Source organism: Alsobacter sp., assembly GCF_059501845.1.
This window is the reverse complement of record NZ_JCACDK010000004.1, coordinates 20,265-76,100: the sequence shown is the minus strand read 5'-3', so window position 1 is coordinate 76,100 and position 55,836 is coordinate 20,265. Positions and strand designations below refer to the sequence as shown.

Below are 55,836 nucleotides of genomic sequence, written 5' to 3'. Positions count from 1 at the left end.
TCATGTTCGTTCTGCGCGAGAAGCGCGACGGATCCGCTTCGTGAGCCTGTCGTCCTCCGTCGCCGACCCCGCCTTGCGGGACATGCTGGAAACGGCCTTTCGCCTGCTCGCCCGCGGTACCGCCGACCGGCGCTCTCCCTGCCACACGCCGTCGGTGGCGACGATCGGCGAGGATGGTACGCCTCGCGCAAGGATCGTCGTGCTGCGCGCATTCGACCCCGCGGTGCCGTCGCTGCGCTTTCACACCGATGTTCGTTCGCCCAAGTGGCGGGAGCTGGCTGCAAAGCCGGAGGTCGCTCTCCTCTTCTATGATCCCGGCGCCAAGCTGCAGGTCCGTGCGGAGGCTGTGGCGGCTCTCCACCACGGGGATGCGGATGCGGATGCTGCTTGGACGACGTCGCAGCCGATGAGCCGCGTCTGCTACGGAACGTCGCCTGCGCCCGGCACTGCCATCGCGTCGGGAGACGCGTTCTCGCTGCCGGAAACCGACGATGCCATCGCCGCGGGCCGCATCAATTTCGGCGCCGTCGTCTGTCGCATCCGCCGGCTGGACGTGCTGCATCTCGACCATTCCGGCCATCGCCGGGCCGCGTTCGACTTTGTCGCGGGCGTGACGGGGTCGTGGCTGGCTCCTTGAGCCTAAGCAGGCTCCAGCCGGGCCAGTCCGGCCTCGAGGTCCGCAATCAGGTCCTGAGGATCTTCCAGGCCGATATGAAGGCGCAGGGTCGGCCCGGCCGGCGTCCACGAGCCGGTCGACCGGATGGGCGCCCCGTCGAACAGCGTCACGAGGCTTTCGTACCCTCCCCAGGAGGCCCCGATGCCAAAGAGCGTCATCCCGTCGACAAAGGCGTCCACCGAAGCGGGCAGGGCAGGGCGGAGCACGATCGAGAAGAGCCCCGAGGCCCCTGTGAAGTCGCGCTTCCAGAGTTCATGGCCGGGTGCGCCGGGCAGGGCGGGGTAGAGCACCTTCTCGACCTCCGGCCTGCCGGAGAGCCACTCTGCCACGACAAGCGCAGAGCTCTGGTGCTGTGCCAACCGGAGAGGCAGGCTCCGCAGGCCGCGCAGCGCGAGGAAGACATCCTCCGGGCCGGGCCCGTTGCCGAGGTCGGCATAGGCGTCGCGCACCGTGCGAAGGTAGGCTTCCGTGACGGAGATCATCCCCAGCAGCATGTCGGAGGCGCCGCTCGCGTACTTCGTGCCCGCCTCGATGCAGATATCCACGCCTTTCGCATGTGCGTCGAAGAAAAGCGGGGTCGCCCAGGTATTGTCCATGAGAACCGCCGCGCGGCGGGCGTGCGCGGCCTCCGCGATCGCCGGGATGTCCTGCACCTCGAAGGTCAAGGAGCCGGGCGACTCGACATAGACTGCCGTCGTCTCGGGGCGGATCAGGTCGGCAATGCCGGCGCCGATCGCGGGATCATAGAAGGTCGTGGTGACGCCGAAGCGCTTCAGGAGCTTCTGGCAGATGCGGCGGGTCGGGTAGTAGGCGCTGTCGGTCACCAGCACGTGGCCGCCTGCCTGGGTGACGGCGAGGAGTGACGTGGCGACTGCCGCGAGGCCCGAGGGGACGAGCACCGTTCCCGCAGCTCCGGTCAGCTCCGTCCATGCCTCCTCGAGCGAGGCGATCGTCGGGCTCTCCTGGCGTCCGTAGTTGAAGCGGCCCGTCCTGTCGCGGTATTCGGCCGCGCTCTTCGCCAGAACTGTCGAACCGCGGTAGATGGGAGTGTTGACGAAGCCGAACTGCTCGTCCGGATGCCGGCCGGCCATCATCAGACGCGTGCGTTTTCCGAGCCTGGCCTTGGCCTCAGGTGTCAGTTCTTTCATCGCTCGATCCGCGCAGGCACTGGTTGTGAAGGGGCGGGGGTCCGCTGCACTTGCACGAATGGCCCTCGCAGCGTCAAGGCGGAGGCGCGTGCGCAGCCGCGGGCAGGCTTGACCGGCCCGGTAAACTCTACTGAGATGCAAGCGATCTGGGTCGGGCTTTGTTCCGGGAGGGGAATGGGGCGGCCACAGGGCCTGTGCCGCACGTCCGGTGCAGTCCGAACGACGACAGTGGGAGTCGATTGCCAATGAAAATGTTCGCTCTGTCCGCGGCCTTCGCCGCGACGATCGCCTTCGCCGGCACTGCCGCCCAGGCAGCCACGCTGGACAATGTGAAGCAGAAGGGCTTCCTGCAGTGTGGCGCCAACACGGGTCTCGCCGGCTTCGGCCAGCCGGACGCGCAGGGCAACTGGACGGGGCTCGACGTCGAGTTCTGCCGCGCCATCGCCGCAGCCATCTTCGACGATCCGACGAAGGTCAAGTTCGTACCGCTCTCCGCCAAGGACCGCTTCACGGCGCTCCAGTCGGGCGAAGTGGACGTCCTCGTCCGCAACTCGACTTGGACCATGTCGCGCGACACCTCGCTCGGCCTGAACTTCACGGGTGTCAACTACTATGACGGCCAGGGCTTCATGGTTCGCAAGAGCCTGAAGATCGCCTCGGCGCTCGAGCTCAGCGGGGCGTCCATCTGCGTCCAGCAGGGCACCACGACCGAGCTGAACCTGGCCGACTACTTCCGCGCCAACAAGCTGGAGCTGAAGTCGGTCACCTTCGCCACGTCCGACGAAACGCTGAAGGCCTACGACGCCGGCCGCTGCGACGCCTTCACGACGGACGCCTCCGGCCTCTACGCCGAGCGCCTCCGCCTCGCCAAGCCTGACGAGCACCTCGTCCTGCCCGAGATCATCTCCAAGGAGCCGCTCGGACCAGCCGTCCGCCACGGCGACGACCAATGGTTCGACCTGATCAAGTGGACGCTCTACGCCATGATCACGGCCGAGGAACTCGGCGTGACGCAGGCCAGCCTCGAGGCGAGCATGAAGTCGGAGAATCCCGACATCAAGCGTCTGCTCGGGACTGAGGGCAAGTTCGGCGAAGGCATCGGCCTGACCAACGACTGGGCGGTGCGGATCATCAAGCACGTCGGAAATTACGGCGAGAGCTTCGAGCGCACCGTCGGCCAGGGTTCGCCGCTGAAGATCGCGCGCGGACTGAACGGCCTCTGGTCGAAGGGCGGCCTGCAATACGCTCCTCCGATCCGCTGATACCGCTGAGGGCGGCGCGCGGCGCGCCGCCCTTTCCGGCACACGGCTTGCAGAACGCAGTCGCGCGGAACGGAGGTCGGAATGGTGGATCAGACTGTCGGGTCGGCCCAGCCTGATCGCGTAGCGTTGTGGAACAATCCGCGGGTCCGGTCGACCGTCTTCCAGGTCGTCGTCGTTCTCCTCGTGGCCTTTCTTGCCTGGGAGGCCATCAGCAACGCCAACGAGAACCTGCGGGCGCAGAAGATCGCGCGCGGTTTGGGCTTCTGGGACACGGTCGCCGGGTTCCCGATCAGTCAGACGCTGATCCCGTATTCTGAATCGATCAGCAGCTACGGGCAGGCCTTCTGGGTCGGCCTTCTCAACACACTCCTTGTCGCGGTCATCGGCATCGTCCTGGCGACGGTTCTCGGCTTCACGATGGGCGTGGCGCGCCTGTCCCGGAACATCCTCGTCGCCGGCGTGGCACGCTGGTACGTGGAGATCGTGCGCAACATCCCGCTGCTGCTGCAGTTGCTGTTCTGGTACAACGCCGTTCTCAAGGCGCTTCCGGCGGTTCGCGACAGCTACCAGCTGCCGTTCTCCACCGCTCTCAACCAGCGCGGCCTGTTCATGCCGCGGCCTCTGCCCGGCGACGGTTTCGACTTCGTCATTGCGGCATTCTTCGCCGGCATCGTCGGTTCGATCTTCTTCCGGGCCTGGGCGAGCCGGCGCCAGATGGCGACGGGCCAGCAGGCCCCGGTGCTGACTGTGACCCTGGCGCTTGTCGTCGGGTTGCCCGTGCTGGTTTTCCTCTTGCTGGGAAGGCCGCTCGCCTTCGAGTATCCGCAAGCCGGCCGGTTTAACATCTCCGGCGGGCTGAACGTGCAGCCGGAGTTCCTGGCGTTGCTCTTCGGCCTGGTGCTCTATACCGGAGCCTTCATCACCGAAGTGGTTCGGGCCGGCATCATGGCGGTGTCGCGGGGGCAGACCGAGGCGGCCAGCGCTCTCGGCCTGCGACCGAACCTGACGACGCGGCTGATCATCATTCCCCAGGCGCTCAGGGTCATCATCCCGCCGCTGACCAGCCAGTACCTGAACCTCGTCAAGAACTCGACGCTGGCAGTGTTCATCGGCTACCCCGACCTCGCCAACGTGTTCACCGGAACGGTGCTGAACCAGACGGGGCAGGCCATCGAGGTCGTCGGCATCACCATGCTGGTGTACCTCACCATCAGCCTCGTCACGTCGTTTGCGATGAACGTCTACAATGGCCGCAAGGCCCTGGTCGAACGGTGAGGGCGCGCCGATGAGCAGCATCGCCGACATGACCGACAGCCCCGTCGACTCGGGGACAGCCTACGTCCGAACCGCGGCGCTCGATCCCTCGCCGCCGCCGTCCTCGGTCGCGGGGCCTTGGGCCTGGGTGCGGACCCATTTGCTGTCGGGGCCGTTCAACATCGCCATGACGATCCTGATCCTGGCCCTCATGCTGTGGATCATCCCGCCTTTCCTGAACTTCGTGTTCTTCGACGCCGTGTGGTCCGGGAAGGACCGCGAGGCCTGCATCCTCACCGAGCAGCGGCCCGTCGTCGGTGCATGCTGGGCCTTCGTGCGCGACCGTGCCGCCTACTTCACCTACGGGTCCTATCCGGTCCCGCAGCGCTGGCGGGTGGACGTGTTCTTCGCGCTGCTGGCGATCGGGGTCGTATGGCTGCTGTGGCTGAGGGCTCCCCGCCGCGACATCGGCGCAGTCTATTTCTTCATCGCCCTTCCGGTGCTGTCCTACATCCTCCTCATCGGCTGGCCTGCGATTGGCCTGCCGTTCGTCGAGACGAACCTGTGGGGCGGGATCCTCGTCACCATCGTCTGCTCGGCTGTGGGCATCGTCGTGTCGTTGCCCGTCGGCATCCTGCTCGCACTGGGGCGGCGATCGGCGATGCCCGCCATCCGGCTCGTCTCGGTGATCTACATCGAGTTTGTCCGTGGCGTGCCGCTGATCACGGTGTTGTTCATGGCCAGCGTGATGCTGCCGCTGTTCGTGCCGCCCTTCCTGCAGCCTGACAAGCTGCTGAGGGCGCTGATCGGTATCGCTCTCTTTGCCGCCGCCTACATGGCCGAGGTGGTTCGCGCCGGCCTGCAGGCGCTGCCCAAGGGTCAGTACGAGGGCGCGATGGCGCTGGGGCTGCCCTACGGGCAGATGATGCGCCTCATCGTGCTTCCGCAGGCGCTGAAGATCACGATCCCCAACATCGTCAACACCTATATCGGCCTGTTCAAGGACACGACGCTCGTCGTCATCGTCGGCATTTTCGACTTCCTGAAAGCCATCGAGGCGGCCCGCATCGACCCCGTCTGGGCCGCGCCGACGGTGAGCACGACCGGCTACCTCTATGCCGCCGTCTTCTACTTCATCTGCTGCTACGCCATGTCCCGCTACGCGCGCTCCGTCGAGCAGCGCCTTGCGGTCGCCGACAAACGATAGGGACCACGAGCATGAGCGCCGCTCCCGCCAGCCTGAAGCCGACCAACCTGCGCACCACCACCGCCATCGAAATGCAGGCCGTCAACAAGTGGTACGGCGAATTCCATGTCCTTCGCGACATCAACCTGACCATCGGGCGCGGTGAACGCGTGGTCGTGTGCGGCCCGTCGGGGTCGGGCAAGTCGACGATGATCCGTTGCGTCAACAGGCTCGAGGAGCACCAGAAGGGCCGCATCGTCGTCGATGGCGTGGAACTGACGAACGATCTCAAGCGCATCGACGAGATCCGGCGCGAGGTCGGCATGGTGTTCCAGCATTTCAACCTGTTCCCGCACCTCACTATTCTCGAAAACTGCACGCTCGCCCCGATCTGGGTGAAGAAGATGCCGAAGAAGGAGGCCGACGAGGTCGCGATGCACTACCTCCGGCGCGTCAAGATTCCTGAGCAGGCCAACAAGTACCCAGGCCAGCTTTCGGGCGGACAGCAGCAGCGTGTCGCCATCGCGCGCGCACTCTGTATGAGCCCGAAGATCATGCTCTTCGACGAGCCCACTTCCGCACTCGACCCCGAGATGGTGAAGGAGGTGCTCGACACGATGGTCTCGCTGGCGCAGGACGGCATGACCATGATCTGCGTGACGCACGAGATGGGCTTCGCACGACAGGTCGCCAACCGGGTCATCTTCATGGATGCCGGCCAGATCGTGGAGGCGAACACGCCGGAGGAGTTCTTCCTGCATCCCCAGCACGAACGCACCAAGCTCTTCCTCAGCCAGATCCTGCACTGAGCTCGCCAGGGGCGGACCATGCGCGCCGTCCTGCTTTTCTCGGCGCTCGGCATCCTCGTCGTCGTGGGGGCCGTGCGGGCTCTCGGCAACCGCGCCGTGGTGCTCGCGACCTCCTGTATCGCGGCTGGAGCCATCGTGGCGCTGGCGGGAATCCTCGCCGTCGATTGCGGGCAGTGCCACACGGCATCCCTGGTGGTGGCGGCCTTCGCCTCGGCGCCCTTCTGGGCGGCCGGCCTGATCGCGCTGGTCATCGCCGGAGCAGATGCCTGGCACCGCGGATGGCTTACCGCCATCGTGCTCATCGGGGCGGTTCAGGCCGCCTGGGCGGCGCCCGTCGTGAGCGCCGCGACATGGGGCGGGCGATGCCCTTGCGAAGGGTTTTGGTGGACCTCAGCCACGTCTGGACTGGCCGCCATCGGTTCGGACCGCTGGCTGGGGCTGCTCTTCCTCGCCGAGGCGGTGCTGGCCGTGGTCATCGGCTGGCGGGCCTATCGCCAGCCGGCGCGGAGCTGAAAGCCGTGATCCCGGGCTTCCGCCCTGATCGGCACTGAAGCGGGCTACGACGGACCGGTCGCGACAGGCTTGTCTTCGCGGCTGCCCCATTCGGTCCATGACCCGTCGTACAGCGACCGGATCGGCTTGCCGAGCGTCTCGAGGCCGACCGCCAGGATGGCGGCGGTCACGCCGGAGCCGCAGCTGGTGATGACGGGGCGGTCCAGATCGACGCCTGCCGATTTGAAGGCCGCCTCGATCTGCGCCGCTGGCCGGAGTTTCCCGTCCGCGATGATCGACGTTGCCGGCACGTTCAGGGCGCCCGGCATATGGCCCGACCGCACGCCAGGGCGCGGCTCGGGGGTGTCGCCGCGAAAGCGATCCGCCGGCCGGGCATCGACCACCTGCGAGGAGCCTGCCGAAAGCGCCTGCTCGACGGCCGCGAGATCGGCGACCGCGGAATGGTTCAGGCGCGGCGTGAACACCGCCGTGCGGCGGCGGGCCGGATCGTCGGTCCAGGGCCGGGCGGCGCTGCGCCATGCGGGGGCGCCACCTTCGAGGATGGAGACGTCGTCCGCCCCGAAGGTGCGGAAGGTCCACCACACGCGCGGTGCGGAGAACAGCCCCGCGCCGTCGTAGACGACGATCCGCATGCCGTCGCCGATACCGAGCGCGCCGACGTCGCGGGCGAAATCCTCAGGGCGCGGCAGCATGTGCGGGAGCCCCGTCGAGTCGTCCACGATCCGATCGACGTCGAAGAACACGGCGCCCGGTATATGACCGGCCGCGTATTCCGCGCGAGGGTCGCGCTGGTGCGCCGGGAGGTACCAGGATCCGTCGACCACAACGAGGTCGGGCGCGGAGAGATGAGCCTCCAGCCATTCGGCCGTTACGAAGGGACTGGCCATGCGCGTCTCCTGTTCGGGTCAGGCGAGAGCGATCCGCACGCGGCGGTTCTGCTTGCCCTTCTTCTCGATGCCCGTGATCAGCACCGTACCGATTTCGCCGGTGTTGCGCACATGCGTGCCGCCGCATGGCTGCAGGTCGATGCCCTCGATTTCCACAAGCCTCACGCGGCCGGAACCGCGCGGCGGCTGCACCGACATGGTCTTGACGAGCCCTGGATTGGCGTCGAGCTCCTCGTCGGTGATCCAGCGGTCGCCGACCGCGGCGTTGCGACCGATGAGTTCATTGAGCTTCGTCGTGATCTCGTCCGTGTCGAGTCCGGCATCCGGGATATCGAAGTCGAGACGGCCCTCGCCGTCGCCTATCGAGCCTCCGGTTACGGGATAGGGCAGCACGGAAGTGAGGAGATGCAGCGCGGTGTGGATGCGCATGCGCGCGTGCCGCACATCCCAGTCGATGGCGGCCGTCACCGTTTCGCCGGTAGCGGGAGGTTGGGCGCCGTCGGCCAGCACGTGAAGGACAGTCGTCTTGTCCGGCCCGTAAACCGCGGTCGTGACCGGCAGCGTCCGCCCGGTGCCGTCGACCAGCGTCCCGGAGTCGCCGGGCTGGCCGCCGCCCATCGCATAGAACACCGTCCGGTCGAGAATGACCCGACCCGCCTCGTCGAGCCCTGCGACCTCCGCGGAGGTGGACCGCGCATACGCGTCGTCGCGAAAAAGCAGGATCGTACCCATCTCGTCTCCGTGCCGGGACGCCTGTCCAAGACTATCGAGTACCGTTCGATGCCGGGCCCGGCAAGCGTCTCCCTGCGTTCCCGCGCGGCAACGCTTCGCATGGCGTAAGCGCTGCCGTGGGGATATATTGACCGGGGACTGCGTTATGGACGATCGATGCCGGAGCCGTGATCCGGTTGGGGTAGAGGCACGTAAGTCTGATGAGATTGACAGTCCGGACCGTCACGGGTCCGGACAGGGCGATACGGAAGGTCGAGCTTGAGCCTGCATCATTTCACACCGGCGCCAGAGCGTCCGATCGACGAGTTGCTCGCTGGCTACGCGGCGGGGACACTGAGCCCGCCGTTGCAGTCCCTCGTGGCTGCGCACCTCTGCCTGAAGCCCGACAATCGAGGCTTCGTGGCAGCGATGGAGGCCATGTGCAGCCGCGCGATCGAGGAGACGCATCCGTGCGCCATCCGCGACAGGGATGCCAAGCTCGCCGCGATTTTCTCGGATGGCGGAGAGCCTGCTCCCGCCCGTTCCGATACGCCATGCACGATCCTGCCCCCGCCGCTGAAGTCGCTTCTGAAGCGCGGGATCTCGGAGGTGCCGTGGAAGACCCGGCTGCCCGGCATCAAGGAGTTCAAGGTTTCCGGGCAGAGTGACGCCGAGTCGACTTTGTACTGGATCCGGCCGGGCCGGGTGATGCCTTCGCACACCCATGACGGATCCGAGGTGACCCTCGTCCTGCGCGGCGGGTTCTCCGACTCCACGGGTCACTATCGCCGGGGTGATATCGCCGTCGCCGACAGCGATCTCGACCATCATCCGCGGGCCGACGAGGACGAGGACTGCATCTGCTTCGCGGTGATCGACGCTCCGCTCCGGCTGACGGGGCCTGTTGGCAGGCTGTTCCAGCGCTTCATTGGTCACTGACCAGCGAGCCGGCCTCACGGGGCCGGCGTCGCCCCATCAGCTTTCCTCCGTCGTATCCATCAGCTTCGACACGGGAGCGGACCCATGCCGTCCGGCTATCGCGCCACGCCCGGAGACGGGGTGGTCTGGATCACGGGTGCGAGTTCCGGCATCGGGCGGGCGGTCGCGCTTGAGATGGCCCGGCGTGGTTTCACGGTAGCTGCCAGCGCGCGCCGGCGCGAGGAGTTGGAGAGCCTGGCTGCAGAGTCCGGCGGTCGGGTCCACGCCTATCCCTGCGACGTCACCGACCAGGCGGGCCTCGCGGCGGCGATCGAGGCCATCGAGGCCGCGCATGGCCCCATCACGCTCGCTTTCCTCAACGCAGGGACCTACTACCCCGACACCGGCGTGCTGTTCGACGCCGCGCTGGTGAAGCGAACCTTCGACATCAACGTGGGCGGCGTTGCCAACGCGCTCGAGCCCTTGCTGCGCCTGATGACGGAACGCGGGCGTGGGCAGATCGCGATCAACGCGTCGGTCGCGGGGTATGGCGGGCTGCCGCGCTCGGCTGCCTATGGTGCCACGAAGGCTGCGCTGATCAACATGGCGGCAAGCCTGAAGTTCAGCGGCGACGCGGCGGGCGTGACCATCCAGGTCGTGTGCCCGGGCTTCGTGAAGACGCCGCTGACCGACAAGAACGACTTTCCCATGCCGTTCCTGATCGGGGTGGAGGACGCGGCGCGGCGGATCTGCAATGGCTTCGCCAATGCCGGCTTCGAGATCGCCTTCCCACGCCGGATGGCGTGGCTGCTCAAGGCTCTCAACCTTCTTCCCTACAGCGTCTACTTCCCGCTCGTCGGAAGTGCCCTCGGCGGCAAACGCTGAAGCCAAGAGACAAGGCCGTCATGCCCTTGCGGCGGCTTCGATCCGGCTCCGGATCGATGCATGAGCGGCCGCGTCGAGCGGGAAGCCCCAGATCGCCGCGATCGCCGCGAGCTTCAGGACGACGGGCACGCCGGCATAGAGCACAGCCAGCCCGGTGAGGCCCGCCGGGCTCGTCAATCCCGCGCCGGGATCAAATCCAAGCATGCCGAGCACCGGAAAGGCGATCCCCACAGCCCCGGCGAGCGCCAGCTTCGTCGCGAGCGCCCAGACCGACAGATAGAGCCCGGCGCGCTCCTCACCCGATTCGGCCGTATCGACATCGATCACATCGGCCTGAATCGAGGCCGGAAGAATCACGTCGGCGCCAAGGGCGAGGCCGGTCACGACGACCACTGCTGCGAAGAGAACAACGTCCCCGGGGCCGAGCAGGTTTGCCGGCAGGAAGCCGGCACACGCCAGGATAATCCCCAGCGACCAGGCCCGGTGCTTCGACGTCCGGCGCGCGAGCCAGAGCCAGAACGGGACCCCGGCGATTCCACACACGAAGTAGAGCACCAGAAGCGGACCGGCGGCACTCTCCGCCTCCAGCCTGTGGCGGACGTAGAAGAGGAAGAGCGTGGCAGGAAGCCCGTTGGCGAGCCCGTTGAGGAGAAACGCAGCGATCAGCCGGCGGAACGGCCGGTTGGCGGCCATGTGCTTCCAGCGTGCCACTCCACTCAGGCGGGACCGCGACCGCTCGACAGGTTCGGGAACCGTGCGGACGGCGATCAGGGCCGTCAGGGGAAGCAGCATCGCGACTGCGACCGCGAAGGTCGTCAGCACCGCCCTGTCGCCGGGAATGCCGAAGGCGGGAAGGATGGCCGGGGTGGCCAGCGCCAGCAGCGTGCCGACGACGGTGAAGGTTTCGCGCCAGGCCGTAACGCGGTTGCGACCGGCATAGGAACGCGAGAGTTCAGCCCCCCAGGCGGAGTAGGGGATCTGGATCGTCGTCCATGCCACGGACAGCACGCACCCCCACAGCGCGAGGTGCAGGAGACCTGCACCGGCGGGCGGCGAGAACACCTGCCACGCCCCCGCCACCACGCCGGGCACGGCCGCAGCCACCCAAAGCCTGCGGCGCCCGAGGCGCGGCCGGAACCTGTCGGCCAGGACGCCGACCAGCGGGTCGCTGAACGCGTCGAGGAGCCTGACGCCAAAGAGTACCTGGCCTACGGCCGCGATCGCCAGCCCAAACTCGCCTGCGTAGAAGGCGGGGACGAGCACGTAGAAGGGCAGGGCGATGATGGCGAGCGGGAGGGCAGGGGCGGCATAGGCCGCCAGCCGCGCGGAGGAGGGTTCCTCGTCGCCGCCGGCCGGCGCGGGCTGGCCGGTCACGTGGACTTGGCGAACACGACCTGCCTGACGTCGATGTTGCCGGCGCGGAAGCCGGCCTCGCAGTAGGACAGGTAGTAGGTCCACATCCGCTTGAAGCGCTCGTCGAAGCCCAGCGGCGCAAGATGCGGCCACGCGTCGACGAACTTCTCGCGCCACGCCGCGACGGTGATGCCGTAGTCGCGCCCGAAGATGCGCTCGCCTGCCACGGTCAGGCCGACCTTCTCGCCGAGCTGGCGCAGTCCCGAAGGGGAGGGCAGCATCCCGCCTGGGAAAATGTACCGGCGGATGAAGTCGATCTCCCGCCTGTACGTTTCGAAGAAGCGGTCCTGGATCGTGATGATCTGAAGTCCGGCGCGCCCGCCCGCTGCCAGCCGGTCCCTGAGCTGCTGGAAGTAGACAGGCCAGTATTCCTCGCCGACCGCCTCGAACATTTCAATCGAGGCAATCCGGTCGAACGTGCCCGTCTCGTCGCGGTAGTCGCGCAGCTGGATGTCGACCTTCTCCGCCAGCCCCTGCTCGAAGATGCGGCGGCGCGCGTAGTCGAACTGTTCCTGGGAGATGGTGAGGCCGGTGACGCGGCAGCCGATCTCCCTGGCCGCGAACTCGGCGAAGCCTCCCCAGCCGCAGCCGATCTCCAGCACGTGGTGGCCGGGCTCGATTCCGGTGGCCCGGGCGAGTTCCCGGTACTTGCGTGTCTGGGCGGATGACAGGTCGTTGTCGCCCTCGGCGAACAGAGCCGAGGAGTAGGTCATCGTCGGGTCGAGCCACGCCTCGTAGAAGGCGTTGCCGAGGTCGTAATGCGCGTGGATGTTGCGCCGCGAGCCCGACTTCGTGTTGCGGTTCAGCCAGTGGCGCACCTGCTGGATCCAGCGGACGACCGGGCGGTTCTCCAGCATCTGCGCGATCAGGGCGTGGTTGGCGCAGAACACCTCCAGGAAGGCGGTCAGGTCCGGCGTCTCCCACTCCCCGCGGAGGTAGGCCTCCGCGATACCGATGTCTCCCGATCCGATGAGGCGCCGGGCAAAGGCGTAGTTCTTGACGAAGATCTCGGCATCCGGGCCCGGCAGCTTGCCTCCGAAGCGGAAGATCCGGCCATCGGGCATGCGTGCCGTGAGAGTGCCGGCTTCCAGCCGCGCGGCGAAGGCGAAGGCCTGGCGCACGGCGAAAGGCAGGCCACGCGTGGCGCGCGACACCGAATCGGGGCCCAGCCCGATTGGCGATGTCTTGGCGATGGTGCCGCGTTCGAGGATCGTCGTCATGGTCATGGCGCAAAAGCCTTGGTCGAAGGGCCCGTCACGGCGTCGGCGCGGGCGGCATTGGCCTGGCGGGGAGACGGCGGCGCCAGCGGCTCGCCGTCATGGCTGAGGGGAGGAGGCGCGACAGGCCGCGGCACCATGCGCAGACCCTTCAGCCAGAGCTTCAGTGCTTCCCAGTGAATGGCAGCAACGACCTTCAGCGTCAGCAATGGAAAACGCGCCCATGCTGCCAACAGTGCGGCCGAGGTCAAGGCACGGCGGCTGCCGTGGAATGTCGCAGCCAGATGGGGTCCGCCGGAGTCGGTAGCGAGAATGCGGATGGCGATGTCGTCGGTCGGCGGGCGCAGGCGGAAGAGATAGTCCATGTCCACCGCGTTGAACGGCGAGACATAGAACAGCTTGCGCCGGCTCTGCCGCAGACCCGCGGCGCTCATCTCGCCGGCGCGGACCGGCGCGACATAGGTGTGGTGCTCCCCGAACGTGTTGCGGACCTCGTAGACGGCCGCGGCCAGTCCGCCATCCCGGCCGTAGCAGAAGTAGACGGACAGGGGATCGAAGACGTAGCCCATCACCCGCGGGTAGCATTGCAGCAGCACGCGGCCGTCGGTGAGGTCCAGGCCGGCATCGGCGAGGACCCGGCCCACCCACGCCCGCAGGGACGTCCCGTCCCTCGGCCCGTGATCGGACTGGCGAAAGCTCCAGAGGTTGAACCGGTCCACCGAAAAAAACGGGCTTGCCCGATCCGCATCATCCAGCCGGTCGAGATCGATGAGAAGCGACACGACCTCATAGGTGAATCGATGCGACGCAGGCTTCATCCGCGCATGCATGACGCTCCCGACATAGAGCGATGCTGGTTCGGCGGGTGGCGCGAAGGCCTGGGCCGTCATTCTGCCGCCTCGGCAAACGGGACCGCGTCCCGGGTGGGACCGGCGCGCCACGACACGCTGGCGCCCAGCGCCTCGGCCACGTCGAGACCCGAGGCGAGCCCGTCCTGGTGGAAGCCGTAGGCGGTCCAGGCTCCGCAGTACCAGATGCCACCGTTGCCCTGGATCTCGTGCAGTTGCCTTTGCGCTGCGATGGCCGCGGCGTTGTATTGCGGATGCGCGTAGGAGTAGCGCCCGAAAGTGAGGTGCTCGGCCGGCGGCTGCGGAGGATTGAGCGTCACGAACACCGGCTTCGACCGGTCAATGCGCTGCAGCGCGTTCATCCAGTAGGACACGCAGAGGTCCGCCTCGGGGTCGTCGCCCTGGATGACGTTCCATGCTGACCAGGCCCGGCGCCGGCGCGGCATGAGGCTCGCGTCCCGGTGCAGCCAGACATCGTTGTCGCGGAAGCCGATCGAACCCAGCACATGCGTTTCAGCCGGTGTCGGATCCGACAGCAGGGCGAGGGCCTCGTCGGAATGCGTCGCCATGACGACGTGGTCGAACGTTTCGGCCGTTCCCGAGGCGTCGGTCACGATGATCCCTGCGGATGTCCGCCGGACCGAAACCACCGGACACCCAGACCTGATCCGGTGGCGGAAGGGCTCGGTTATGCGCTCGACATAGGAGCGGCTGCCCCCGACCACCGAGCGCCAGACCGGCCGCTCCCATTGCAGGAGGTGATGATTTTCGAAGAAGGCGACGAAGCTCTCGGCCGGGAAGCGCAGCATGGCGGCCGCCGACATTGACCAGATCGCGGCACCCATCGGGATCAGGTAATCGTCGCGGAACCGGCGGGAGTAGCGACCCTGTGCGAGGTACTCGCCCAGCGACAGGCCGGCGAGGGAGCCCGAGGCGCGGTCGCGGATCGCGGCGCGGTTGAACCGCAGCACCTCGAGCAGCATCCCGATATAGCCGGGGGAGAGCAGGTTGCGGCGCTGCGCGAAGAGGCCGTTCGCGACGTCGTAGGTGCGGCCGCACCATTCGAACCGGCCACCGCGAGCCGACACTGCGAAACTCATGTCGGAGGCCAGGGTCTCGACGCCGAGTTCCGCGAGCAGGGCCGTGAAGTCGGGATAGTTCTTCTCGTTGTAGACGATGAAGCCGGTGTCGACCGGGATCGGTACGCCGTCGTAATCGACCGTGACGGTCGCGGAATGGCCGCCCAGCCGGGGCTCGCGCTCGTACACGGTGAGTTCGTGCGGCGTGCTCGTCGCCAGTGCGTAGGCGGCGCCGTTCCCGCTGATGCCCGTTCCGACGATGGCTACTCGCATGCCCACTCCCTCACGTCAGTCTGCCGTGTCGGAGGATATACGGGAGCCGGAGCCATCCGGTTTGAGCGAGGCAAGAGCGGCGAGAGCCCGGTCGCGCGCCCGCCCATGGTCGACCATTGGCCCGGGGTAGGTCTCGCCGAGCCGTACCCCGGCCTCCGCCAGCACGGCCGGGGATGCTTCCCAGGGACGGTGAACGACGGCGTTGGGAAGGCCGGCCAGTTCGGGGACCCAGCGCCTCACATAAATTCCGTCCGGGTCGAACTTCTCGCCCTGCGTGATGGGATTGAAGACGCGGAAGTAAGGAGCGGCGTCGGCGCCGGATCCCGCCACCCACTGCCAGCTGGCCGCGTTGTTGGCCGGGTCGGCATCAACGAGCGTGTCCCAGAAAAACTCCTCGCCCGCGCGCCAGTCGATCAGCAGATCCTTGACGAGAAACGACGCCACGATCATTCGCACCCGGTTGTGCATCCACCCCGTGCGCCAGAGCTGGCGCATTCCGGCGTCGACGATCGGAACCCCCGTCAAGCCGCGTTGCCACAAGCGTAAGCTTTTCCGGTCGTCGCGCCACGGGAAAGCGTCGAAGCGGCGCTGAAAATTCGTCCGGGCGAGGTCGGGATTGTGGAAAAGCAAGTGATAGGAGAACTCCCGCCAGCCGAGCTCGGTGTGGAACTTGGCGAGGTCCTTCTCTGTCGCGCGGATACGCCCGTCATGCAGCGCGTGGGCTGCCGCATGCCAGACCTGGCGCGGCCCGATCTCGCCGAAGCGCAGGCGCGGCGACAGGCTCGACGTTGCCGGCATGTCCGGACGGTCCCGGTTGCCGGCGTAGAGATGCAGGCCTTCCTCCAGGAACAAATCCAGCGCCTCGGCGGCTCCTGCCTCGCCGGGACGCCAGGTCTCGCGGAAACCGCCGGCCCAGTCCGGCTTCGTGGGCAGCAGGTCGAGGTCCTCCAGGCGAACGGCGCCTGAAACCGCCGGGAGTTCCGCACCCTTGATGGACGACGGGGCGGGGCGGGGCGGCGGCGGTTCGCCTGTCGCCATCGCCGCCCGCCAGAAGGGCGAGAACACCTTGAACGGGTCGCCTACCTTGGAGCGCACTTTCCACGGCTCATAGAGCAGCGAGGCGTTGTGGCTCGATGCGTCGATCCCGGCGGCCTTGAGGTCACCCTTCACGGCGGTGTCGACTGCGATCTCGGCGGCGCCGTAACGCCGGTTCCAATGCACGGCTGTCGCCCCGGTCTCGGTGACGCAGCGCAGGACGGCCTCCCGCGCGGGTTCCCGGAAAATCAGAAGCGGGACGCCATGGGCGCGGAGCGAGTCGCCCAGTGCGGTGAGGGAATGGTGCAGCCACCACAGCGACGCGCCGCCGGGCGCGCGCATGCCCTCGCTTTCAACGTCATGGACGTAGACGGCGATCACGGGCCCGCCGGAAGCGGCGGCTTCGGTCAGCGCGGGGTTGTCGGCAAGACGCAGGTCGTCACGGAACCAGACGATCGATGAAGACGGCATGACGACCCGGTCACGAGGATAGGAGACCCGCCTGGGCCAGAGCGGAGGTTACGCACCATGCCGGGGCATGGATCAGACGCAGTGGAGAAATGCACAGCCGGCTCAAAACCTCCCGCAGAACGACCGAAAGCGGCGGCCCGTCGGCAGCAAAAGCCTGATGTCTGGTGAAGGGTGGCTCCCCGAGCAGGGCTCGAACCTGCGACAATTCGATTAACAGTCGAATGCTCTACCAGCTGAGCTATCGGGGACCGTGGCGGGGGAAATACAATCCGGGGCAGGGGATGGCAAGCGCCAATTTCGGCATCTGGCAGCGACCGGCGGAAGCCTGGCCGCCGGTGAAAGGGGTTGCCGCGGCTGGTGCAGTCTTGCTAAGGGGATGCGCCCGCGCCGGGAACGGCGCGCCGCGATGGCCTCGTGGCGGAGTGGTTACGCAGAGGACTGCAAATCCTTGCACCCCGGTTCGATTCCGGGCGAGGCCTCCACCTTCTCTCAACCAGGATGAGTTCAGGCTGGTGCGGCAGGCGTCGCGCACGGCCGGTTGGGCGCTTGCATTCTGAGCCACCCTGGCTGAAAACCCACCCGACGGGCCGCCGCAGCGGCAACGATTCAGGTTCGCGGGAGCTTTCCATGCCCGACTTCGCCCTGCAGCGCCGCATGATGGTGGATGGACAGCTGCGCACCTTCGACGTGACGCAGCACGAGGTCATCACGGCGTTTCTCGCCGTTCCGCGCGAGGCATTCCTGGGCCCCCGCCAGCAGAACATCGCCTATGTCGACCGGACGCTGCCTCTCCCCGGCACGGACCCGGAGAAAAGGCCGCGGGAAATGATGAACCCGATGGTGCTCGCCCGCATGATCCAGGCGGCGCAGCCGCTGCCGGGAGCCAAGGCGCTCGTCGTCGGCGCGGGCACCGGCTACGCGGCGGCCGTGCTTGCAAGCATGGGCTGCGAGGTCGTGGCGCTCGAGTCCGAGCCCTCCCTCGCAGCCGAGGCCCGGCGCCGCCTTCCGGAGGCCGGCGCTCCGGGTGTCACAGTGGTCGAGGGCGCACTCGCGAACGGTCATCGCGCCGGCGCACCCTACGACATCATCCTCATCGACGGAGCCTATCTCGTGGAGCCGGCCGAGGTGCTCGCGCAACTCGCCGACGGCGGCAAGCTGGTGGGCGTGAAGGGCGAGGGCAGGGCAGGGCGCGCGCTTCTCTACCGACGTTCGGGCGAGGCTCTCTCGTCGCGCCCGGTGTTCGATGCAGCAGCGCCCGTACTCGACGAATTCCGGCCCGAGCCGGCGTTCGTCTTTTGACTGCGGCGAGACGTAGTGTTTTGGAACAGTGTCGCCTTTTTGCGGCACCGTCTCAAAATCGGCTGGAATGCGGCGGGACCGTGTGGTGCGTTCACGACAGCGCGCATAAACATGTTTAGCCTCGGCTTGCTAGACTCACGACGAGGATGATGTCGGAACGTGAAGCGTACCGGCCGGCGGAAACGAAGGGTGGCGACTTGCTGAACCAATCGTCCAGGATGATGCGTGTACTTCTGCTCGGCAGCGTCGCGCTCGCAGCCATGGCGCAGAGTGCGTCTGCCGAAACGATCGAGGGCGCGCTGGCCCGCGCCTATTCAGGCAACCCGCAGCTCAATGCGGGCCGTGCCGGCGTGAGGGCCACCGACGAGAACGTGCCGCGCGCTTTGTCGGGATACCGGCCGCGCATCACGGCGTCGGGCGACATCGGCGCCCAGACCCGGGATCAGCGCCTTGGCACGGGTCCCTGGCAAAACGACAATTCAATCCCGCGTGGCGTCGGGCTGCAGGTCGACCAGAACCTGTTCAACGGCGGCCGGACCTACAATTCGGTTCGCCAGGCCGACTCGAACGTGCTCGCCGCGCGTGAGCAGTTGCGGGTGACCGAGCAGTCTGTCCTGCTCGACGGCGCCACGTCCTACATGGACGTGCTGCGTGACACGGCCATTGTGAGCCTGCGCAACAACAACATCGACGTCCTCGACGAACAGCTTCGCCAGACGCGCGACCGGTTCAACGTGGGCGAGGTGACGCGCACCGACGTCGCACAGGCGGAAGCTCGCCTCGCCGCCGCGCAGGCGGACGCCAGCACCGCGGTAGGCAACCTGAAGACCAGCCTTGCCCGCTATCGCGCCGTGATCGGTGCCGAGGCCCGGCAGCTTGCTCCGGCGCGCGCTCTCGACACCGTCCTGCCGCGCACGCTCGACGGGGCGATCGCCCAGTCCCAGGCAGAACATCCCAATATTCTTGCGGCCCTGCATGCGGTGGACGCCGCCGAACTTCAGGTGAAGATCGTCGAAGGGGAGCTCTATCCCACGGTCGGCCTGCAGGGCACCGTCACCCATCGCTGGGATTTCCAGCAGTCTAACCTGGAGAACAACACGGCCGCGGTCGTCGGCACGCTCTCGGTTCCGATCTATGAGGGCGGCGAGGTTTATGCCCGCGTCCGGCAGTCCAAGGAAACGCTCGGCCAGCGCCGAATCGAGGCGGATCAGGCGCGCGACACCGTGCGCCAGAACGTCGTCTCGGCGTGGGGCGTGCTGGAAGCGACCAAGGAACGCATCACGGCATCGCAGGCCCAGATCCAGGCGGCCGAGGTGGCCCTGAACGGCGTGCGTGAAGAGGCCAAGGTTGGCCAGCGCACCACGCTCGACGTCCTCAACGCCCAGCAGGAACTGCTGACGGCCCGCGTGTCGCTGATCACGGCCCAGCGCGACCGTGTGGTCGCGTCCTACGGGCTGCTTTCGGCGACGGGCCGGCTGTCTGCCGCCAACCTCAGGCTCGCCACCGTCGACTACCAGCCGCGGGTCCACTACGAGCAGGTCCGCGACAAGTGGATCGGCCTGCGCACGCCGGACGGGCAGTGACGCCGCGCTGCGTTACTGCAACACCTGCCGAGAAGAGGGCCGCCGCGTGCGGCCCTTTCCACAAGGGCCGGTCCCGGCGCTCCTTGCATTGGATAATGCGGCCGACATACTCGCCCGCGTGGACGTGCGCCCCGCCGCGAGGTGATTCGCCGCGTTCCCTGTGCGGCGGCATGGACGGTAGCTCATGAGTGCGAGCCTGAAGGCGAACGAACCGTCGATGGAGGAGATCCTCGCGTCGATCCGCCGGATCATTGCCGAGGACGCTCCTGCAGGCGACGAGACTTCCGAAGCCGCGCCGGCCTCAGCGCCCGAGCCTGCAGCGACCCCGGCCGAACAGGAAGACGAGGACGTCCTCGACCTCGCCTCGATCGGGCCGGCGACCGAGCCGGACGATGACATCGAGTTCCGGGAGATCGCCGAGCCTCTCATCATGAACCGGCCGAAGGAGCCGGAGGCCGCACCCGAGCCGCCGCGCGCGCCAGCCCCTGCGCCTGATGGGCCCTCACACACTGCATCGGGAGAAAGCCTGCTGTCTCCGGCGGTGGCCGCCGCAGTGTCGAGCGCGTTCGTCTCGCTCGGTTCCCTGCACGTTCCTCACGGGGGGCATACTCTCGAGGACCTCGTGAAGGAGATGCTGCGCCCGATGCTGAAGTCGTGGCTGGACGAGAACCTGCCCGGTCTCGTCGAGAACCTCGTGCGCGCCGAGATTGAGCGGCTCGCCCGCACGCCCAGAGGCTGATCTCGACAGGTCGAATTCCCGGCGCGGATTGACGAAAGCGGCCGGGTCCGCTTTCTGTGCGCGCTCGACACGGACAGGCGCCGGATGGCGCGAGGATCGCTGCAATGATGGACAAAACCTTCGACCCCGCCAGCGTGGAGGGTCGTATCTCCGCTGCGTGGGAGGAGGCCGGAGCGTTCCGCGCCGGCCGGCCCGAGCGGGCGCAGGCGGAGCCCTATTGCATCGTCATCCCGCCGCCGAACGTCACCGGCTCACTCCATATGGGCCACGCTCTCAACAACACGCTGCAGGACATCCTGTGCCGTTTCGAGCGCATGCGCGGCAAGGATGTGCTCTGGCAGCCCGGGACCGACCACGCGGGGATCGCGACCCAGATGGTCGTCGAGCGGCGGCTGGCGGAGCGGCAGCAGCCGGATCGCCGGACGCTGGGGCGCGAGGAATTCCTACGCCGGGTGTGGGAGTGGAAGGCCGAGTCGGGCGGCGCCATCTTCAACCAGCTGAAGCGCCTCGGAGCGTCGTGCGACTGGTCGCGCGAGCGCTTCACGATGGACGAAGGCCTGTCCCGTGCCGTGCTGGAAGTGTTCGTTACCCTTCACAAGCAGGGGCTGATCTATCGCGACAAGCGCCTGGTGAACTGGGACCCACGCTTCCAGACCGCGATTTCGGATCTCGAGGTGCTGCAGGTCGAGAAGAAGGGCAGCTTCAAGTGGGAGCGGCCCGAACCCGGCTCGGAGGACGGTGCGCTCGACGTCGCGGCGCTCGGCAAGGTGCTGGACCGCGATCCCAGCGGGCATCTCTATTACTTCGAGTACCCCCTGGAGGGTTCGGCCTACGCGCCTGACGACCCCAACACCTACATCCGGATTGCGACCACCCGGCCCGAGACGATGCTGGGTGATACCGCCATTGCCGTCCATCCCGAGAACGAGCGTCTCAGGCACCTCATCGGCCGCAAGGCGGTGCTTCCGCTCGTCGGGCGGCTGATCCCGATCGTCGCGGACGAGTACGCGGACCCCGAGAAGGGAACAGGCGCGGTGAAGATCACGCCGGCGCACGACTTCAACGACTTTGAAGTCGGACGACGGCACGGCCTGTCGCTCGTCAACATCCTCGATGCCGAGGCGAAGATCCTCCTGGAGGGGAACGAGGAGTTTCTGCGGGAAGCAACTCCCGAGGCGGAGACGATGACCCTCTCGGGGCTCGACCGCTTCGAGGCCCGCAAGCGCATCGTCGGCATGATGGCGGGCAAGGGGCTGCTGGCCAGCATCGAGCCGACGGGACACACCGTGCCGCACGGCGACCGCTCGAACGTGGTCATCGAGCCCTGGCTGACCGACCAGTGGTACGTCGACGCCAAGACGCTGGCCCAGCCCGCGCTCGCGGCCGTGCGCGACGGGCGCACGAAGTTTGTCCCGGAGAACTGGGAAAAGACCTACTTCCAGTGGCTGGAGAACATCGAGCCCTGGTGCGTCTCGCGCCAGCTCTGGTGGGGGCACCAGATCCCGGCCTGGTACGGGCCGGACGGGCATGTCTTCGTCGAGATGAACGAGGACGCGGCAAAGACCGCGGCCCGCGCTCACTACGGGCAGGACGTCGCGCTGACGCGCGACGAGGACGTGCTGGATACGTGGTTTTCGTCGGCGCTCTGGCCGTTCTCCACGCTGGGCTGGCCGGAGAAGACGCCCGAACTGGCGCGCTACTACCCGACCAGCGTTCTGGTGACGGGCTTCGACATCATCTTCTTCTGGGTCGCCCGGATGATGATGAGCGGGCTCCACTTCATGAAAGAGATCCCCTTCCACACCGTCTACATCCACGCGCTCGTCCGTGACGAGAAGGGCGCCAAGATGTCGAAGTCGAAGGGCAACGTCATCGATCCGCTCGAACTCGTGGAGGCCTACGGCGCCGATGCGCTGCGCTTCACGCTGTCGGCCATGGCAGCGCAGGGCCGCGACATCAAGCTTTCCCGCCAGCGGGTGGAGGGCTACCGCAACTTCACGACAAAGCTGTGGAACGCGGCCCGCTTTGCCGAGATGAACGGCTGCGTCCGCGTCGCAGGGTTCGACCCGGCCAGTGCGGGGCTCATGCTGAACCGCTGGGCGCTTGCCGAGTACGGCAAGGCGGTCGGTGAGGTCACGGCGGCGCTGGAGGCGTTCCGCTTCAACGACGCGGCGAACGCGGCCTACCGCTTCACCTGGAACGTGTTCTGCGACTGGTACCTCGAGCTCGCCAAGCCCGTCTTCGCGGGTTCGGACGCTGCCGCCGCTGCCGAGACCCGGGCCTGCATCGCCTTCGTTCTCGACGGCATCTGCGCGCTGCTACACCCCTTCATGCCGTTCATGACCGAGGAGCTGTGGGCCGTGAAGGGCGCCGACAGCCCGCCGCGGACGTCGCTGCTCGCGCTGGCGCAATGGCCTGCGCCGCCAACCACCGGCGATGCCCAGGCAGAGGCCGAGATCGGCTGGCTCGTCGATCTCGTCACCGAGATCCGGTCAGCCCGCTCGGAGACCAACGTGCCCGCCGGCACGCAGGTGCCGCTCGTGCTCGTCCAGGCATCCGACGAGACCCGGGGTCGTGCGGAACGCTGGGGCGACATGCTGAAGCGCCTCGCACGCCTGTCCGAGGTGTCCTTTGCCGACACCGCGCCGGGCGAATCCGTCCAGATGGTGGTGCGCGGTGAAACGGTCTGTCTTCCGCTCGGCGGAATCGTCGACATCGCCGCGGAACGCGCCCGTCTCACCAAGGAGATCGCCAAGGAAGAGGGCGAGGTGAAGCGCGTCGACGCCAAGCTCGGAAATCCCGACTTCCTCGCTCGGGCTCCCGAAGAGGTGGTCGAGGAGCAGCGCGAGCGTCGCGACGATTCCAACGCGCGGATCGGCAAGCTGAAGGAAGCGCTGGCGCGATTGGGCGGCTGACCCGCTGCGGTCAGACGCTCTTCGCCTCGTCTTTCACGAGAGAGCAGCCGGAGATGCGCCAGCTGCCGTCCTCCTGCTTTTCTATCGTGTAGACGGCGAGCCACTGAACCCCGTCGGCGTCGATGATCTTCACGGACTGGACGGGGCCGAGCGGGCCGTCCTTTACCTCGCCGAAAGCCCAGTCCTTCGGGCGGTACACCGGCGGGTAGCCGCGCCGGACCATGTCGATGAAGACCTCGGAGTTCGGGAACATTCTTCGGATGCCAGGCGCTGCGAAACCGTAGGCCGCGGCGGCGTCGTCGCGGCCGAACGCCTCGAGCTGGTTGCGGATGACGTCCTGGATCTGCGTCCGGTCCGCTTCCTCCACGGCCATGGCCGGGGAAACGAGGGCGGCGACGGTGAGGAAGGCAGGGGCAAGGCGGCGCATGGGTCGCTCCGGGAGGGAGAAAGGCTGCACCTCTGCGGTTATAGGCCGGTCTTTCCCCACTTCCAGAGTACTGCTCCTGACCGGTTCTCAGGGCAGGGCGCGAAGATGCCTCACGGGACGTCCTGGCGCGACTGATTCGACCGCCGCGGCAATGGCGTTCGCGTCGATGCCGAAGTGACGGTAGAGGTCCTGCACCGTGCCCGTCTGGCCGAAATGCTCGACGCCGAGTGCCCGCAGCCTGTGGCCGTGCACTGAACCGAGCCACGCCAGCGTAGCGGGATGGCCGTCGATCACCGTGACGATGCCGCAGTCGCGCGAGAGCGGTGCGAGCAGGCGCTCGACATGGCTCATGGCTCCCGTCTGGCCGCGCTGGCGGGCGCGCTCCGCGGCCGTCCAGCCCGCGTTGAGTCGGTCGGCTGAGGTTACGGCGAGCAGCCCGACGTCGCGCCGGTCTTCAGCCACAAGCCCGGTCGCGGCGATGGCTTCCGGCGCGATTGCACCCTGGTAGGCGATGACGGCCTGGCAGTTCGGGCCCGGCGGGCGCACCCAGTAGGCGCCGTCGATGATCTGGCCGGCCAGGGAGGCCTCCATGGCGCGGCGTGGTTGCTCGACCGGCCGGGTGGACAGGCGCAAATAGACGGAGCCGCCGGTCTCGTCGCGGAGCCAGCTCTTCTCCTCGACCGGACGGTCGTCCCTCTCGCCCTCGCCGTGACGCTGCATGTAGTCGAAGGCGAAGCGCAGGATGACGGCGAGCTCGTCGACGAAGGCCGGCTCGAAAGCGCACAGCCCGTCCTGCGACATGCCGATGAGCGGCGAGGCGATCGACTGGTGGGCACCGCCCTCGGGGGCCAGCGTCACACCGGACGGTGTCGCGACGAGAAGGAAGCGGGCGTCCTGGTAGCAGGCATAGTTCAGCGCATCGAGGCCGCGCGAGATGAAGGGATCGTAGAGAGTGCCGACGGGGAGCAGGCGCTCGCCGAACACCGAGTGGCTGAGTCCGAGCGCGGACAGCGCGAGGAACAGGTTCATCTCGGCGATGCCGAGTTCGAGATGCTGGCCTTTCGGGGAGAAATCCCACTTCTGCGTGGAGGCGATGCGCTCCTCGCGGAAGGTGTCGGCCATCGCTGCCCGGGCAAAGAGGCCGCGCCGGTTCACCCAGGGACCGAGGTTGGTGGACACGGTGACGTCGGGGGAGGTCGTCACGATGCGGTCGGCCAGCGGTCCGCCAGCCCGTGCGATCTCGTCCAGCAGACGGCCGAACCCCATCTGAGTCGAGACCACCGGCTGCGTATCCGCGGGAAAGCTGGGCGGCACGGGAATTAGCGGCGACTCGTGCCGCCTGCGGCCCTGCGCATGAAAGGGGGAAGCGTCGAGAAAGGCCTGAAGCCGCTCGGGCGGGAGAGACAGGCCCTCGAACCGGTCCCACTCGTGCCCCGGTCGCACGTTCATCGAGGACCGGAACGTCTCGAACTGGGCGGGCGTCATCAGCCCCGCATGGTTGTCCTTGTGTCCCGCAAGCGGCAGGCCGTGGCCCTTGATTGTATAGGCGATGAAGCAGACAGGACGGTCGTGGTCGATGGCCTCGAACGCCTCCAGCAGGGTGGGCAGGTCGTGTCCGCCGAGATTGGTCATCAGCGTCGAAAGCTCGCTGTCGCTGCGCTTTTCGATCAGGCGCGTCATCGGCGCCTGGTCGCCGAGATCATCGAGCAGGCGCTTGCGCCAGGCCGCCCCGCCCTGGAAGGTCAGCGCCGAATAGACCTGGTTGGGGCACCGGTCGATCCAGTCCCGGAGCCTGTCGCCGCCGGGCTCCTGAAAGGCCGCCTCCAGCAGCGAGCCGTATTTCAGCGTCACGACATCCCAGCCGAACGCGCGGAACAGGGCTTCGAAACGCGCATACAGCCCTTCGCGGATCACCGCGTCGAGGCTCTGGCGGTTGTAGTCGATGATCCACCAGGTGTTGCGCACGCCGTGCTTGAAGCCCTCCAGCAAGGCTTCGAAGATGTTGCCTTCGTCGAGTTCGGCGTCCCCGGCCAGCGCGACCATGCGCCCCTCCGGCCTGTCCTGCTTCCAGTGCGCGCGAACGTAGTCCTGCACGAGCGAGGCGAAGAGCGTTTGCGCAACGCCGAGGCCGACCGATCCCGTCGAGAAATCGACGTCGTCCACGTCCTTCGTGCGGGATGGGTAGCTCTGCGCTCCCTTGTAGCCGCGAAAGTTCTCGAGTTTCTCGCGCGTCTGAAGCCCCATTAGATACTGGATGGCGTGAAAGACGGGCGAGGCGTGCGGCTTCACGGCGACCCGGTCCTGCGGGCGGAGCACGGCGAAGTAGAGCGCCGTGAGGATCGTCGCCAGCGACGCCGAGGAGGCCTGATGGCCACCGACCTTCAGACCGTCGTCATGCGAGCGGAGATGGTTGGCATTGTGAATGGTCCAGGCTGACAGCCATAGGACCTTTTTCTCCAACTCCGCCAATGTCTCGATGCGCTCGTCCATGCGGCTTTTCTCCTTCGCACCGGCAGCACTGTCCATGCGAATGGGACCTCTGTCGAGTGACACCCGCGACACGTCTCTTCAATCTCGTTCGATGGCGTTCACGCTATCGAAAGATCGGCTTGAATTCCGTCAGGCGACGGCTAGTGTCACCGGCGATGAACACCACCGGCCAAGTTTCAGCCTCCGTCTGGACGGAGGAACTCGGGGATCTCGTGACAGAGGTATCCGACGCGATCACCGAGGACGCCGTCCGGCAGGGCAGCGAGCCGGAGGCAGCGCGGGCGGCCTTCATCGCGGCGATGGTGGCCGAGTGCCTCGAACTTGGCGACGATCCATCGCGTCTCGCTTCCGCCGTCTGGGGCCCGCTGACGGATCCGCGGCTCGGAATCACGCTCGGCCGCGCCTGAAGGCTGAAGGCGTTTCGTCGCCTGCCCGACACCTCCGCGTCATCGCCGTTTTCTAGACCGCCCGGAGATACCGCGGCGGAGACGAATCATGCTGGGACACGGCCGGGCTCGGGACGAGGTGGCGCGCGAGACCGTTCGTACCTACGAGCGGATCGCACCTCTCTACGACACGCTGGACGGCCCCTACGAGATCGCCTGGAAACGGCGCCTGAGGCGATCGGTGTTTGCAGGACTGTCTGGCCGCATTCTCGATGCCGGCGTCGGGACGGGCTGCAATTTCGTTGCCTATCCCCCCGAAGCCGAGATGGTGGGTGTTGATCTCAGCCCGGCCATGCTGGAGAGGGCGCGCAAGCGGGCGGCACGCAACCGGATCAGGGTCCAACTTGCGCCGATGGACCTGACGCGGCTCTCGTTTCCCGACGGCAGCTTCGACGCCGTGGTCGCGACATTCGTGTTCGGCTGCATTCCCGACCAGGCCCAGCTGCCGGCCCTGCGCGAGGTCGCGCGCGTTTGCCGGCCGGACGGAGAGATCCGGCTGCTCGACTACGTCATGCCCGATCAGCCGATCGTTCGCCTCGGCATGGAAGTGATGTCACCGTGGCTCAGCTGGGCCTTCGGCGGCACCTATCGTCCGACGACCTCTTTCTGGTTCGCAGCCGCCGGGCTCGAGGTGGTGCGACGCCAGCCAATGGCCGGCGGTGTCACCCAGCTCTATGTCCTCCGCCCGGCGGGGAAGAACTTCCAGGACTGAGGTCAGATCATTTCCAGCGGCCGCTTGCGACGCGGCGGCGGGAATGCCTTGTCCAGCGCCGCGAGATCATCCTCGTCCAGCGTCAGGTCGAGAGCGCGGCGGTTGGCCTCGACATGGGCGCGCGTCCCGGCCTTGGGGATGGCGATCACGCCGGGCTTGCGCATCACCCAGGCCAGCGCGATCTGCGCCGGCTCGACACCGTGCTTCCAGGCGATGCCCTGCAGTCCGGGCGGGGAGGGCAGGGTACCCTGCTCGATCGGGCTGTAGGCCATCGCGCTGATGCCGCGCTCCTCCAGCATCGGCAGCAGGTCGAACTCCGGGCCGCGCCGGACGAGATTGTAGAGGATCTGATTGGTCGCACAGCGCTCGCCGCCCGCGATGGCGAGCAGTTCCTGCATGTCGCCGGTGTCGAGATTGCTGACACCCCAGCGCCGGATCTTTCCCGCCTCGGCCAGCGCCTCGAAGCCTCGAACCGTCTCCTCGAGGGGAATGCTGCCGCGCCAATGCAGGAGATAAAGGTCCAGTGCCTCGATGCCGAGCCGCTTCAGGCTGCCTTCGCACGCCCTCTGGAGCGAACGCATGTCGGCATGGTGGGGGTAGGCCTTGCTGACGACGAGAACGTCGCGCCTGTAGCCCTTCAATGCTTCGCCGACGAGGCTCTCCGTCCGCCCCTCGCCATACATCTCGGCTGTGTCGAGAACCGTCAGTCCCATCTCGAAGCCCGCCTGGAGCGCGGCGATCTCCGCCCGCCGCCTGTCGGCCCGCTCGCCCATGCGCCAGGTACCCTGGCCCAGAGCGGGCACCTGCATGCCGTCGGGAAGCGTCACAGTGATGGGCATGAAGAACTCCGGCGGGACAAACGAAGCAATGCGCGAGAGGCTCTATCGTTGCTGCCAAGCGTGGCGGCGCTGAGACGGTCGCAATCAGCACAGTCGACTGGCATCACGTAAGCGTGATCGCAGCTGTTCGGCTCACACTCATCTGGTGGAGCGGAACCGTCGTAAGTCATTCCGCTTTGCGCATCCAGCAAAGGAAAGCTCAGGAGACGCCCACATGCGTAAACTTGTCGCATCTGTTGCTCTATTCACGCTCATGGCCGGTGGTACTTTTTCGGCCTCAGCAGCAAACATCGTTGAAACTGCTCAGAGCACCGGCCAATTCAACACGTTGCTGGCAGCAGCGAAGGCAGCTGGACTTGCCGACGCGCTCGCAACGAAGCAGGGCATCACGGTTTTCGCACCGACCGACGCAGCCTTCGCAAAGCTTCCGAAGGGCACGGTCGAGTCTCTGCTGAAGCCGGAGAACAAGGACAAGCTCCAGGCGATCCTTCTCTACCACGTCGTGCCCCAGGAAGTGGCGGCCAAGGACGTGCCTACGAAGTCGACCAAGGTCGCCACGCTGGACGGCAGTGAGACCCTGACGGTTCGTCGTCACGGCGAGCGCGTACGCGTCAACAAGGCGAAGGTGGTGAAGGCCGACGTGAAGGCCGACAACGGCATCATCCACGTCGTCGACAGAGTGCTGCTCCCCAAGTGAGCCGCATCGTTTACTGACGTCCTCGCGCGGCCGTTCGCACCGATCGGCCGCGCTCCTTTTTCTGTCGCGCGCGCCGGGTGTGACGGAGTATGACGAGGCATGTCGAACGCCACAGCTCCGAACAGCATCGTTTCAGTCGGCCCGGTCCGGTTCGGCAACGATCTCCCCCTCGCTCTCATCGCGGGTCCCTGCGTGCTGGAAAGCCGCGGGCATGCCCTGGAAATGGCTTCGGCGCTCAAGGAGATCACGGCAGGGCTTGGCATGCCCCTGGTCTTCAAGACCTCGTTCGACAAAGCCAACCGAACGTCGGCCTCCGGTGTCCGCGGTGTGGGGTTGTCCGAGGCCCTCGCGGTCTTCGCGGAGATCCGCGATTCGCTGGGCCTGCCCGTGCTGACCGACGTGCATGAGCCCGGCCAGTGCGCCATGGTCGCCGAAGCGGTGGACATCCTGCAGATCCCCGCCTTCCTCTGCCGGCAGACGGACCTCCTCGTCGCCGCAGCGAAGACGGGACGGGTGGTGAACGTCAAGAAGGGGCAGTTCCTGGCCCCCTGGGATATGACGAACGTCGTCTCGAAGGTCACCGGCGCCGGGAACGCCGACGTTCTCGTCACGGAGCGGGGCGCGTCGTTCGGCTACAACACGCTTGTCTCCGACATGCGCTCGCTCCCCATCATGGCGCGCATGGGAGCGCCGGTGGTGTTCGACGCCACGCACTCGGTGCAGCAACCCGGCGGACAGGGCACGTCGTCAGGCGGGCAACGCGAGTTCGTGCCGGTTCTCGCCCGCGCGGCCGTTGCGGTCGGGGTGGCGGCGGTGTTCATCGAAACGCACGAGACTCCCGACAGGGCACCCTCCGACGGCCCGAACATGGTGCCCCTGAAAGAGATGCCGGCCCTGCTGAAGACGCTGATGGCGTTCGACCGGCTGGCAAAGGCCGGCTGAGGACGACGCGGCAAAGGCTTTCGCGCAGAAGCGATCACCGGCCGCGGTACGGTGCGACGCCCTGGTCGGGAATCCAGAGGTTCGCTGGTGGCACACCCGTCTGCCAGAACACGTCGATGGGAATGCCTCCCCGGGGATACCAGTAGCCGCCGATGCGCAGCCATCGCGGCTCGAGCAGGCCGGTAAGGCGCTTGCCGATGCCCACCGTGCAATCCTCGTGGAAAGCGCCGTGGTTTCGGAAGGACCCGAGGAAGAGCTTCAGGGACTTCGACTCGACGAGCCAGCCGTCCGGCACATAGTCGATGACGAGAATGCCGAAATCAGGCTGGCCGGTGACCGGGCACAGCGAGGTGAACTCCGGGCAGGTGAAGCGGGCGAGATAGTCCGTGCCGGGGTGCGGGTTGGGAACCCGGTCCAGCACGGCTGCTTCGGGCGAGGCGGGAAGCGGCGTCGCGTGGCCGAGTTGCAGGTGTTCGTCTTGCATCGGAAGTGTCCTTCTCTTGCGCGCACCATACTGCGCGGCGTGGCCGCGTCGAGCGCCACCGCATGAAGGTTCGACGACAGCCACGCGACTTGCGCTCGCCCGCCCATGGCGTAAAAGCCCGTCGAGACCTCGCCAGGACCCGCCGGAGAGCGACATGACCGCCATCATCGACATCCATGCCCGCGAAATTCTGGACAGCCGTGGCAACCCCACGGTCGAGGTGGACGTGACGCTCGAGGACGGCTCCTTCGGCAGGGCGGCGGTGCCGAGCGGCGCGTCAACCGGTGCGCATGAGGCGATGGAGCTGCGCGACGACGAAAAGAGCCGCTACTCCGGCAAGGGCGTGCGCAAGGCGGTGGAGAGTGTCAACCGGGACATCTTCGACGCGATCGGCGGATTCGATGCCGAGGATCAGGTGAAGATCGACCAGACCATGATCGATCTCGACGGAACGCCGAACAAGAGCCGGCTTGGAGCCAACGCGATCCTCGGCGTGTCCCTCGCCGTGGCCAAGGCGGCGGCAGACGCCGCGGCGCTGCCTCTCTATCGCTACGTCGGCGGCACGTCCGCGCGGGTCCTGCCGGTTCCGATGATGAATATCGTCAATGGCGGCGCGCACGCGGACAACCCGATCGATTTCCAGGAATTCATGGTTCTCCCGGTCGGGGCGTCCAGCCTTGCGGAAGCGGTCCGGATCGGGTCCGAGATCTTCCACACGCTCAAGGGCGCCCTGAAGAAGGCCGGCCACAACACCAATGTCGGCGACGAAGGCGGTTTCGCGCCGAACCTTCCCTCGGCCGAGGCGGCGCTCGATTTCGTCATGAAGGCCATCGAGATCGCCGGCTTCAAGCCCGGCGACGACGTACTGCTCGGCCTCGACTGCGCAGCCACCGAGTTCTTCAAGGACGGTGCCTACCACTACGAGGGCGAGGGCAAGGTGCGCTCGATCGAGGAGCAGGCCAAGTACCTGGCCAAGCTTGCGACCGACTATCCGATCGCCACGATCGAGGACGGCATGTCCGAGGATGACTGGGAGGGCTGGAAGATCCTCACCGACATTGCGGGCTCGCGCGTTCAGCTCGTCGGCGACGACCTCTTCGTCACCAACGTGACCCGTCTGTCGAGGGGCATCGAGCAGGGCATCGGCAATTCGATCCTGGTGAAGGTCAACCAGATCGGGTCGCTCACCGAGACCTTGGCGGCAGTCGAGATGGCGCAGCGCGCGGGATACACGGCCGTGATGTCGCATCGATCGGGCGAAACCGAGGACTCGACGATCTCCGACCTCGCCGTCGCGACGAATTGCGGGCAGATCAAGACGGGCTCGCTCGCCCGCTCCGACCGTACCGCTAAGTACAACCAGCTGATCCGCATCGAGGAAGAGCTGGGGACGGCGGCCAGGTACGCCGGCCGCGGCGCTCTGAAGCAGAAGCGCTGAACGTCACGGTCGCGTCGCGACAGGCCCGGCGTTAACGCCCGGGCAACCATGCCGGCTCCACTCTGCCGGCATGGTCGTGCGCTCCCGCCTCCGGGCTTTTCTGATTCCCCTCGTCCTCTATCTCGTGTCCGGCGGGGTGGTGGGATATTTCGTCTATCACGCCCAGCACGGTGACCGCGGCATCGCCACCAAAATGGCGCTGAAGCAGCAGATCGTGGACCTGACGAAAGAGCTGGACGAGCTCAAGGGCGAGCACACCAGATGGGATGAGCGCGTGGCAATGCTGCGCAACGAAAGCGTCGACAAGGATCTGCTCGACGAAGAAGCCCGGCTGACGTTGAACCGCCTGCACCGCAACGACGTTGTCATCATGACAGGGAGCGGCGCGCCGCCCCGATGATGCGGCGCAGCATAAGCAGCCAACCAGTCCAGAGCGATGAACCAAAAGGCGGTTCATCCTGAAAAACTAAGCAATCTCAAAGCAGTTCTGCGCACCACGCAATGTGGTTGCGCGCTTGCCGGGCCTCGCTATCGCCATGGTGTTGGGATAGTCTCCTTCACAACGGTCCGGACAGGACCGCATGGAGGAGCCGATGGCGGTTGCCGCCCGCAAGACCCCTGCGTCGAGAGCCGACGCATCCCGTTCCACCACAGCCAAAGGCGCCGCGGGCCGGAAGGGCAATGGCCCGATCCCGCTGGAGCGCGACGAGGAGTTTCAGGCCTATCGCGACATGCTGCTGATCCGCCGCTTTGAAGAGAAGGCGGGACAGATGTACGGCATGGGACTGATCGGCGGCTTTTGCCATCTCTACATCGGCCAGGAGGCCGTGGTCGTCGGCATGCAGATGGCGACGAAGGACGGCGATCAGGTCATCACTGGATATCGTGACCATGGCCATATGCTGGCCTGCGGCATGGACCCGAAGGGCGTGATGGCCGAGCTGACCGGGCGCCGGGGCGGCTTGTCCAAGGGCAAGGGCGGCTCGATGCACATGTTCAGCGTCGAGAAGAAGTTCTACGGCGGCCACGGCATCGTGGGTGCTCAGGTCTCCCTCGGCACGGGGCTGGCCTTCGCCAACCACTACCGGGGCATAGACAATGTTTCGCTGACCTATTTCGGCGACGGCGCGGCCAACCAGGGCCAGGTCTACGAAAGCTTCAACATGGCCGAGCTCTGGAAGCTGCCGGTCGTGTACGTCATCGAGAACAACCGCTACGCCATGGGCACCTCGGTGAACCGGGCCTCGGCACAGACGGATTTCTCCAAGCGCGGCATCTCGTTCAACATCCCCGGCGAGCAGGTGGACGGCATGGATGTCCGCGCCGTGGTGGCGGCCGCGCGCCGGGCCGTGCAGTGGTGCAGGGACGGCAAGGGTCCCTATATCCTGGAGATGCAGACCTACCGCTATCGCGGGCACTCGATGTCCGATCCGGCCAAGTACCGGTCGAAGGACGAAGTGCAGAAGATGCGCGAGGAGCGCGACCCCATCGAGCAGGTCCGCAAGCGGCTCCTGGAGCAGTGGGGCATGAAGGAAGACGAACTCAAGGGCATCGATGCGAAAGTCCGAGAGGTCGTCAACGAGGCTGCGGAGTTCGCCACCAACGACCCCGAGCCCGATCCCGCCGAACTCTGGACCGACATCCTGAAGTAAATCAGGTCCGGCGCTTCTCGGCGCCGTACCCGCCATCCGGCCGAACTATCCTGCCTGGCCGCGCGACGCGCCATCCCACAGGGATCGACACCGATGCCGATCGACATTCTGATGCCCGCTCTCTCGCCGACGATGGAGAAGGGCAACCTCGCCAAGTGGCTGAAAAACGAGGGCGACACCGTCAAGTCCGGCGACATCATCGCCGAGATCGAGACGGACAAGGCCACGATGGAGGTGGAGGCCGTCGACGAGGGGGTGCTCGCCAAGATCCTCGTTCCCGCCGGTGCCACAGACGTGCCCGTGAACCAGAAGATCGCGATCCTGGCCGGCGACGGCGAGGACGCGACGCAGGTCGCGGCCACCGGCGGCGCCAGCATGCCGGGCGAGCCGGAGACCTCCGAGGCCGTGGCCGAGCCAGCGCCGGCGCAGCCGGAGGCCTACCAGCCGGCGGTCACGGATACCGCGTCCGGCGAGCCGTCCGAGCGCGTACCGGCGGTGCCCGCATCACCCCCCGGCGAGGGAGCATACGACGCCTCGCAGGAGATCCCCGCCGGCACCGAAATGGTGACGATGACGGTACGCGAAGCATTGCGGGACGCCATGGCCGAGGAAATGCGCCGCGACGGCGACGTCTTCGTCATCGGCGAAGAGGTCGCCGAGTACCAGGGCGCCTACAAGGTGACGCAGGGCCTGTTGCAGGAGTTCGGCGCCAAGCGGGTCGTCGACACTCCGATCACCGAACACGGCTTCGCCGGGCTCGCGGTCGGCGCCGCGTTTGCCGGGCTGAAGCCAGTCGTCGAGTTCATGACGTTCAACTTCGCAATGCAGGCGATGGACCACATCATCAACTCCGCTGCCAAGACGCTCTACATGTCTGGCGGACAGATGGGCTGCCCCATCGTCTTCCGCGGCCCGAACGGAGCGGCGGCCCGCGTCGCGGCCCAGCACAGCCAGGACTACTCGGCGTGGTATTCCAGCGTGCCCGGCCTGATCGTCGTCTCGCCCTTCACGGCTGCGGACGCCAAGGGCCTCCTGAAGTCGGCGATTCGGAGCCCAAATCCGGTCGTCTTCCTGGAGAATGAGATCCTCTACGGGCAGTCCTCGCCCATCCCCCGGCTCGACGACTTCACCATTCCCCTCGGCAAGGCGCGCGTCGCCCGGCCCGGCAAGGATGTAACGATCGTCGCGTGGTCCATCGGCATGACCTATGCGCTGAAGGCCGCCGAGGAACTGGCGAAGAAGCACATCTACGCCGAGGTCATCGACCTGCGCACGCTGCGCCCCCTCGACATCGACACGGTGATCGCGTCGGTCAAGAAGACCGGCCGCTGCGTGACGGTCGAGGAAGGCTGGCCGCAGGCGGGCATCGGAGCGGAGATCGCCGCTCAGGTGATGGAGCGGGCTTTCGACTGGCTGGACGCGCCCGTGCGACGCGTCACCGGCAAGGATGTGCCCATGCCATACGCCGCCAATCTCGAGAAACTGGCGCTGCCCAGCGTGGCCGACGTGATCGAGGCCGTGCGGTCAGTCACCTATCGCTGAGCTCCCGATGCGGACCGTCACCGTCAAGCGCCATGCGACCTATGCGGACGTTCAGGCCGCGCCGGCCAACATGGTTGCGGAGCTGACCAACGGGTCGCTCGGCACGCAGCCGCGGCCGAGCCCGCGGCAGTCGCTGGCCCCGGAGGACGCCTGACATGGCTGCTCCCGAGTTTCACGAACTGCAAGCACCGCCGGACGCCATCGAACAGGGCGGCCACGAGGTGGTGCGCGCCGTCGTCGTGGAGGGCGCCGTCAGCGTCGCCATGCGGCGCTCGTTCGACGACCCCTTCGTCTGGGGTGTCCTCCTCGTCGACCTCGCTCGCCATGCCGCCCGAATCTACGCGGCGGAGGCGGGACTGGCCGAGGACGAAGCCATGGCTCGCATCGTCGAAGGCATTCAGAGCGAACTCGACACTCCCACCGACCACGGCACCACTACCGCCGCCCATTGACCGAACCAGGGGCCCCGACATGCCCGTCAACGTGCTGATGCCCGCGCTTTCGCCCACAATGGAGAAGGGCAATCTCTCCAAGTGGCTGAAGAAGGAGGGTGACACCATCAAGTCCGGCGACGTGATCGCCGAGATCGAGACCGACAAGGCGACGATGGAGGTCGAGGCCGTCGACGAGGGCATCCTTGCCAAGATCCTCGTCGCCGACGGGACCGACAATGTCGCGGTCAACACCAAGATCGGCGTGATCGCCAGCGAGGGCGAGGATGCGAGCGCGGCCGCCGCCGCCAAGCCGGCGGAGAGCAAGCCCGCCGAGAAGGCGCCGGACGCCAAGCCCGCGCCGGCGGCCGAGGCACCCGCCACCGCTCCTGCGAGCGTGCCGGCCCAGGCGAAGTCCTACGACGCCACCTCCGAATTCCCGGCCGGCGCGGAGGTCGTCTCGATGACGGTGCGCGAGGCGCTGCGCGACGCCATGGCCGAGGAGATGCGCCGCGACGGCGATGTCTTCGTGATGGGCGAGGAGGTCGCCGAGTATCAGGGCGCCTACAAGGTGACGCAGGGGCTGCTGCAGGAATTCGGGCCCAAGCGCGTCATCGACACGCCGATCACCGAGCATGGCTTCGCCGGCATCGGCGTCGGCGCGGCGCTGACCGGCCTCAAGCCGGTCGTCGAGTTCATGACCTTCAACTTCGCCATGCAGGCGATCGACCACATCATCAACTCGGCCGCCAAGACGCTCTACATGTCCGGCGGCCAGATGGGCTGCCCGATCGTCTTCCGGGGCCCCAACGGCGCCGCCGCCCGTGTCGGCGCGCAGCACAGCCACGATTATGCCGCCTGGTATTCGAACGTGCCGGGCCTGAAAGTGGTGATGCCTTACAGCGCCTCGGACGCGAAGGGCCTGCTCAAGAGCGCGATCCGCGATCCCAACCCGATCATCTTCCTCGAGAACGAGATTCTTTACGGCCGCCAGTTCGAGGTGCCCAAAAGCGACGATTTCCTGATCCCGATCGGCAAGGCCAAGGTGGTCAGGCCCGGAACCGACGTCACCATCGTGTCCTTCAGCATCGGCATGACCTATGCGCTCGCGGCCGCCGAGGCGCTGGCGAAGGAAGGCATCGAGGCGGAGGTGATCGACCTGCGCACGATCCGGCCGATGGACATCGAGACCGTGATCGCCTCTGTGCAGAAGACCCATCGCTGCGTCGCCGTCGAGGAGGGTTTTCCGCAGTCGGGCGTCACCGCCGAGATCGGCATGAAGATCATGGAGGCGGCGTTCGACTATCTCGACGCCCCGGTCGCCCGCGTCACCGGCAAGGACGTGCCGATGCCCTATGCGGCGAACCTGGAGAAGCTCGCGCTTCCGAACATCGGCGAGGTCGTCGCGGCGGCCAAAGCCGTTTGCTACCGCTGAGAGGGCTGACCGATGCCGACCAACATCCTGATGCCCGCGCTGTCTCCGACCATGGAGAAGGGCAACCTCGCCAAATGGCTGAAGAAGGAAGGCGACAAGATCAAGTCCGGCGACATCATCGCCGAGATCGAGACCGACAAGGCGACCATGGAAGTGGAAGCCGTCGACGAGGGCGTGCTGGCGAAGATTCTGGTGCCGGACGGCACTGCCGATGTCGCGGTCAACGAGATCATCGGCGTGATCGCCGGCGAGGGCGAGGATGCCAAGAGCATCACTGGCGCGCCGGCCAAGACGGAGGCTCCGAAGGCCGAAGCGGCCAAGCCGGCGGCGAAAGCGGCCGAGCCCCAGGCGGCAGCGCCTGCTCAGCAGGTGGCGATGACGGCGGCTGCCGGCATGAATACCGGCGGCGAGCACCGGCCGGTGGGCGACCGTGCCTTCGCCTCGCCGCTGGCGCGCCGGCTCGCCAGGGAGGCCGGGCTCGACCTCGCCAAGATCGCGGGCTCCGGCCCGCATGGCCGGGTCGTCGAGAAGGACATCGCCGCGGCGAAGGCCGGAGGCGGGGCCAAGGCTTCGCCCGCTGCCGCGCCGGCTTCTCCCGCAGCCGCGAAGCAAGCGGCGCCGCTCGCGACCGGCCCGTCCGACGAGCAGACCAAGAAGCTCTTCGCCGAGGGTTCCTATGAGGAGATCCCGCATGACGGCATGCGCAAGACGATCGCGCGCCGCCTGCTCGAGGCGAAGCAGACCGTCCCGCATTTCTACGTCACCGTGGATTGCGAGCTCGATGCGCTGCTCAAGCTGCGCGGCGAACTCAACGCCGCCGCGCCCGAAAAAGACGGCAAGCCGGCCTACAAGCTCTCGGTCAACGACATGGTGATCAAGGCGCTGGCGCTGGCGCTGCGGGCGGTGCCCGACGCCAACGTCTCCTGGACCGACAACGCCATGCTCAAGCACAAGCATGCCGATGTCGGCGTCGCGGTCTCGATCCCCGGCGGTTTGATCACGCCGATCATCCGCGATGCCTGCCACAAGACGCTGAGCCAGATCTCCAACGAGATGAAGGACATGGCCGGGCGCGCCAAGGCCCGCAAGCTGAAGCCCGAGGAGTATCAGGGCGGCACCACGGCGGTCTCGAATCTCGGCATGTTCGGCGTCAAGGATTTCGCCGCGATCGTAAATCCGCCCCATGCGACGATCCTGGCGGTCGGCGCCGGGGAGCAGCGCGCCATCGTCCGCAAGGGCGAACTCGCGGTCGCGACCGTGATGTCGGTGACGCTCTCGACCGACCACCGCGCGGTCGACGGGGCGCTGGGAGCCGAGCTGCTGGCGGCGTTCAAGGGCTATATCGAGAAGCCGATGGCGATGCTGGTGTGAGCGGGCGGAAGGGGTCGGTCGCATGGCGAGGACCTGGAGCGTGTTTCGCGATTGGCAGCAGGTCCTGGCCGATCCGGCCGTGGAGCGCGCACTGGAACGGCTCGGCAATGTCGAGAGCATCGAGCGGCTCGACGGCGGCGCCGTCTATCGCGCCTGGAGCGGCCGCCGCTATGTCGAATTCCGCAAGGTCTACAGCGAGCCTCCCGAGCCGACGCTCGGCGCGGAGGTGAGCATCGCGCTGCATGCGAGCGACATCATGCTCTGGCCGCTGGAGCGTGATCCACCGGCGCCGTCGCGAGGCCGTTTCCGTGTTCCAGCCCGGCTCGAGGCCGCTCGCCCACGGCGCGGCCGCGATCTGCCTTCAGAGGAAGACGACGACGGGCGGCCGGCCGCCAGAGGTCGGGGCCGAAGTGCTCGATGACGAAAGAGTCGGACAGTGCGGCGAACAACAGACGGCTGGCGCTGGTCTCGGTCGTCATCGCTCTGCTCTCGCTCGTGGCGTCGGTCGTGCAGAACGTCAACTATCTGCGCAGCATCGACAGCATGCAGCGCAACATCCTGCGCACGGAGAGCCTGAGGACCTGCCGCGATCTGATCGACACCTTCTTTCGTTTTCGGCTCAAGGCCGAGGCGGTGCAGCTCTCCGGCTCGGCCGGAATGAACGGGGCCGAGCTGAAGGCGCTGGCCTATCAGTTCGGCGGTCTGGGCACCTTCCTCGCCAACTTTCACCCCGATGCCGCCCGCGCCCGCTACAGCGCCTTGGCGTGGCAGCTCAACACCATCGCGGAAAAAGCCGGTTCTCTGCCCAAGGACGCGTTCGACGCGCTCTTCGTAGAGGCTGACCGGCAATTCGCGACGATCAACGACGATTGCGTCAAGGCCGCGACCGGCCACCTTCTCTGAGACCTCCGACGGGAGCAGCACCATGTCCGACTACGACATCATCATCATCGGCTCCGGCCCCGGCGGCTATGTCGCGGCGATCCGGGCGGCGCAGCTCGGTTTCAGGACCGCGATCGTCGAACGCGAGCATCTCGCCGGCATCTGCTCGAACTGGGGCTGCATCCCGACCAAGGCGCTGCTGCGCTCGGCGGAGATCCTGCATTACGGCCAGCACGCCAAGGATTACGGGCTCGTGCTGGAGGGCTCGTTCAAGGCCGATCTCGACGCGGTGGTGAAGCGCTCGCGCGGCATCGCGGCCCGGATGAACAACGGCGTCCAGTTCCTGATGAAGAAGAACAAGGTCGACGTGATCTGGGGCGAGGCCAAGCTGGTGAAGCCCGGCACGATCGCGGTCGCGCCGACGAAGAAGCCGGCGATGCAGCCGCAGGTGCCGCCGCCGAAGAATGCGAAAGGCGAGGGCAGCTACACCGCCGACCATATCATCTTGGCGACCGGCGCGCGGCCGCGCGCGCTGCCCGGCATCGAGCCGGACGGCAAGCTGATCTGGACCTATTTCGAGTCCATGGTGCCGGCGAAGATGCCGAAATCGCTCTTGGTGATGGGTTCGGGCGCGATCGGCATCGAGTTCGCCTCGTTCTACCGGACGATGGGCGTCGAGGTCACCGTCGTCGAGGTGATGCCGCAGGTCGTGCCGGTCGAGGATGCCGAGATCGGCGCGTTTGCGCGAAAAGCCTTCGAGAAGCAGGGGATGAAGATCCTGACCGGCGCCAAGGTCACCAAGGTCGAGAAGGGCGCGGATTCGGTCACGGCGCATATCGAGGACGAGAAGGGGGCTAAGCAGACCATCACCGCCGACCGGATGATCTCGGCGGTCGGCGTCGTCGGCAATATCGAGAATCTCGGGCTGGAGGCGCTCGGCGTGAAGACCGATCGCGGCTGCATCGTCATCGACGATCTCTGCCGCACCAACGTCAAGGGGCTCTACGCCATCGGCGACGTCGCCGGCCCGCCGATGCTGGCGCACAAGGCCGAGCACGAGGCGGTGATCTGCCCGGGCTGCACCTATTGCCACCCGCAGATCGCCAGCGTCGGCCTGACCGAGGCGAAAGCGAAGGCGGCCGGCCACGCGCTCAAGGTCGGCCGCTTCAACTTCGTCGCCAACGGCAAGGCGGTCGCGCTCGGCGAGGATTCCGGCATGGTCAAGACGATCTTCGACGCCAAGACCGGCAAGTTGCTCGGGGCCCATATGGTCGGCGCCGAGGTGACCGAACTGATCCAGGGCTTCGTCGTCGCGATGAACCTCGAGACTACCGAGGAGGAGCTGATGCACACGATCTTCCCGCACCCGACGATCTCCGAGACGATGAAGGAGAGCGTGCTGGACGCTTACGGGAAGGTGCTGAACGCTTGAGGGATAAGCTCGTCTCGACGGCCAGGCGCGTCACATATGCGCTGATCGATGCACTGGTCTTTGTCGTTGTCTGGCATGTTGTTGTCGCAAAAACCGGTGTGCAGCCGCCTTTCAGCTTTATGCAACGCTATTCCCCAGCGGATTTCGCCGCATACCTGACGGTTATGGCCTGGATGACATCGATACTCTTTATCTTGAGTATCGTGTTGCATCGTTATTTCGGCGGCTCGCTCGGCAAGCTCGCTATGGGCTGCCGAACGCGCCGTAGTGACGGGTCTCCGTTGGGTTGGCCGGAAACGATAACCAGAAGTGTTGTCATGTTCGCTCTTGGCGTCATGATTCTCGCTCCGGGGCCGCTGGCGGCCTATGTCTTGGGGCCGGGTTCGGAAGCATGGTCATCCTTGCTTCTCATTATCGGGCTCGTTGTCTGGCTTTGGTTCGTGCTTTTTCCAATCTCGGATAGCGATAGCCGGCAAGAAAAGTCGTTGCTGGAGCGCATTTTGGGCTTGGAAACCGTCAAAATTCGCCGCCCAGACACGCCCAACGAGTCTTCTTCTCGATGACGCCCCGCGCCCGGAAGCCCGGTGGCCCCGATCGCATCGTCCCCGACGACAAGGTCGAGATCCTGCCGCCCGGCGGGGGGCTGATGCTGGATTGGCGTGCGCCGGTGCCGACGGTCGCGCTCGGGACCGTCACGGGCTTCGTCGCCAGCCTTATCGTCGGCGGAGGCGGCCTCGTCCGTCATGCCGTCGTCGACGTGCTCGGCATGCTGGTCGGGCAGGGGCTGGTGCGGCTGACGGGGTGGCGGATCGATACCGGCCGGGAGTGGCTCGACGAGGCGGCGATGGCTGTGCTGGGAGCGATCCTCGTCGTGCTGCTGGCGCGCTTCATCGCGTGAGGGAACCAGCTGCCGCGGAGACCGTTTTCGCTGCGCGCATCCGCGCAAAGCCTGGGGGATTTCGACCATGCAGAGTTTCGCCGCCACCATGGCCCAGCCGGGCTACGGCTTCTTCGCCACCCTTCTCATCGGCATGCTCGCCGGCTGGATCGCCGAGCGCCTGACCTCGTCCGACCACGGCCTCTTCACCAACATGCTGGTCGGCGTCGCCGGCTCCTTCGTCGGCACCAAGGTGGCCGAACTGCTCGACATCCCGGTCTTCGGCTTCTGGCGCACGCTGACGGCGGCCGTCGCCGGCGCGGTGATCGTCATCGTGATCTGGAACGCAGCGCGCGGCAGAAGCTGACGGCGCGAGGTTGCCGGAACCGCCATTGAGGATTAGCTAGGAAGGGCCGGTCCGCCGGCCCTTTTTCCTTGGACCGACGCGACGATGGCCCTCGTTCTCGACCTGCTCAACCGCGATCCGCGCCCCAATCTCGGCAATCCGAAAGCCGACGCGGTCGAACTGCGTCATCCGGAGAAGCAGAAGCGGCCCGAGAACCCGGTGCTGCGCAAGCCGGACTGGATCCGGGTCAAGGCGCCGGGTTCGCCGAAATGGGCCGAGACCCAGAAGATCGTCAAGGAGAACAAGCTCGTCACGGTCTGCGAGGAGGCGGGCTGCCCCAATATCGGCGAGTGCTGGGAGAAGAAGCACGCCACCTTCATGATCATGGGCGACACCTGCACGCGGGCCTGCGCCTTCTGCAACGTCAAGACCGGCGTGCCCGAGGCGCTCGATGCGCTGGAGCCGGCCAAGGTGGCGCAGGCCGTCGCCAAGCTTGGGCTCGAACATGTCGTCATCACCTCGGTCGACCGCGACGACCTGAAGGATGGCGGCGCCGAGCACTTCGCCAAGGTCATCCGCGCCATTCGCAAGGCCTCGCCCGGCACGACGATCGAGATCCTGACGCCGGATTTCCTGCGCAAGCCCGGTGCGCTCGAGGTCGTGGTCGCGGCCAGGCCCGACGTCTTCAACCACAATCTCGAGACCGTGCCCGGCAAATACCTGACGGTGCGGCCGGGTGCGCGCTACTTCCATTCGCTGCGGCTGCTGCAGCGGGTCAAGGAGCTCGACCCGACGATCTTCACCAAATCCGGCATCATGGTCGGCCTCGGCGAGGAGCGGAACGAGGTCCTGCAGCTGATGGACGATCTGCGCTCGGCCGATGTCGACTTCATCACCATCGGCCAATACCTCGCGCCCTCGCGCAAACACCATGCGGTGATCCGCTTCGTCACGCCCGAGGAGTTCAAGGGTTTCGAGGCGATCGCCTATGTGAAGGGCTTCCTGATGGTGTCGGCGACGCCGCTGACGCGCTCCTCGCATCATGCCGGCGAGGATTTCGCCCGGCTGCGCGCCGCGCGGGCGGCCAGGACCGGCTGAAGGGACGAAACGACCTCCCGTGCCGATGTTCAACACCACCCGCCGGGTGCGTCACAGCCCCGAGCAGATGTTCGCGCTCGTCGCCGATGTCGAGCGCTATCCGCAGTTCCTGCCGCTCTGCGAGGGCTTGGTCGTGCGCAAGCGCACCCCGCGCGAGGGCGGCGGCGAGGTTCTGCTTGCCGATATGAGCGTCGGCTACAAGGCGATCCGCGAGACCTTCACCAGCCGCGTGACGCTCGATCCGGCCAATCGCAAGATCCTGGTCGAATATGTCGACGGGCCGTTCCGCTACCTGCAGAACCGCTGGAGCTTCAATCCGCAGGCCGAGGGCGGCGGCTGCGAGATCGGCTTCTTCATCTCCTATGAGTTCGCCAGCCGGATGCTCGGGCTGCTGATGGGCGCGATGTTCGACAAGGCCTTCCGCAAATTCGCCGAGGCTTTCGAGAAACGGGCCGACCAGGTCTACCGGCCGGCGCCGCAGATCGCGGTGACGCGGCCTTAAGAGACCCTGGTGCATCCTGCCTCCGATCGGTTTCGGAGATACGGATGGACACTGTCTCGAACGTCGCCGCGGGCCGCGGCCGGGCGCGCTATCTCGCAGCGACGCTGCCGGTCTTCGCCGGCACGCTGTTCCTGTCGTCCTTCCTGCTCTTCGGCATCCAGCCGATGTTCGCCAAGATGGTGCTGCCCAAGCTCGGCGGCTCACCCGGCGTCTGGTCGGTCGCGATGGTGTTCTTCCAGAGCGTGCTCTTGGCCGGCTATGCCTATGCGCACTGGCTGACCAGCCGCTTCGACGTCCGTCGCGCCGCGCTGATCCATATCGCGGTGATGGCACTGGTGCTGGTCGCCGCGCTGCCGATCGGCATCGCGTCCGGTTTCGAGCGGCCGCCGCAGGATGGCGAGATCGCTTGGCTCGTGGCGCTGTTTGCGGCCTCGGTCGGCTTGCCCTTCTTCGCGGTCGCGGCCAACGCGCCCCTGCTGCAGGCCTGGTTCGCGCGCTCGGGCCATGCCCATGCCGGCGACCCGTATTTCCTCTATGCCGCCTCGAACATCGGCAGCTTTCTCGCGCTCGTCGCCTATCCCTTCCTGATCGAGCCCGTGCTGACGCTGTCGGCGCAGGCCTCGTCCTGGACCTGGGCCTTCGGCCTGCTGCTTGCCTGCATCGCCGGCTGCGCCGGCGCGAGCCTCGGCGGTGCCGAGAGCACGGGCGTTGCTGCAGTCGCCCAGCCGGGCACAATCCCGCTGCGGCGCAAGCTGGTCTGGGTCGGGTATGCCTTCGTGCCGTCCGGCCTGCTCGTCGCGGTGACCGCGCATATCTCGACCGACATCGCGGCGGCGCCGCTGCTCTGGGTCGTGCCGCTGGCGCTGTTCCTGCTGACCTTCGTGATCGTGTTCCAGCGCCGGCCGATCCTGCGCCATCGCTGGATGCAGCATGCGCAGCTCGGGCTCGCGGCATTGCTGGTGGCGAATGTCGTCATGCCGTCCTCGGGCTGGCTGGTGACGCTGCTGCTGCACCTGGCCCTGTTCTTCGCGACCGCCATGGTCTTCCATGGCGAACTGGCGCGGCGCCGGCCCGACGCGGCCGACCTGACGGCATTCTATTTCTGGATGTCGCTCGGCGGCGTGCTCGGCGGCCTGTTCTGCGGGCTGCTCGCGCCGGTTCTGTTCAACTCGATCCTCGAATATCCGCTGCTGCTGGTGATCAGCCTCGTCGTCCGGCTCGATGTCGTGACGAGACACATGTCGCGCTTCTTCAAGATCGCGGCCTCGCTGATCGGCGTCGCGCTGGTGCTGATCCTGATCGGCCAGGAGCAGCGGCGCACCGACATGCTGCGCTCGTTCTTCGGCGTCCACCGCGTCGTCGAGACCGCCGACGGTGCCTTCCGCCAGCTCGTCCATGGCAGCACGATCCATGGCGCGCAGCGCCTGCGCAACGCCGACGGCACGGCTGCGACCGGCGTGCCGGAACCGCTGACCTATTATTTCCGCGGCGGTGGCATCGTCGACGGCATCGACGCGGTCCGGGCGGCGCATGGCGGCAAGCTCGAGGCGGTCGCGGCGGTCGGCATGGGCACGGGCTCGCTCGCCTGCCAGGTCCGGCCGAACGAGAGCTGGACCTTCTACGAGATCGACCCGTTGGTGGTGAAGCTCGCGACCGACCCGGCCCGTTTCGGCTTCATGGCCGGCTGCGCGCCCGGCATGCCGATCGTGCTCGGCGATGCGAGGCTGACGCTGGCCGATGCCCGCGACGGCTCGCTCGACCTCGTGGTCGTCGACGCCTTCTCGTCGGATTCGATTCCCGTGCACCTGCTGACCACCGAGGCGATCGCGCTCTACCGGGCCAAGCTCAAGCCGGACGGCGTGGTGCTGCTGCACATCTCGAACCGCAACATGGAGCTCGGCCCGGTCGTCACCGCGACCGCCCATGCCGAAGGCTTTTCGACCTGGCTGCGCCAGCCGACGCCGACGCGCGAGCTGCAGGCGCAGCTGAAGGCCTCGCCCTATGTCGCGGTGATCGCGCGCCGTCCGCAGGATGCCGGCCTCGATGCCGGGCAGGGCTGGGTCAGGCAGGCGGGGCCGGGGCCGGCGCGGGCCTGGCGCGACGACTATGCCGACATCGTCGGCGCGATCTGGCGGATGATCTGGCGCTGACGGGAGCGGGTTCGCCGCTCAGACCGCATCCTCGGCGGCGGCGAGCAGCATCTCCAGCGCGACGACGACCGAGCGGCGCCTGATCTCGTCGCGCGTCAGCGGGCCGAAGCGCATTTCGCGATGCATGGTGCCGTGGCCGGCGGCGCAGGCGAAATGCACCAGGCCCACGGGTTTCTCGGCGCTGCCGCCGCCGGGCCCGGCGACCCCGGTGATCGCGACGGCGAGGTTTGCCGCGAGCCGGCTCCAGCCGCCCTCGGCCATGGCGCGGGCGACCGGCTCGCTGACGGCGCCATGCTGCGCGATCAGTGCGGCCGGGACGCCGGCGAGCCCGGTCTTGGCGGCGTTGGAATAGGTGACGAGCCCGCCATTGACGACGTCGGAGGAGCCGGGAATGGCGGTGAGAGCGCCCGCGACCAGCCCTCCGGTGCAGGATTCGATCGTGCCAACTGTGAAACCGGCCTGCCGGCAGGCGGCGAGCACGCGGCGCGCCAGCTCAGTGATCTCGCTGTCCATCGTCATGTTCGCTCGATCTCCGGCAGGCGGATCGTCGCCGTCGCCAGCGCGGCGAGGCCCTCGCCGCGGCCGGTGAAACCCATCCTCTCCGACGTCGTCGCCTTGATCGCGACCTGGTCGATCGCGACCCCGGCGCCTGCCGCGATCGCGCTGCGGATCGCCTCGCGATGCGGGCCGACCTTCGGCGCCTCGCAGACGATGGTCAGGTCGAGGAAATCGATCCGGCCGCCCCGCGCCGCGACCCGCTCCGCCGCGAAGGCGAGGAACTGCAGCGAGGCGGCACCGCGCCATTGCGGATCGCTCGGCGGGAAATGCGTGCCGATATCGCCTTCGGCCAGGGCACCGAGCAGCGCGTCGGTCAGGGCGTGCAGCGCCACGTCGCCGTCGGAATGGGCGAGGACGCCGCGCTCATGCGCGATGCGGACGCCGCCGAGCCAGACATGGTCGCCGGGGCCGAAGGCGTGCACGTCGTAGCCGGTCCCGACCCGGGTCACGAGCGTGGGCTCAGTGCCGCCCGGCCGGAAATCCTGCGGATGGGTGAGTTTCACGTTCGCGGTCTCCCCGGCGAAGGTCGCGACGGGCTGGCCCGCCCATTCTAGCAGGGCCGCATCGTCGGTGAAGCCGTCGCGGCCGGCGGCGGCGGCGGCGCGATGGGCCTCAAGCAGCGGCGCGAAACGGAAGGCCTGCGGTGTCTGCACGCTGACCAGCCGGTCGCGCCGTGGCGTCTCGACGATGCGGCCGGTCTCGTCGAGACGCTTGATCGTGTCGGTGACGGGCAGGGCCGGCACGGCCGCGTCGCAGCCGCCCAGCGCCGCGGCGGCGCGCGCGATCAGCTCCGGCGAGACGTAAGGGCGCGCCGCGTCATGGATCAGGACATGCCCGGCGAAGCCTGCGGCGGCGAGCGCTTCGAGCCCGTTGCGCACCGATTCCTGCCGCGAGGCGCCGCCCAGGACAGGAGCGGCGAGCCTGTCGTCCGGGTTCGCGCCGACGGCCTGTGCATAGGCTGCCTCATCGCCGGGCGCGATCACCACGGTGACACCGGCGATCGCCGGGTCGGCCAAAAAAGGCGCCAGCGTCTGCGCAAGGACGGGGCGGCCGCCGAGCAGCCGGTATTGCTTCGGCATGCCCGCGCCGGCGCGCGTGCCGCGTCCAGCCGCGACGATCAGCGCGACGACGACGGGACGGATTTCGGCTGCTGTCGCTGACACGGGTCCATCCTGAAAGGATTTGCTGATAGTCGCTGGCCGGGCTATCGCCAAGCTGCGCTTCGTGACCCGGCCTTCGGCGCCGTTCACCCTGCGACGATGTTGCATCGCATCAAATTGCGCTTTTCTCTTGCGCCACCGCAGCATTGTCCAATAAATATGCATAATGGCAATTGCCTCAAAATCGGGCGTTGAGCCGGCAATCGGTTCCGGTGTCGCGCTGGCGAGCCGGGCGATCCTGGCGCCGATGTCGGGTGTCACCGACATCGTCATGCGCCGCATCGCCGCGCGCTTCGGCGCGGGTCTCGTCGTCTCCGAAATGGTCGCCTCGGACGAGTTCGTCCGCGGCAGCGAGGAAGCGCGGATCCGGGCCGAGGGCGCCGGCATCTCGCCGCATGTCGTCCAGCTCGCCGGCTGCGACCCCTACTGGATCGGCGAGGCGGCGCGGCTTGCCGAGGCGAACGGCGCCGGCGTCGTCGACATCAATATGGGCTGCCCGGCCAAGAAGGTCACGGGCGGCTGGGCCGGCTCGGCGCTGATGCGCGATCTCGACCATGCTGTCGCGCTGGTCGAGGCGGCGGTCGCCGCCGTGAGCGTCCCGGTGACGGTCAAAATGCGGTTGGGCTGGGACGACGCCTCGCGCAATGCGCCGGAACTGGCGCGGCGCGCGGTTGCATCGGGCGCGGCCCTGATCACCGTGCACGGCCGGACCCGCCAGCAATTCTACAAGGGCAGCGCCGACTGGCGGGCGATCCGCGCCGTGCGCGAGCAGGGCGATTTCCCGCTCGTCGCCAATGGCGACATCCACGACCTCGCCGATGCGCGAGCCTGCCTCGCCCAGTCCGGCGCCGACCTCGTCATGGTCGGCCGTGCGGCGCTGGGGCGGCCCTGGCTGGTCGGTGAGATCGGGGCCGGCCTCGCCGGCAGGGCGGTTCCGACGCTGTCGATCCCGCAGAAGGCGGCCGTGGCGCGCGAGCATTATGAAGGCCTGTTGGCGCTGATGGGCACGGCCCATGGCGTGCGGCATGCGCGCAAGCATCTGGCGGCCTATGCCGACGAGGCCGAGGCGAGCGGCTGCAGGCCCGATGCGGCACTGCGGCGCGAGATGCTGACATCGGACGACCCCACGACGGTGCTTCGCGCCCTCGCGGAGCTGTTTTCGAGCGAGTGCGACCGCGTCGCGGCGTGAGCGAAGGAATGTTGCGTATGGCAATGGCGTTTGTGGAGGGCGACGGCAGGGGCACGGACGGGTTCATGCTCGACGCCATCGAAATCCAGGCCCTGAACGTGCTGCCCATGCCCGTCGTCGTGGTCGGCGAGGGCAATGGCGTCGTTTACGCCAATATCGCGGCGGAAGACTTCTTCCAGTCGAGCGCCGTGGTGCTGAAGCGCCAGCGCCTCGACGACCTGATCCCTTTTGGCTCGCCGATCCTCGGCCTGGTCGAGGACGTGCAGCGCCGCGGCGCAAGCGTCAGCGAATACCGGTTGGACCTCAGCTCGCCGCGTCTCGGGACCGAGCGCATCGTCGATGTTTTTGCCTCGCCCTTGCCCAGTCACGGCGATGCGGTCGTGCTGATGCTTCAAGAACGGACAATTGCTGAAAAAATGGACAGACAGCTGACCCATCGCGGGGCAGCCCGGTCGATCACGGCGCTCGGCGCCATGCTGGCCCACGAGATCAAGAACCCGCTCTCCGGCATTCGCGGCGCCGCGCAGCTGCTCGAAGCCTCGGTGCCCGACGGCGAGCGCATGCTGACGCAGCTGATCTGCGAGGAGACCGACCGGATCGTCAAGCTGGTCGAGCGGGTCGAGCTCTTCGGCGACGAGCGGCCGAGCGAGCGCGATGCGGTCAACGTCCACGACGTGCTCGACCATGTGAAGCGGCTGGCGCAGTCGGGCTTCGCCCGCCACATCCGCTTCAACGAGGTCTACGACCCGTCGCTGCCGCCGGTCTCCGGCAACCGCGACCAGCTCGTCCAGGTGCTGCTCAATCTGGTGAAGAACGCCGCCGAAGCCATTGGAACACAAGCGATCGACGGCGAGATCATGCTGACGACGGCCTATCGCCCCGGCATCCGGATGCAGCTCGCCGGCGCGCCCGGGCGGATCGCGCTGCCGCTCGAGATCGGCATCCGCGACAACGGGCCGGGCGTGCCCTCCGACCTGCTGCCGCACCTGTTCGATCCCTTCGTCACCACCAAGGCGCAGGGCAGTGGCCTTGGACTTGCACTTGTCGCCAAGGTGGTCGGCGATCACGGCGGAATCGTCGAATGCGAATCCGTGCCGCGCCGGACTGTGTTTCGACTTCTGCTGCCGCTGCACCAGCCGCGTGCGCGGCTGGCGGACTGAAAAGAAGGCCTACGGGACCGAGTGAATGCCCACTGGTAACATTCTCGTCGCGGATGACGACGCCGCGATCCGCACCGTTCTCAATCAGGCCCTCGCGCGGGCGGGCTACGAGGTTCGGACCACCGGCCAGGCGGCGACGCTATGGACCTGGGCCGCGCAGGGGCTCGGCGACCTGATCATCACCGACGTCGTGATGCCGGACGGCAACGCCTTCGACCTGCTGCCGCGGATCAAGCGCGTGCGGCCCGAGCTGCCGATCATCGTGATGAGCGCGCAGAACACCTTCATGACCGCGATCAAGGCCTCCGAGCGCGGCGCCTATGAATATCTGCCGAAGCCCTTCGACCTGAAGGAGCTGGTCGCGATCGTCGGGCGGGCGCTGTCGCGGCCGCGCGGCGACGGCGCGCGCTCGCATGCGGCCGAGCCCGACGACATTCCGCTGATCGGTCGCTCTCCGGCGATGCAGGACGTCTACCGCGCGCTCGCCCGGCTGATGCCGATCGACCTCACCGTGATGATCAACGGCGAATCCGGCACCGGCAAGGAACTGGTGGCGCGGGCGCTGCACGATTACGGCAAGCGCAAGAATGGGCCGTTCGTGGCGATCAACATGGCCGCGATCCCGAAGGATCTGATCGAATCCGAATTGTTCGGCCACGAGAAGGGTGCATTCACCGGCGCGCTGACGCGCTCGTCCGGCCGTTTCGAGCAGGCCGAGGGCGGCACGCTGTTCCTCGACGAGATCGGCGACATGCCGATGGAGGCGCAGACCCGGCTGCTGCGCGTGCTGCAGCAGGGCGAGTATACCACCGTCGGCGGGCGCACGCCGATCAAGACCAATGTCCGCATCGTCGCCGCGACCAATAAGGACCTGCGCATCTCGATCGCGCAGGGACTGTTCCGCGAGGATTTGTTCTTCCGGCTGAACGTCGTGCCGATCCGGCTGCCGCCCTTGCGCGAACGGGTCGAGGACATTCCCGATCTGGTGCGGCACTTCTTCTCGCTGGTCGAGAAGGAGGGGCTGCCGCGCAAGCAGATCGATTCGGAAGCGATGGACGTGATGCGGCGCTATCGCTGGCCCGGCAACGTCCGCGAACTCGAGAACCTCGTTCGTCGCCTGGCGGCGCTTTATCCGCAGGAGACGATCACGGCGCCGATCGTCGAAGCGGAGCTGCAGCCGGCCTCGGCCAGCACCGGTTTTTCGAGCGGCGCCTCGGCGGAGCGGCCGGAGACCCTGTCGGGTTCGGTCGAGCGCCATCTCGGCCAGTATTTCGGCGGCTTCGGCGACAACATTCCGCCGCCCGGCCTCTATCACCGCATCCTGCGCGAGGTCGAGCCGCCGCTGATCGCCGCGGCTCTGGCGGCGACGCGCGGCAACCAGATCCGGGCGGCGGAGCTACTGGGGCTCAACCGCAACACGCTGCGCAAGAAGATCCGCGAGCTCGACATGCAGGTGGTGCGCTCGCCGCGCTGAGCGTTTCAGGCGAGACCGCAAGGTCTCGCCTTTCCCATGTCACATTTTGACAACACCGTTGCGTTGGCGCATCAGAAGCGCCGAACGCCGGCCCTTGCGAGGGAACCGGCGACGCAAGGATTGGTTTGTCGCTCGTGTCAGCCTCGGTCAGTGAAGCCCGGATCATGCCGCGCGGCGAAGATGCGCCACGCCGCGTCTCCGGCTGGCTCGGCGCCATCGTCGTCGCCTTCGCGCTGGTCTCGGCGCTGTTCACCTTCATGGTGCTCTCGGGCGCGACGCCGATCGTGCCCGTGCACGAGGTCGTCATCGGTGTCTTCGTCGGCAACGCCCTCCTGATCCTGCTGCTGCTGCTGATCGTCGCCTTCGAGCTCGCCGTGCTGATCCGGGCGCGGCGCGCGGGTGCTGCTGCGGCCGGGCTGCATGTGCGCATCGTCGGCCTGTTCAGCATCATCGCGGCCCTGCCGGCCGTCCTCGTCGCCGTGATCGCGACGGTGACGATCGAGCGCGGCCTCGAACCATGGTTCTCGGACCGGATGCGTGACGCGATCTTCAAATCCGTCGAGGTCTCGGACGCCTTCGCCGCGAGCCAGTGCAAGTCGCTCGGCCGCGAGATCCGCATCCTGACCGACGATCTGGTCCGGGCGAAGCCGGCCTTCGATGTCGACCGCAAATGGTTCGACAGCTTCCTGACGGCGCGCGCGACCGCGCTCGGCCTGCCGGTCGCCGCGGTCGTCCAGCCGCCGGACAAGACGCTGGCGCGGGCCGGCATCGACGTGATCAGGGATCCGCCCAAACCCGACCAGGCGGCCTTCGACGATGCGCAATCGGCGCCGGAACCGATCTGCATCGTGCCGGAGGCCGGCCGCATCTTCGGCGCCCTGGTTAAGCTGCCGAGCTACGACAACGCTTTTCTCCACGTCGCCCGCGAGGTCGATGCGCTTGCCGTCGATTCGCCCGCGATCGCGCGCGGGGCGGCGCAGGAATATCTCGACATCGACCAGCGCCGGAAGGGCGTCCAGATCGCCTTCGCCTCGATGTATGCGCTGATCTCGGTGATCCTGCTGCTCTCGGCGGTGTGGATCGGCTTGAGCTTCGCCAACGGCCTCGTCGCCCCGATCCGCCGGATGATCCATGCCACCGACCAGGTCTCCAGCGGAAACTTCTACGTCCAGGTGCCAATCCGCCGGGCCGAGGGCGACCTCGCCCATCTCGGCGAAACCTTCAACAAGATGACCGCGGAACTGCGCCGGCAGCGCGACGGGCTCGTCACCGCGAGCGAGGTCATCGACCGGCGCCGGCGCTTTACCGAGACCGTGCTGTCGGGCGTCTCGTCCGGCGTGCTCGGCCTCGACAGCGACGGCCACATCACCATCATCAACCGCTCGGCCGAGAGCCTGCTGGGGACCGGCCGGCGGGTCTTCGGCGAGCCGATCGCCAATGTCGCGCCCGAGATCGCGGCCTTCGTCGCCGACGCCTTGCAGAATCGCCAGCGCCAGAGTTCCGACCAGGTCGCGATCACGCGCGGCGGCCGCGACCGCATGGTCAATGTCCGGGCCGTGCGCGAGGGCGAAGGCGCCGGCGCCGGGCTCGTGGTGACGCTCGACGACATCACCGATCTCGTCTCGGCGCAACGCACCGCCGCCTGGGCCGACGTCGCCCGCCGCATCGCGCACGAGATCAAGAACCCGCTGACGCCGATCCAGCTCTCGGCCGAGCGCATCAAGCGCCGCTTCGGGCGCGTCATCACCGAGGGCAAGGACGTCTTCGACCAGTGCACCGACACGATCGTCCGCCAGGTCGAGGACATCCGCCGCATGGTCGACGAGTTCTCGTCCTTCGCCCGCATGCCGAAGCCGCAGCCGGCACGCGAGGACATCGTCGAGACCGTGCGCCAGATCGTCTTCCTGATGCGGGTCGGCAATCCGGAGCTTGCGATCTCGGAGAACCTGCCGGCCGAGCCGGTGCCGGCGCTGTTCGACCGCCGGCTGATCTCACAGGCGCTGACCAACGTCATCAAGAACGCGACCGAGGCGATCGAGGCCGTGCCGAGCGAGGAGCGCGGCCCGGGCGCGATCGAGGTCGCCTTCGAGCGGCGCGAGGACGGCCGCATCGTCATCGATGTGATCGACAACGGCAAGGGCCTGCCGGCCGACCAGCGCCAGAAGCTGCTCGAGCCCTATATGACGACGCGCGAGGGCGGCACGGGGCTCGGCCTCGCCATCGTCGGCAAGATCCTCGAGGACCATGGCGGCGGCATCGAGCTGCTCGACCGGCCCGACGCCGATCAGGGCCGGCGCGGGGCACGGATCAGGCTCTGGTTCCCCGAGACCGGACCGGCGGACGAGCCGACCGCGAAGGACGAGGCGCCCGGCAGGGCAGTGCTCGCCGAAAACCACAAGCATGATGGGATGGCCGTATGAGCGCCGATATTCTGGTCGTCGATGACGAGGTCGATATCCGCGAACTGGTGTCGGGCCTGCTGGAGGACGAAGGCTACCGCACGCGCAAGGCCGGGTCTGCCGACGAGGCACTGGCCGCGATCGCCGCGCGCCGGCCGAATCTCGTCTTTCTCGACATCTGGCTGCAGGGCTCGCGCCTCGATGGCCTGCAGGTGCTGGCTCTGGTCAAGGAGAGCCACCCCGACCTCGCGGTGGTGATGATCTCCGGCCACGGCAACATCGAGACCGCGGTGTCGGCGATCAAGAGCGGTGCCTACGACTTCATCGAGAAACCGTTCAAGGCCGACCGGCTCGTGCTGGTGGCCGAGCGGGCGCTGGAGGCGTCTCGCCTGCGCCGCGAGGTGCGCGAGCTGAAGAAGGGCTCGGTCCAGGCGAGCCGCATCGTCGGCCGCTCTACGGTGGTCAACCAGCTGCGCCAGACGATCGAGCGCGTCGCGCCGACCAATGCGCGCATTCTGATCACCGGCGAGCCCGGCTGCGGCAAGGAGCTGGCGGCCCGGACCCTGCACGAGTCTTCCGCCCGATCCTCCGGACCTTTCATCGTCATCAACGCCGCGACGATCACGCCCGAAACCATGGAGGAAGAGCTCTTCGGCGTCGAAAGCGGCGAGGGCCGCACGCGCCGCGTCGGCGCGCTCGAGGAGGCCCATGGCGGCTCGCTCTATATCGACGAGATCGGCGACATGCCGCGCGAGACGCAGAACCGCATCCTGCGCGTGCTGGTCGACCAGAACTTCCAGCGTGTCGGCGGCGCCACCCGCGTCCATGTCGACGTCCGGATCATCTCGTCGACCAGCCGCGACCTCGCTCAGCTCATCGCCGACGGCCACTTCCGCGAGGACCTCTACCACCGCCTCAGCGTCGTGCCGGTCAGGATCCCGGCGCTGTCGGAGCGGCGCGAGGACGTGCCCGAACTGATCGAGTTCTTCATGGACCAGATATCGGTCGGCACCGGCCTACCCAAGCGCCGGATCGGCTCGGATGCGATGGCGGTGCTGCAGTCGCATGAATGGCCGGGCAACGTCCGGGAACTGCGCAACAACGTCGAACGCCTGATGATCCTGACCAAGGGCGATCCGAGCGCCGACATCACCGTCGAGATGCTGCCGGCCGAGGTCGGCGCCATGGTGCCGACGACGCCGTCCGGCTCCGGCGGCGAACGGCTGATGAGCCTGCCGCTGCGCGACGCACGCGAGATCTTCGAGCGCGAGTACCTGATCGCGCAGATCGCGCGCTTCTCCGGCAACATCTCGCGCACGGCCGAGTTCATCGGCATGGAGCGCTCGGCGTTGCACCGGAAGCTGAAGTCGCTCGGCGTGGGGTGAGGGCGTCACGCGCCCGCCGCATGTCGTGTTGCACTGCACGCAGGCTGGATGCGCACCGAGCAGGCGGTATGACCCTTGCTTTGTCGTTCAACTCGACGATGTATTGGAAGATCGGTGTTCCGAGAGCGTTGCATGGTCCTGCACGCGCAACGGAACGAATTGGATCGCGGGCTTGAACCCGAGAGCGATCCCAACAACAGGGGTTACCCATGGCCGCCGAGCGGGCACAGAATCTTCAGGACACCTTCCTCAACCATGTCCGCAAGCAGAAAATCCCGCTGACGATCTTCCTCGTCAACGGCGTGAAATTGCAGGGCGTCGTCACCTGGTTCGACAATTTCTGCGTGCTGCTGCGCCGCGACGGCCATTCCCAGCTCGTCTACAAGCACGCCATCTCGACGATCATGCCGGGCCATCCCGTGCAGCTCTTCGAGCCCGAGGACACGGACAAGTCCTGACCGCATGTCCGGCCGCAAGCAGGCCGAGGGGGAGACGACCGTCGCGAAGCCGCTCGACGAGATCGAGCGCGAGATCGCGGCGAACACGCGCGCCTATGTCGTCGGGCCCTATGCGCAGCGGCGCGCGGCCGCCGGCCAGGCCGACACCAACCAGCGCTCCTTCGCGGCCCGCCTCGACGAGGCTGTCGGCCTCGCCGCCGCGATCGACCTGACGGTCGTCGAGCCGATACAGGTCATGCTGACGGCGTTCCGGCCGGCGACCTATCTCGGCAAGGGCAAGGTCGAGGAGATCGCCGAGCGCATCGGGATCGAGGAGATCGGCCTCGTCGTGATGGATTGCGCGCTCTCGCCAGTGCAGCAGCGCAATCTGGAGAAGGCCTTCGGCTGCAAGGTGATCGACCGCACAGGGCTGATCCTCGAGATCTTCGGCCGGCGCGCCCGGACGCGCGAGGGCACGCTGCAGGTCGAGCTCGCGCATCTGAACTACCAGAAGAGCCGGCTCGTCCGCTCCTGGACCCATCTGGAGCGCCAGCGCGGCGGCTTCGGCTTCCTAGGCGGGCCTGGCGAAACCCAGATCGAGGCCGACCGGCGCATCATCCAGGAGCGCATGACCAAGATCGAGCGCGATCTGGAGAGCGTCAAGCGCACGCGCGGGCTCCACCGCGCCAGCCGCAAGCGCGTGCCGTATCCGGTCGTCGCGCTGGTCGGCTACACCAATGCCGGCAAGTCGACCCTGTTC

55 protein-coding genes and 2 tRNA genes (1 of these 57 cut by a window edge) are annotated in these 55,836 nt (G+C 67.2%); 42 read left to right on the top strand and 15 right to left on the bottom strand.

Annotated features, from left to right (window positions below; all coding sequences use genetic code 11):
• A protein-coding gene (locus AC5JCN_RS05080) for a lipid-A-disaccharide synthase N-terminal domain-containing protein (RefSeq protein ID WP_495753941.1) crosses the window boundary here: on the top strand, window positions 1–44 show its 3' portion. Its footprint begins 286 nt before the window's first position; 44 of the gene's 330 nt are visible here — the last part of the coding sequence; the start codon falls outside the window, past its left edge; it ends in the stop codon at window positions 42–44.
• Window positions 41–637, top strand: a complete 597-nt coding sequence (locus AC5JCN_RS05075) for a pyridoxamine 5'-phosphate oxidase family protein (protein WP_495753940.1) — start codon at window positions 41–43, stop codon at window positions 635–637. The genes AC5JCN_RS05080 and AC5JCN_RS05075 overlap by 4 nt, the downstream gene beginning before the upstream one ends.
• A gap of 2 nt (window positions 638–639) precedes the next feature.
• Here AC5JCN_RS05075 and metC read toward each other — a convergent pair whose 3' ends face one another.
• Complete coding sequence (gene metC / locus AC5JCN_RS05070; RefSeq protein WP_495753939.1) at window positions 640–1,824, bottom strand: cystathionine beta-lyase; 1,185 nt, start codon at window positions 1,822–1,824, stop codon at window positions 640–642.
• 245 nt (window positions 1,825–2,069) lie between these two features.
• Here metC and AC5JCN_RS05065 point away from each other — a divergent pair, with 245 nt between their 5' ends.
• The 5 genes from AC5JCN_RS05065 to AC5JCN_RS05045 all read left to right on the top strand — a co-directional run bounded on the left by AC5JCN_RS05065 (window position 2,070) and on the right by AC5JCN_RS05045 (window position 6,848).
• Window positions 2,070–3,086, top strand: a complete 1,017-nt coding sequence (locus AC5JCN_RS05065; protein WP_495753938.1) for an amino acid ABC transporter substrate-binding protein — start codon at window positions 2,070–2,072, stop codon at window positions 3,084–3,086.
• 81 nt (window positions 3,087–3,167) lie between these two features.
• Window positions 3,168–4,361 carry an amino acid ABC transporter permease gene (locus AC5JCN_RS05060; RefSeq protein ID WP_495753937.1) on the top strand — a complete coding sequence of 398 codons (1,194 nt, stop codon included), beginning with the start codon at window positions 3,168–3,170 and terminating at the stop codon, window positions 4,359–4,361.
• Window positions 4,362–4,371: 10 nt separating this feature from the next.
• Complete coding sequence (locus tag AC5JCN_RS05055; protein ID WP_495753936.1) at window positions 4,372–5,547, top strand: amino acid ABC transporter permease; 1,176 nt, start codon at window positions 4,372–4,374, stop codon at window positions 5,545–5,547.
• A gap of 11 nt (window positions 5,548–5,558) precedes the next feature.
• Window positions 5,559–6,335 carry an amino acid ABC transporter ATP-binding protein gene (locus AC5JCN_RS05050; RefSeq protein ID WP_495753935.1) on the top strand — a complete coding sequence of 259 codons (777 nt, stop codon included), beginning with the start codon at window positions 5,559–5,561 and terminating at the stop codon, window positions 6,333–6,335.
• Window positions 6,336–6,353: 18 nt separating this feature from the next.
• The gene (locus AC5JCN_RS05045; RefSeq protein ID WP_495753934.1) at window positions 6,354–6,848 is read left to right on the top strand and encodes a hypothetical protein; all 495 of its coding nucleotides are present in this window, start codon (window positions 6,354–6,356) and stop codon (window positions 6,846–6,848) included.
• A gap of 44 nt (window positions 6,849–6,892) precedes the next feature.
• Here AC5JCN_RS05045 and sseA read toward each other — a convergent pair whose 3' ends face one another.
• Both sseA and AC5JCN_RS05035 read right to left on the bottom strand, forming a co-directional pair.
• Window positions 6,893–7,735 carry a 3-mercaptopyruvate sulfurtransferase gene (gene sseA / locus AC5JCN_RS05040; protein WP_495753933.1) on the bottom strand — a complete coding sequence of 281 codons (843 nt, stop codon included), beginning with the start codon at window positions 7,733–7,735 and terminating at the stop codon, window positions 6,893–6,895.
• Window positions 7,736–7,753: 18 nt separating this feature from the next.
• Complete coding sequence (locus AC5JCN_RS05035) at window positions 7,754–8,467, bottom strand: alanyl-tRNA editing protein (protein WP_495753932.1); 714 nt, start codon at window positions 8,465–8,467, stop codon at window positions 7,754–7,756.
• 258 nt (window positions 8,468–8,725) lie between these two features.
• Here AC5JCN_RS05035 and AC5JCN_RS05030 point away from each other — a divergent pair, with 258 nt between their 5' ends.
• Window positions 8,726–9,385 carry a ChrR family anti-sigma-E factor gene (locus tag AC5JCN_RS05030; RefSeq protein ID WP_495753931.1) on the top strand — a complete coding sequence of 220 codons (660 nt, stop codon included), beginning with the start codon at window positions 8,726–8,728 and terminating at the stop codon, window positions 9,383–9,385.
• A gap of 84 nt (window positions 9,386–9,469) precedes the next feature.
• A complete protein-coding gene (locus tag AC5JCN_RS05025) occupies window positions 9,470–10,249 on the top strand; it encodes an SDR family NAD(P)-dependent oxidoreductase (protein ID WP_495753930.1) in 780 nt (259 codons plus the stop codon).
• Between the two features lie 18 nt (window positions 10,250–10,267).
• On the opposite strand, the gene AC5JCN_RS05020 is transcribed toward AC5JCN_RS05025, so the two are convergent.
• The 6 genes from AC5JCN_RS05020 to AC5JCN_RS04995 form a co-directional block, all read right to left on the bottom strand.
• Window positions 10,268–11,623: an MFS transporter gene (locus tag AC5JCN_RS05020; protein ID WP_495753929.1), complete on the bottom strand. Its 1,356-nt coding sequence runs from the start codon at window positions 11,621–11,623 to the stop codon at window positions 10,268–10,270.
• Window positions 11,620–12,888, bottom strand: a complete 1,269-nt coding sequence (locus AC5JCN_RS05015) for a class I SAM-dependent methyltransferase (RefSeq protein ID WP_495753928.1) — start codon at window positions 12,886–12,888, stop codon at window positions 11,620–11,622. Before AC5JCN_RS05015 ends, AC5JCN_RS05020 begins: the two co-directional genes overlap by 4 nt.
• Window positions 12,885–13,769, bottom strand: coding sequence for a DUF1365 domain-containing protein (locus AC5JCN_RS05010; protein WP_495753927.1), 885 nt, complete (start codon window positions 13,767–13,769; stop codon window positions 12,885–12,887). Before AC5JCN_RS05010 ends, AC5JCN_RS05015 begins: the two co-directional genes overlap by 4 nt.
• The gene (locus AC5JCN_RS05005) at window positions 13,766–15,079 is read right to left on the bottom strand and encodes an NAD(P)/FAD-dependent oxidoreductase (protein ID WP_495753926.1); all 1,314 of its coding nucleotides are present in this window, start codon (window positions 15,077–15,079) and stop codon (window positions 13,766–13,768) included. The genes AC5JCN_RS05010 and AC5JCN_RS05005 overlap by 4 nt, the downstream gene beginning before the upstream one ends.
• Window positions 15,080–15,094: 15 nt before the next feature.
• On the bottom strand, window positions 15,095–16,585 hold the full coding sequence (locus AC5JCN_RS05000; protein WP_495753925.1) for a cryptochrome/photolyase family protein: 1,491 nt from the start codon (window positions 16,583–16,585) through the stop codon (window positions 15,095–15,097).
• 172 nt (window positions 16,586–16,757) lie between these two features.
• Window positions 16,758–16,833: transfer RNA gene (locus AC5JCN_RS04995), tRNA-Asn, on the bottom strand.
• Window positions 16,834–16,993: 160 nt separating this feature from the next.
• Here AC5JCN_RS04995 and AC5JCN_RS04990 point away from each other — a divergent pair.
• From AC5JCN_RS04990 to AC5JCN_RS04970, 5 genes are all read left to right on the top strand, one after another.
• Window positions 16,994–17,067 (top strand) — tRNA-Cys (locus AC5JCN_RS04990).
• Between the two features lie 145 nt (window positions 17,068–17,212).
• Window positions 17,213–17,884 carry a protein-L-isoaspartate O-methyltransferase family protein gene (locus tag AC5JCN_RS04985; protein ID WP_495753924.1) on the top strand — a complete coding sequence of 224 codons (672 nt, stop codon included), beginning with the start codon at window positions 17,213–17,215 and terminating at the stop codon, window positions 17,882–17,884.
• A 218-nt stretch (window positions 17,885–18,102) separates the two neighbouring features.
• Window positions 18,103–19,467, top strand: coding sequence for a TolC family outer membrane protein (locus tag AC5JCN_RS04980; RefSeq protein ID WP_495753923.1), 1,365 nt, complete (start codon window positions 18,103–18,105; stop codon window positions 19,465–19,467).
• A 184-nt stretch (window positions 19,468–19,651) separates the two neighbouring features.
• Window positions 19,652–20,206 carry a DUF2497 domain-containing protein gene (locus AC5JCN_RS04975; RefSeq protein WP_495753922.1) on the top strand — a complete coding sequence of 185 codons (555 nt, stop codon included), beginning with the start codon at window positions 19,652–19,654 and terminating at the stop codon, window positions 20,204–20,206.
• A 104-nt stretch (window positions 20,207–20,310) separates the two neighbouring features.
• Complete coding sequence (locus AC5JCN_RS04970; RefSeq protein ID WP_495753921.1) at window positions 20,311–23,121, top strand: valine--tRNA ligase; 2,811 nt, start codon at window positions 20,311–20,313, stop codon at window positions 23,119–23,121.
• 10 nt (window positions 23,122–23,131) lie between these two features.
• On the opposite strand, the gene AC5JCN_RS04965 is transcribed toward AC5JCN_RS04970, so the two are convergent.
• Window positions 23,132–23,548, bottom strand: a complete 417-nt coding sequence (locus AC5JCN_RS04965) for a DUF4864 domain-containing protein (RefSeq protein ID WP_495753920.1) — start codon at window positions 23,546–23,548, stop codon at window positions 23,132–23,134.
• A gap of 87 nt (window positions 23,549–23,635) precedes the next feature.
• Window positions 23,636–26,038: a thiamine pyrophosphate-binding protein gene (locus tag AC5JCN_RS04960; RefSeq protein ID WP_495753919.1), complete on the bottom strand. Its 2,403-nt coding sequence runs from the start codon at window positions 26,036–26,038 to the stop codon at window positions 23,636–23,638.
• Between the two features lie 212 nt (window positions 26,039–26,250).
• Between AC5JCN_RS04960 and AC5JCN_RS04955 the strand changes: the two genes are divergently transcribed.
• Window positions 26,251–26,445 (top strand): hypothetical protein, encoded by a 195-nt coding sequence (locus AC5JCN_RS04955; RefSeq protein ID WP_495753918.1) that lies wholly within the window; start codon window positions 26,251–26,253, stop codon window positions 26,443–26,445.
• An 88-nt stretch (window positions 26,446–26,533) separates the two neighbouring features.
• Window positions 26,534–27,196 (top strand): class I SAM-dependent methyltransferase, encoded by a 663-nt coding sequence (locus AC5JCN_RS04950; protein ID WP_495753917.1) that lies wholly within the window; start codon window positions 26,534–26,536, stop codon window positions 27,194–27,196.
• Between the two features lie 2 nt (window positions 27,197–27,198).
• Here the strand turns inward: AC5JCN_RS04950 and AC5JCN_RS04945 are convergent, their stop codons facing one another.
• Window positions 27,199–28,035: an aldo/keto reductase gene (locus tag AC5JCN_RS04945; protein WP_495753916.1), complete on the bottom strand. Its 837-nt coding sequence runs from the start codon at window positions 28,033–28,035 to the stop codon at window positions 27,199–27,201.
• A 214-nt stretch (window positions 28,036–28,249) separates the two neighbouring features.
• On the opposite strand from AC5JCN_RS04945, the gene AC5JCN_RS04940 reads away from it, so the two are divergent.
• Both AC5JCN_RS04940 and kdsA read left to right on the top strand, forming a co-directional pair.
• Window positions 28,250–28,732 (top strand): fasciclin domain-containing protein, encoded by a 483-nt coding sequence (locus AC5JCN_RS04940; RefSeq protein WP_495753915.1) that lies wholly within the window; start codon window positions 28,250–28,252, stop codon window positions 28,730–28,732.
• A gap of 99 nt (window positions 28,733–28,831) precedes the next feature.
• On the top strand, window positions 28,832–29,674 hold the full coding sequence (kdsA, locus tag AC5JCN_RS04935; RefSeq protein ID WP_495753914.1) for a 3-deoxy-8-phosphooctulonate synthase: 843 nt from the start codon (window positions 28,832–28,834) through the stop codon (window positions 29,672–29,674).
• 34 nt (window positions 29,675–29,708) lie between these two features.
• Here the strand turns inward: kdsA and queF are convergent, their stop codons facing one another.
• Window positions 29,709–30,158, bottom strand: a complete 450-nt coding sequence (gene queF, locus AC5JCN_RS04930) for a preQ(1) synthase (protein WP_495753913.1) — start codon at window positions 30,156–30,158, stop codon at window positions 29,709–29,711.
• A 154-nt stretch (window positions 30,159–30,312) separates the two neighbouring features.
• On the opposite strand from queF, the gene eno reads away from it, so the two are divergent.
• The 17 genes from eno (at window position 30,313) to AC5JCN_RS04845 (ending at window position 45,314) form a co-directional block, all read left to right on the top strand.
• Window positions 30,313–31,596 carry a phosphopyruvate hydratase gene (gene eno / locus AC5JCN_RS04925; RefSeq protein WP_495753912.1) on the top strand — a complete coding sequence of 428 codons (1,284 nt, stop codon included), beginning with the start codon at window positions 30,313–30,315 and terminating at the stop codon, window positions 31,594–31,596.
• Between the two features lie 70 nt (window positions 31,597–31,666).
• Window positions 31,667–31,996, top strand: coding sequence for an FtsB family cell division protein (locus AC5JCN_RS04920; RefSeq protein ID WP_495753911.1), 330 nt, complete (start codon window positions 31,667–31,669; stop codon window positions 31,994–31,996).
• A gap of 193 nt (window positions 31,997–32,189) precedes the next feature.
• On the top strand, window positions 32,190–33,248 hold the full coding sequence (gene pdhA / locus AC5JCN_RS04915) for a pyruvate dehydrogenase (acetyl-transferring) E1 component subunit alpha (RefSeq protein WP_495753910.1): 1,059 nt from the start codon (window positions 32,190–32,192) through the stop codon (window positions 33,246–33,248).
• A gap of 93 nt (window positions 33,249–33,341) precedes the next feature.
• Window positions 33,342–34,790 (top strand): pyruvate dehydrogenase complex E1 component subunit beta, encoded by a 1,449-nt coding sequence (locus AC5JCN_RS04910; RefSeq protein WP_495753909.1) that lies wholly within the window; start codon window positions 33,342–33,344, stop codon window positions 34,788–34,790.
• 7 nt (window positions 34,791–34,797) lie between these two features.
• Window positions 34,798–34,944 (top strand): hypothetical protein, encoded by a 147-nt coding sequence (locus AC5JCN_RS04905; protein ID WP_495753908.1) that lies wholly within the window; start codon window positions 34,798–34,800, stop codon window positions 34,942–34,944.
• Window position 34,945: 1 nt separating this feature from the next.
• Window positions 34,946–35,242: a DUF5076 domain-containing protein gene (locus AC5JCN_RS04900; RefSeq protein ID WP_495753907.1), complete on the top strand. Its 297-nt coding sequence runs from the start codon at window positions 34,946–34,948 to the stop codon at window positions 35,240–35,242.
• A 19-nt stretch (window positions 35,243–35,261) separates the two neighbouring features.
• Window positions 35,262–36,656 (top strand): pyruvate dehydrogenase complex E1 component subunit beta, encoded by a 1,395-nt coding sequence (locus AC5JCN_RS04895; RefSeq protein WP_495753906.1) that lies wholly within the window; start codon window positions 35,262–35,264, stop codon window positions 36,654–36,656.
• A gap of 12 nt (window positions 36,657–36,668) precedes the next feature.
• Window positions 36,669–38,027, top strand: coding sequence for a pyruvate dehydrogenase complex dihydrolipoamide acetyltransferase (locus tag AC5JCN_RS04890; protein WP_495753905.1), 1,359 nt, complete (start codon window positions 36,669–36,671; stop codon window positions 38,025–38,027).
• Window positions 38,028–38,067: 40 nt separating this feature from the next.
• Window positions 38,068–38,448, top strand: coding sequence for a hypothetical protein (locus AC5JCN_RS04885; RefSeq protein ID WP_495753904.1), 381 nt, complete (start codon window positions 38,068–38,070; stop codon window positions 38,446–38,448).
• On the top strand, window positions 38,445–38,930 hold the full coding sequence (locus tag AC5JCN_RS04880; protein WP_495753903.1) for a hypothetical protein: 486 nt from the start codon (window positions 38,445–38,447) through the stop codon (window positions 38,928–38,930). The genes AC5JCN_RS04885 and AC5JCN_RS04880 overlap by 4 nt, the downstream gene beginning before the upstream one ends.
• A gap of 22 nt (window positions 38,931–38,952) precedes the next feature.
• Entirely contained in the window at window positions 38,953–40,341 is a 1,389-nt protein-coding gene (lpdA, locus tag AC5JCN_RS04875; protein WP_495753902.1) for a dihydrolipoyl dehydrogenase, read from the top strand.
• Window positions 40,338–40,904 (top strand): RDD family protein, encoded by a 567-nt coding sequence (locus tag AC5JCN_RS04870; protein WP_495753901.1) that lies wholly within the window; start codon window positions 40,338–40,340, stop codon window positions 40,902–40,904. The genes lpdA and AC5JCN_RS04870 overlap by 4 nt, the downstream gene beginning before the upstream one ends.
• Entirely contained in the window at window positions 40,901–41,239 is a 339-nt protein-coding gene (locus AC5JCN_RS04865) for a GlsB/YeaQ/YmgE family stress response membrane protein (RefSeq protein WP_495753900.1), read from the top strand. The genes AC5JCN_RS04870 and AC5JCN_RS04865 overlap by 4 nt, the downstream gene beginning before the upstream one ends.
• A gap of 67 nt (window positions 41,240–41,306) precedes the next feature.
• Window positions 41,307–41,585, top strand: coding sequence for a GlsB/YeaQ/YmgE family stress response membrane protein (locus AC5JCN_RS04860; RefSeq protein WP_495753899.1), 279 nt, complete (start codon window positions 41,307–41,309; stop codon window positions 41,583–41,585).
• An 84-nt stretch (window positions 41,586–41,669) separates the two neighbouring features.
• Entirely contained in the window at window positions 41,670–42,662 is a 993-nt protein-coding gene (gene lipA / locus AC5JCN_RS04855) for a lipoyl synthase (RefSeq protein ID WP_495753898.1), read from the top strand.
• A gap of 19 nt (window positions 42,663–42,681) precedes the next feature.
• Window positions 42,682–43,164, top strand: coding sequence for a type II toxin-antitoxin system RatA family toxin (locus AC5JCN_RS04850; protein ID WP_495753897.1), 483 nt, complete (start codon window positions 42,682–42,684; stop codon window positions 43,162–43,164).
• A gap of 44 nt (window positions 43,165–43,208) precedes the next feature.
• Complete coding sequence (locus AC5JCN_RS04845) at window positions 43,209–45,314, top strand: fused MFS/spermidine synthase (protein ID WP_495753896.1); 2,106 nt, start codon at window positions 43,209–43,211, stop codon at window positions 45,312–45,314.
• Window positions 45,315–45,332: 18 nt separating this feature from the next.
• Here the strand turns inward: AC5JCN_RS04845 and AC5JCN_RS04840 are convergent, their stop codons facing one another.
• Together AC5JCN_RS04840 and AC5JCN_RS04835 are read right to left on the bottom strand one after the other, a co-directional pair.
• A complete protein-coding gene (locus AC5JCN_RS04840) occupies window positions 45,333–45,827 on the bottom strand; it encodes a CinA family protein (RefSeq protein WP_495753975.1) in 495 nt (164 codons plus the stop codon).
• A gap of 2 nt (window positions 45,828–45,829) precedes the next feature.
• Window positions 45,830–47,035 (bottom strand): bifunctional 2-C-methyl-D-erythritol 4-phosphate cytidylyltransferase/2-C-methyl-D-erythritol 2,4-cyclodiphosphate synthase, encoded by a 1,206-nt coding sequence (locus AC5JCN_RS04835; RefSeq protein ID WP_495753895.1) that lies wholly within the window; start codon window positions 47,033–47,035, stop codon window positions 45,830–45,832.
• 163 nt (window positions 47,036–47,198) lie between these two features.
• Here AC5JCN_RS04835 and dusB point away from each other — a divergent pair, with 163 nt between their 5' ends.
• From dusB to hflX, 7 genes are all read left to right on the top strand, one after another.
• Entirely contained in the window at window positions 47,199–48,221 is a 1,023-nt protein-coding gene (dusB, locus tag AC5JCN_RS04830) for a tRNA dihydrouridine synthase DusB (RefSeq protein ID WP_495753894.1), read from the top strand.
• Window positions 48,222–48,286: 65 nt separating this feature from the next.
• On the top strand, window positions 48,287–49,381 hold the full coding sequence (locus tag AC5JCN_RS04825; protein ID WP_495753974.1) for a two-component system sensor histidine kinase NtrB: 1,095 nt from the start codon (window positions 48,287–48,289) through the stop codon (window positions 49,379–49,381).
• Between the two features lie 25 nt (window positions 49,382–49,406).
• Complete coding sequence (gene ntrC / locus AC5JCN_RS04820) at window positions 49,407–50,855, top strand: nitrogen regulation protein NR(I) (RefSeq protein ID WP_495753893.1); 1,449 nt, start codon at window positions 49,407–49,409, stop codon at window positions 50,853–50,855.
• Between the two features lie 164 nt (window positions 50,856–51,019).
• On the top strand, window positions 51,020–53,275 hold the full coding sequence (locus AC5JCN_RS04815; protein WP_495753892.1) for a sensor histidine kinase NtrY-like: 2,256 nt from the start codon (window positions 51,020–51,022) through the stop codon (window positions 53,273–53,275).
• Window positions 53,272–54,639, top strand: a complete 1,368-nt coding sequence (gene ntrX, locus AC5JCN_RS04810) for a nitrogen assimilation response regulator NtrX (protein WP_495753891.1) — start codon at window positions 53,272–53,274, stop codon at window positions 54,637–54,639. The genes AC5JCN_RS04815 and ntrX overlap by 4 nt, the downstream gene beginning before the upstream one ends.
• A 209-nt stretch (window positions 54,640–54,848) precedes the next feature.
• Window positions 54,849–55,097, top strand: coding sequence for an RNA chaperone Hfq (hfq, locus tag AC5JCN_RS04805; protein WP_068184459.1), 249 nt, complete (start codon window positions 54,849–54,851; stop codon window positions 55,095–55,097).
• A gap of 4 nt (window positions 55,098–55,101) precedes the next feature.
• The coding region (hflX, locus tag AC5JCN_RS04800) for a GTPase HflX (protein ID WP_495753890.1) at window positions 55,102–55,836 on the top strand (735 nt) is incomplete at its 3' end.

Coding starts and splice junctions, on each gene's coding strand:
- metC (WP_495753939.1), bottom strand. CDS start 1,824: ATGAAAGAACTGACACCTGAGGCCAAGGCCAGGCTCGGAAAACGCACG.
- AC5JCN_RS05065 (WP_495753938.1), top strand. CDS start 2,070: ATGAAAATGTTCGCTCTGTCCGCGGCCTTCGCCGCGACGATCGCCTTC.
- AC5JCN_RS05060 (WP_495753937.1), top strand. CDS start 3,168: ATGGTGGATCAGACTGTCGGGTCGGCCCAGCCTGATCGCGTAGCGTTG.
- AC5JCN_RS05055 (WP_495753936.1), top strand. CDS start 4,372: ATGAGCAGCATCGCCGACATGACCGACAGCCCCGTCGACTCGGGGACA.
- AC5JCN_RS05050 (WP_495753935.1), top strand. CDS start 5,559: ATGAGCGCCGCTCCCGCCAGCCTGAAGCCGACCAACCTGCGCACCACC.
- AC5JCN_RS05045 (WP_495753934.1), top strand. CDS start 6,354: ATGCGCGCCGTCCTGCTTTTCTCGGCGCTCGGCATCCTCGTCGTCGTG.
- sseA (WP_495753933.1), bottom strand. CDS start 7,735: ATGGCCAGTCCCTTCGTAACGGCCGAATGGCTGGAGGCTCATCTCTCC.
- AC5JCN_RS05035 (WP_495753932.1), bottom strand. CDS start 8,467: ATGGGTACGATCCTGCTTTTTCGCGACGACGCGTATGCGCGGTCCACC.
- AC5JCN_RS05025 (WP_495753930.1), top strand. CDS start 9,470: ATGCCGTCCGGCTATCGCGCCACGCCCGGAGACGGGGTGGTCTGGATC.
- AC5JCN_RS05015 (WP_495753928.1), bottom strand. CDS start 12,888: ATGACCATGACGACGATCCTCGAACGCGGCACCATCGCCAAGACATCG.
- AC5JCN_RS05010 (WP_495753927.1), bottom strand. CDS start 13,769: ATGACGGCCCAGGCCTTCGCGCCACCCGCCGAACCAGCATCGCTCTAT.
- AC5JCN_RS05005 (WP_495753926.1), bottom strand. CDS start 15,079: ATGCGAGTAGCCATCGTCGGAACGGGCATCAGCGGGAACGGCGCCGCC.
- AC5JCN_RS05000 (WP_495753925.1), bottom strand. CDS start 16,585: ATGCCGTCTTCATCGATCGTCTGGTTCCGTGACGACCTGCGTCTTGCC.
- AC5JCN_RS04985 (WP_495753924.1), top strand. CDS start 17,213: ATGCCCGACTTCGCCCTGCAGCGCCGCATGATGGTGGATGGACAGCTG.
- AC5JCN_RS04980 (WP_495753923.1), top strand. CDS start 18,103: ATGATGCGTGTACTTCTGCTCGGCAGCGTCGCGCTCGCAGCCATGGCG.
- AC5JCN_RS04975 (WP_495753922.1), top strand. CDS start 19,652: ATGAGTGCGAGCCTGAAGGCGAACGAACCGTCGATGGAGGAGATCCTC.
- AC5JCN_RS04970 (WP_495753921.1), top strand. CDS start 20,311: ATGATGGACAAAACCTTCGACCCCGCCAGCGTGGAGGGTCGTATCTCC.
- AC5JCN_RS04965 (WP_495753920.1), bottom strand. CDS start 23,548: ATGCGCCGCCTTGCCCCTGCCTTCCTCACCGTCGCCGCCCTCGTTTCC.
- AC5JCN_RS04960 (WP_495753919.1), bottom strand. CDS start 26,038: ATGGACGAGCGCATCGAGACATTGGCGGAGTTGGAGAAAAAGGTCCTA.
- AC5JCN_RS04950 (WP_495753917.1), top strand. CDS start 26,534: ATGCTGGGACACGGCCGGGCTCGGGACGAGGTGGCGCGCGAGACCGTT.
- AC5JCN_RS04945 (WP_495753916.1), bottom strand. CDS start 28,035: ATGCCCATCACTGTGACGCTTCCCGACGGCATGCAGGTGCCCGCTCTG.
- AC5JCN_RS04940 (WP_495753915.1), top strand. CDS start 28,250: ATGCGTAAACTTGTCGCATCTGTTGCTCTATTCACGCTCATGGCCGGT.
- kdsA (WP_495753914.1), top strand. CDS start 28,832: ATGTCGAACGCCACAGCTCCGAACAGCATCGTTTCAGTCGGCCCGGTC.
- queF (WP_495753913.1), bottom strand. CDS start 30,158: ATGCAAGACGAACACCTGCAACTCGGCCACGCGACGCCGCTTCCCGCC.
- eno (WP_495753912.1), top strand. CDS start 30,313: ATGACCGCCATCATCGACATCCATGCCCGCGAAATTCTGGACAGCCGT.
- AC5JCN_RS04920 (WP_495753911.1), top strand. CDS start 31,667: ATGGTCGTGCGCTCCCGCCTCCGGGCTTTTCTGATTCCCCTCGTCCTC.
- pdhA (WP_495753910.1), top strand. CDS start 32,190: ATGGCGGTTGCCGCCCGCAAGACCCCTGCGTCGAGAGCCGACGCATCC.
- AC5JCN_RS04910 (WP_495753909.1), top strand. CDS start 33,342: ATGCCGATCGACATTCTGATGCCCGCTCTCTCGCCGACGATGGAGAAG.
- AC5JCN_RS04905 (WP_495753908.1), top strand. CDS start 34,798: ATGCGGACCGTCACCGTCAAGCGCCATGCGACCTATGCGGACGTTCAG.
- AC5JCN_RS04900 (WP_495753907.1), top strand. CDS start 34,946: ATGGCTGCTCCCGAGTTTCACGAACTGCAAGCACCGCCGGACGCCATC.
- AC5JCN_RS04895 (WP_495753906.1), top strand. CDS start 35,262: ATGCCCGTCAACGTGCTGATGCCCGCGCTTTCGCCCACAATGGAGAAG.
- AC5JCN_RS04890 (WP_495753905.1), top strand. CDS start 36,669: ATGCCGACCAACATCCTGATGCCCGCGCTGTCTCCGACCATGGAGAAG.
- AC5JCN_RS04880 (WP_495753903.1), top strand. CDS start 38,445: ATGACGAAAGAGTCGGACAGTGCGGCGAACAACAGACGGCTGGCGCTG.
- lpdA (WP_495753902.1), top strand. CDS start 38,953: ATGTCCGACTACGACATCATCATCATCGGCTCCGGCCCCGGCGGCTAT.
- AC5JCN_RS04865 (WP_495753900.1), top strand. CDS start 40,901: ATGACGCCCCGCGCCCGGAAGCCCGGTGGCCCCGATCGCATCGTCCCC.
- AC5JCN_RS04860 (WP_495753899.1), top strand. CDS start 41,307: ATGCAGAGTTTCGCCGCCACCATGGCCCAGCCGGGCTACGGCTTCTTC.
- lipA (WP_495753898.1), top strand. CDS start 41,670: ATGGCCCTCGTTCTCGACCTGCTCAACCGCGATCCGCGCCCCAATCTC.
- AC5JCN_RS04845 (WP_495753896.1), top strand. CDS start 43,209: ATGGACACTGTCTCGAACGTCGCCGCGGGCCGCGGCCGGGCGCGCTAT.
- AC5JCN_RS04840 (WP_495753975.1), bottom strand. CDS start 45,827: ATGGACAGCGAGATCACTGAGCTGGCGCGCCGCGTGCTCGCCGCCTGC.
- dusB (WP_495753894.1), top strand. CDS start 47,199: ATGGCAATTGCCTCAAAATCGGGCGTTGAGCCGGCAATCGGTTCCGGT.
- AC5JCN_RS04825 (WP_495753974.1), top strand. CDS start 48,287: ATGCTCGACGCCATCGAAATCCAGGCCCTGAACGTGCTGCCCATGCCC.
- ntrC (WP_495753893.1), top strand. CDS start 49,407: ATGCCCACTGGTAACATTCTCGTCGCGGATGACGACGCCGCGATCCGC.
- AC5JCN_RS04815 (WP_495753892.1), top strand. CDS start 51,020: ATGCCGCGCGGCGAAGATGCGCCACGCCGCGTCTCCGGCTGGCTCGGC.
- ntrX (WP_495753891.1), top strand. CDS start 53,272: ATGAGCGCCGATATTCTGGTCGTCGATGACGAGGTCGATATCCGCGAA.
- hfq (WP_068184459.1), top strand. CDS start 54,849: ATGGCCGCCGAGCGGGCACAGAATCTTCAGGACACCTTCCTCAACCAT.